Here is a 51,668-nt window from a genome sequence, read left to right as displayed (position 1 = left end):
TATGATATAAAATTTAATTACATTTTAGATAGCTTTAGCCTCTCCCTTGCCTATTTTATTCTTGCGATTTATCTAGACTATATAAAGACAAATCAAAGCAGTTATAAACTCTAAAATGTGATGTATAAGCTCCATTTGGCATCACCACCTTTCATTTTTTATTTGTTTTTTTACTCTTTTAATAAAAACATACTATAATTATATACTCTTTTGCGATAATTATCAAGGCTTTTTATACTTTTTCAATAAAAATATGATATAATTTTTTATCAAAAGAGTAAAAAAAGGATAAGTTATGAAAAAAGCAGATTTTGAAGAAGAGCTAAAAAAATTGAATCTGACAAGGCAAGATTTTTGTAACCTTACAGGACTTGCTTATAGTAGCGTTGCAAATTGGAATGATAAAAAAAAACCAATTCCAAGTTGGGTTAAATCATGGTTAGAAAATTATCAGTATAAAAGATTTTATGAGCTGACGAAAGTAGAGTTTGAGAAGTTTAATAAAGAATAAAAATATATAACTATAGCTTAATATAATACAAATACCACAATAAAGGAGTTTTAATATGAACAATAAAAAAATTAATGATGGATGTAACTATTTAAATTTTAAATGCACATATAATAATGTTAAGCAAATTATTTCAAGAGAAAACAATGGAGCTAGTTATTCAACTTACAATACAATAAGAGCAAAAACAAACGGCAGTAGCAACACTACAAGTAAAAAGAATAACTAATGCCTTTTTTTGAATGTATTGAATACTATTCAAAAATACTTTACGAATCTTACACCGTTAAAGGCGTGTTTGCTATTATAAGTTTTATTGTTGGATGGATAACTTTATATCTAAGTATAAAAAATAGTAGTTTGCAAATACTTAAATCAGAGCAAGATATATTTGATAAGCTTGAAACAAGCATTAAAGAATATAAAGAATTGGGTTTAGAAATTATTCAAAAGCAAGAATCAGAGCAAGTTGTAAGCCATTTAATAGAAAAGCAAAACTCACTAGAAGAGGATTTGTTAAATAGGCTTGAATTTATTTGTTTTAATGTTAATAAAGGTAGGATTAGCAAAAATTATTTCATAGAAATGCACTATAATTTATTAGATTATGTAAAAGATAATTTTAAAGAAATTAAAGAAAAAGATGGAACATCTGAATATATAGAAATTAGAAAACTATTATATAAAAATCATAAAAAAATTAATCAACTTATTCAAACAAACAATAAGATTATTTTTAAAAATTAATTTTGTTAATATGGGCTTAATATAATATTAATAATAAAAAGCAATAAAAGGATACAATATGTGTAAACAAGAGTTTGTAAAAGAACAAAGATGTTACGACTTTTCTAAGAAAGTAAGCGATAGAGCAGATAAAATAATTAAGATAATTGAATATTAAAACAACAACAACAATAATAATAGTTAGTCTGCCATATTATTTATACTATGATAAGTATATTTTTTTATAGCTTATACTGAAAGCTTAATTAAAAGATTATATGAGTCAAAACTTGCAATGGTAGCAATATCATCTTTTCCAATATTTATTGCTATAAGAAATTTTTCATTATCTATAAAAAATTATGAAATACAAATAGAAAATGCTAAGCTGCAACAAAAATTATTAAAACTACATGAAATAGAATCAAGCATTGGCTTAGGTGAAAGATTAAATAATCAATATTATAAAAAAACTAAATTGGAAATAAAATTACAATATGTTTCAGAAAAATATAAAAGTAACAAGAATACAACAAACAAATTAAGATTATATGAACTATCTGAAGAAAGAAAGTTATTAAATGAGATTTATTTAGGTGATTTTGAATCAACTTCTTATTATCTAAATAAGTCTTCAGAACTTAGAGCTAATATCTTAAATTTGCATAAATTTCAATTTGAAATTTTATCAAAACAATTAAGAAACGATTTGCCCAATTCAGATAATAATGAGAAATATCCAGAGATTAAACAAATATTAAAACATATTGACGACATGGATAAAAAAATAATAACAAAACAAATAACATAGGCTCTTAAATATATTTTAAGCTCACTTATTTATTTTGAAAAATATTATTGTAATAATATAAATTTTTATATTATTACAATCTTTATTTTATTATTTCCCTGTATTATTTACTGTATTTTGCATATTCTTATAATATCTAATAAAATCATCATAAGGTAGGTTCTCAATCATAGCAATGCTTGAATGATAAAACCTACAAAGACAAGCTATAGCCTTGTGATAATCTTTTGCGTGTGAAATATTACATCTATGCCGACAAAAAATCACCAATTATCTCAAGCACTTTTATACTATCAGTACCATCTAGCCTATTATAATCAGCTGGAGATATATTTACAACACATCTTATACTAAGCTCAAGCAAATCGCTAACATTGTGTATATTATTCCTTTCATATCCTTCATCAAAAGTTTTTTAAATTCTACTTCATACCTTTTAAGGCTTGTAAAACTTGCTCTTTTTAGCAGTTATTGTCACTTTTTACAAATTTTTCTTTTATCTTTTCTCCTTTTTATAATTCTAAATTTTTTCTTGTTTGTGCCATCACATCAATATCACTCATTGATAAATGAGTTCCCAAAATATCATAGATTAGTGGTGCATCATTACCAACGCTTAGTTTAAAAAACTCACAATAAAGCTTAATGCTTATTTCTTTAGCACCACCTATACTGTCTTCATTTAGAGTGATACTTTCCATATCACCCAAAGCCTCGCAAGACACATCTTTTTTACCATTACCTTGATTATGAATACTTTCTCTTATACTTATTGTCACATGAGCTATTGTGTTGTTTGCTGCAAAATCTCTAAACACATCCATATCAAATACTTGCAGTGTAAAGCTAAGCTCAAGTGATTCATACACACCAGTTCCAACCTTGCGTTTTAAAGCACCTGAAGTTTCAGCCATAGTTTGCACTATATCGGGTATTTTAATCTTAGTGCAAGTGCCAAAATATGATTTACCATTAATGTAAATATTCATATCTTCTAAAAATCAGGTATATTTATTCTCATTCATTCTCCTTATTTTTTCATTTTTTCTAATGCTTTTTCGCCGTACTCATCTGTCAAAGATATATCAAGCTAAATTAGTGAGATGGTAGGATTATCTTGTGTTTTAATAGCTAGATATAATTTTCTGCCTAGAAGTGTTGTTTTTGTATTTTTCTCACTAAAACTAACCTCACTATCAAGCAAAACATCACTAGCTACAAGTAACCTTATTAGGCTTTCTACACTTTGCTTAGCAAAGTATTGCTCATTAAGTTTTCTATCAACTGCAAAGAATACCCCTTCTTGTGCTGCTCTTGCAAGCCTGTCAAAAATCCTAACACGAGTAAGTGGTTTCCAAGCAGTATCAATATCACTAGTCCAGCCACCCAAAGTTCTATATCCTTTTTTCATTTATTACGGTAGATATATTTGCTTTTATTAGCTCATCAGCTCCAGAATTTTCCCTAGCTCAAAATCAATATCGCCTTTAGTTCCACTAACACCAAGCATTACACGATTTGAGTAACTATCTGAAAAGCCAAATTCTTTTTCTCCATCAAGCTTAGCAATCATTCCCAGCTATTCTTGCAGACTGTGGAGTATATTCATAGCCATTTAGCTCATTGCTCCAAGTTTTCACATAAGGATAACAAGCTATCAAACGCCTAGAGCCAAAATCTCTCATTTATTTATAGCTTCAATGCTACTTTCTGCATTTAAATCAATTATTGCAGTAGCTTTTAAGCTTGCTATGCTTTCAAGCTTACCTTTTATAGCGTCTTCGCTACTGATTCCTGGTGCAATTAACAAATCAGGTCTATATGAAAACTTAGCCCTTGATTTTTTAAATAAGCTTATAGCAGCTTTAGTATTCGTGATAGTGTTTATCTCATCAACTTCATATACGCTTAAAATGATTTGCGTTCTAACTGACTGCTCATCTATTGCTTTTAAATTTTTTGATAGTGCCATTTTCACACTTAGCCAATGTTTCCTCAATACTCATAAAAAAATATAACCCCACATCAAGCGTGTCGCTAGTGCCTACAAGTCTAATCGGTGTGTTTGATTGCACACTTATCGGACTAGCCCATCCAGCACAGTATAAGAATGAATTACAAGCTGCTGGAGAGGGCTTTATGAATATGTATAGTAATTATTTAAGAAATCGCATAGGACAAAATGAATTAGCACTTAGTGATTTAGGACTTGATTTTGCTATAAAAACACAAGATGATAAGATAAAACAAAGCAATCTACAAACTCAAAATATGCAAAATCAAGTAGATAAAAGTAGCATAGATTTAGATATAGCTAAGCAAACTAAAGATAATCAAATAAAATTAAGTGATTTAAATTTAGCTAATGCATTTGAAACTTATAAGCAAAACAAATTTAACACGGATAAGCAAGGTGAGATATTTGATATGAATAAAAAATTAAATAACGCACAAATAAGTAATATTTATTCAAATATAAAAGAGCGTAATCAAAATATATTTTTAAAAGATTACGCTTTTAAAGAACAAGAAAGAGCTAAACAAATATCAGCATATTTTCAAGCTTTTCGTAGTAATAATCCTAATCTAAGTGATGAAGAAGCTAGATATAAAATTACAGAGCAATTAACAAATGATTACAATGATACTTTAAAAAATCCACTTTTAAATGATAGCGAAAGGGCTAATAAATTAGGAGATATTCAGAGCTTAATGGATAATTTTCATAGATATTTACCTGATACAGCACAGGCAAATAGCGTGATTAATCAAGGACTTGGAAGATATGCGAAAGGTGATGGTGATACGAGTGCAACAAATGTGTTAGCACAAATCGGACAAGCTAATGTTATGAAAGAACAGCTAGAAAAAGAGTTAGATATAAAAACAAGAGCAATAAGTGAGATGAAAAAAAACAAACAAGGCACTCAAGAGCTAGAGCAAGAAAAGGCAGTAATAGAGCAAAAACTATCACAATTACAAGGCGTTCCTAATACTGCTAATGCTAAAAGCTTGATGAATTATTTTACTGATAGTTTAGGTAAAACTGCAGGAGAGAAAACCTATAATCAAATGATAAATTATTCTCAAATCAAGCAAGATATAAGAATGGTAGCAGACGCAATTGATACGGTAGCTTTATATGGCTGGAGTGGAGAAGGACTTAATAAATTAGCACATATGTTTGGAGTTGCTACAAATAAAGATGATATTAATAATAAAATAATAGCACTTTTAAATAATATTCAAGGAGATACAGGAGCAAAACTTAAACAACAATATGAAAATATAGTAAGACTAACACCTAATACGAGTGCGTTTGGTATGAATGTAAAAAGAATGCAACAAGATTTAACAAACCTAAACGAGCATATTAATATCAACATAAACTCTATTTTATATCCACACAAAGAAAATGCTGAAGTAATCAAAAAAAGCTTTAATATATCTACTAAGCCACTTGAGTTTAAATATGATTATGAAGATTATCGTAAAACTAATGCAACGCCTAATAATACTTTAGAAATGTATAGAAAAATGCCTTATGCTTAATTTAAAACTCCTTTTGCTAATATAATAGTAAAAGGAGTTTTAATGAAATATATAGTTTTTTTAATAATGGCATTAAATAGTTTATTTGCTAGTAACTTTAATGAACTTTATAATCAATTGCCTACAAATTGGAGCGAGAATGATAAAAACAATACTATTAAATATTATAAAGAATATGGAAAAAATTATAAAAACATAAGCGAATACGCAAATGCAGTGCAAAACGATATATCAAAAATGATTGATATATCGCATACCTATAGTGAAGATGATAATTTTTATAAACACTATAGAATTAATTCAAAAGCTTATCTCAACTATTTAGATGATTTAGAAAGCAAAGCCTATAAAAGAGAAAAATTAGAAGACTTTAACGATTTTGTTTATCATAGGGGTAGTAGGCTTTATGATAATTTAAAATCGGAATTACAAAGCTATTATGCAGTATTAAATGCTAGTAATATAAAAAACTCTTGGTTAGATGAATATACAAGGGATTATAATAAGGCTTTAAAGATGAACTCAAGCTATGATGAAATAGTATTTAATATCTTTATAAAAGCACATTTTAACGAATATGAATTAAGTAAAAATGCAAAAAATGAAATAATAGCAACGGACAAAGCTTTAGGACTTAGTGTAAATGTAGGCGATATAGAAAGCTTTAATTACTACACCTTAAAAGCATTTATTTTAAATTATCTAGCGAGTATTTTAGGATTAATCACAGGTATAATTCTATGCGTAAAATATAAGGATAAAAAATTAATCTATATAAGTCCTGTTTTATTATTTATCATAGGCTTAACGATTGATTATTATGTAATCGGCATAAAATTACTTAGATATGTGTAAAAGTGGTTATTTTTATTTTGAAAATAACCACTTAAAAATATAGCTATTTTGTTATACTAGAGCCTTTACCAGCTAAGTAAGCAAATACACCAGTAAAAATATTAGTAAGTAACCCTAAACCTAAATTTATATCTTTTTCTACTAATAATAAATATAAAGCAACTATTAGTAATACTATAACTAACATAACACCGAGATAAAATGTTTTACTCCATCTAGCATTATCAATATCAAGTTTTTTCATTTGAAAATTATACATTCGTTCATTATCGGCGTTTGTCATCTCTATTTGTCTTAGTATGGGTTCTTGTTTAGCATTTTCAACTGTTTTTATTATATATGCTACCCGTTCTAATTCATCTGTAGTAGGTAATGTTTCAGGTTCTACTACATCTATATCATTGTCTTTATCTTGCATATTTATCCTTGTTAAAATTATTACCTGAAATCATATTTTGTAATATTAAGTTATCAATAGGAATTAATTTAACGCTATAACTATTATCATAAAAAGATTTTTGCATTATTGGAACACAATTTTCTAGTTTTGATTGTAGCTTTAATGTTTCACTATATGCTTTCTTAATATCCATAATAACTCCTTTTAATGAAATTGAATCTTGATTGTTTGTAATTGTAGATAAAAGAACTTTTGTAAAAATTTTTGTAAATTATACACAAAACGATTAATTTTCAATGAAAAAATTTTTAGCATAAATTTGAATTTGATTTTTTGTTAAACTTTTACAAGTTACTTGAAAAGTTAAAAATCAAAAAAATTTAAAAATTATAGCACTAAACTACTATTAGCTTTTAGCTATCTTAAAAATAAAAAGGATAGCAAATGTTAAAAGTTGCTGGGTTTTTTGCAGGTAGTGGTGGGATTGAACTAGGTTTTAAACAAGCTGGATTTAATATAATTTATGCAAACGAGATAAACCCACTAGTAGCTAAAATATACGAAGCAAACTTTAAACACAAAGTAGATATTAAAGATATAAAAGATGTAGATAATGTGCCTGATTGTGATATTATCGTAGGTGGTTTTCCTTGTCAAAGCTTTAGCCTTGCTGGTCTTAAGCTTGGATTTAGTGATAAAGTTAATGGTAATTGCTTTTTTGAACTTGCAAGAATTATAAAGCTTAAAAGTCCAAAAGCCTTTATGCTTGAAAATGTAAAAGGACTTGTAAATCACGATAAGGGTAAAACGCTAAATATTATTAAAAATACTTTAGAAGAGCTAGGATATTACTTACATATAAATATTTATAATGCAAAAGAGTATGCAAATATCCCACAAAATAGAGAAAGAATATTTATAATCGGATTTAAAGATAAAAGAGCTTATGAAAGATACAAGCCTTTAGAAAAAGTGCCTTTAACTAAAAGTATAAAAGAGTTCGTAGATTTTAATGCTTTAGTAGATGAGAAATACTATAAAAATGAATATTACGCAAGATATGAACTAATAAAAGATATAGAAAAGGATAAAATATATACGATTGCTTTTAAAGATGTTAGATGTAGCGTTGATAATGTATGCCCTTGCTTAATGGCTAGTATGGGTAAAGGTGGTGGAAAAACGCCTTGTATAAAGACAAATGATGATAGAATTAGAGTGCTAACTCCTAACGAGTGCTTTAGATTACAAGGCTATCCGAGTGATTATATATATCCACAAAATATATCTAAAACACAACTTTATATAGCAGCAGGTAATAGTGTCGTAGTGCCACTCATAAAAGAAATTGCATTAAGTATCAAAGAAGCTTTAAAGCATAATTTATAGCACTAAAATGAAAATTTATAAATAGCTAAACTCTTTTTAATTTAATTAAAAGGAGTTTATGTGAATAATGATGAATTGATAAAATTTTTAGATGAAAATCCAACTATAAAAAATGATTTAATAAATAAAGCACAAAGTTATAATTTAAGTAATCAAGTGCAAAATGTGATAAATGATATTGATACAAGTGATAATGAGTATTTAAAAAATGTAGTTAATACACAAAATATTACACAAAATAATACACAAAATATTACACAAAATAGCACTAACACAATACAAAATAATGATGATTTAAAACAAAATTTAAACGCTAATACAACAACGCAAGAAAATATACAACAAGCACCTACGCAAACGCCTATGCAAGAGCCAACACAAGCTCAAACAACTATGCAAACGCCTATGCAAAAAATAGGACAAGCACTTAATGATAAAACTAAGATGCCTAATAATATAAATGAAATGAAAACTTTAAATGAAATAGCAAAAGATAATCAAAGTGATATTGCAGGTTATATTAATGATATAACTAAAAAAGAAAGAGAAGAAGTTGATTTTTATGCTAATGAGATTAAGCAAAATACTAAAATAAAAAGCGATAGTTTCATAAATAAATTAGTTAAAAATTATAGACAATTTAACAAAGGAGAAGATGTTGTTACATATGCAAATAATGTAGTAAAACAAATAAATGATTTTACAAATCAAGGTATGCAAGATTTAGAAGATGATGGCTTATTTGCTCATTATAAAATAGATAAAAATGATTTTAATTCAGAAGCTTATTTTGATTACATTGAAAATCAAGCCCTAAAACAAGAAAAAATCAAGCCCCTTGATAATTTTATATTAGATAGAATGTTAGCGTTAAATGAAGTCAATAATAAGTTTAATGATATAGCAGCAAAGGCTAATCATTTATATACTGATTATTCAGATATTATAAAAGCAGCAATAGGAGATAACAATGATAAAGCTGAATTGTTAGACAAGACTGCTGTAGTAAAAGCTCAAGTTAATTCATATTTTAACAAAAACTATAATAGCCAAATTACTCAAGATGGTAAAAATTATTATGCGATTGATAATATTACAGGTAAAAAGATATTTCTTGGAGATAGCAATAGTATATGGTCTGATTTAAAAGCTGCACCATTTGAAACAACTCTAACTGCTGCAGGTGCCTTAGGTGGCGGAATTATTGCTAAAAATACTTTAGGAGCAAGGCTTGGCTCAACTTTAGCTGCAGAATTAGCAGGTTCAATCACAGCGGCTGCTTTAGCTGCTAGTGGTGGTTCTATAGTTGATTATTATAAAAATGTCAATGAATTAGGTGTAGATGGCAATTGGGATGAAGCATTAAAAAAAGCAAAAGAAGCAGCCGTTTTTTCTGCGGTTGCTGATATAGGTGCTTTAGGAGTATTAAATACACCAAAACTAATTTCAAAAGGTTTTAATATGACCATAGGTAAAATAATACCTACTAATGCAAAAAAACGAGCGAGTAAATTTATAGGTGGTCAAGGTATTGGAGCAGCAGAAAATTACACTAAAGGTTTGCAAATAGAAGATGATGTATATGAAGTATTACTTAATGCAAATGAAAAATATAAATTTGCTGATTTAAGTGAAATAAAACATAATCACGAAGTAAGAGAAAAATTTGCAGATAAAGTAGTAGGAGTAATAGCTAATCGTTTTGCTCAAGAAGAGATTACAAAATCACAAAAAGAAATGCTATTAAAGGCATTAGTTAGCGAACAAGGTGCAGATAATCTAATAGAAGCAGTGCAGAAAAACATAAGCTATGCACCACTTTTAGAAAAAAATATCATAGGAGCTCATACAAGAGCTTTTCATAGTTTTATGGGACAAATAAAAGATAATGTAAGTGAAGAAGAAATAAGCAAAATCATATTTAAAAATATTGATGAGATTAAAAATAACTATGCAAATATCTATGAAAAAATAAAGAAAATTGACAAAAATGAAAATCATAAAGTAGATATTAAAGAATTTTCAAAGTTATTAAATAATTTTTTAGAAAGCGATACAAATGTCGCACATTTAACAAGCAGACAAAAAAGAGAAAAGTTTTTTAGGGGATTTGAAAATATCGTTTTTGATGATAAACATAATCTAAAAAGCTTTAATGCTAATGAACTAATAGAAATTAGAAAAGAGCTTTATAGTTATTATTATTCAAATACAAACAAAGGTGCTTTAAAGAAAGATTATAAAGCCTTAAAAGATATTTTAGATAGTAAAATATATGATTATTTAGAAAAGCTTGAAAAAAACGGGCATAAAGAATTAGCAAAAGAATTTAGAGCTGTAAATGATGATTATCACTTCTATAAATCAGTCTTATTAGATGATACGATAGGCTTACAAGAAACTTTAGATAAAAGATTATTAGATAACAACGCCTTTTTAAATGCTTATGAAAAATTATTAAAAGATGATATTAGAGATGAAAGTGGCGAGAATTATTTTCATAAGTTTATATCAAAACTAAGTGATAGTAAAAGAGCTAAAATAGAGTTTTCTATAATAGAAAGAAATATTAATAAGAAAATCCATACACAAAGATTAAGCGAAATTGTAAGTTATGATTATGGCAAAATCGCAGATGGTTTAAAAGGATATAACTTTTTATCGCAAACTAGCAAAGATATGGTGGAGTTAATTGATACATATTCTAAGTTTTTTGCAAATGATATAAAAATTTTAAAAGCTATTGGTAAAGATGCTACCGAGCAATTATCACAAGGTATTAGCCAAAATGTAATAACAAGATTTTTTACAATGCTTTCAAATCTTTTTATGCAGAGCTTAAAAAAATATATGTTTTGGACTGATAGTGGTAAAAAAGCGTCGTTTCAATATCATATCCTGCAAGGCATTAAACATTCTAAAAGCATAAATGATTTTAACGACTACCTAAGAATGAGCTATAACTTGGCAAAAGATAGCAAATTAGCCTATGCAAGTATTTTAAAAGAGATGGTAGATGATACTCAAAAAATGGTGGATATTAAAGATGAAATCATAAAAGAGAGCGAAAAAGGAACACCAAGAAAAGTAAAAGAGCGTGAAATAGATTTAGATAGTGTTACACCTAATTCAAATAAAGCTGATTTGATGGATGCAGGCTATACTAAAGAAGAAGCTAATAAAATGACCTTAAGACCATTTGATGAATTAGGTAGCTTAGGAGCTAATAATGAAATATTTAAAATGGATTTTAAGAAATATATAAATAAAATAAATGATAATGAAGAAGAATTTTATAAAAGGAGTTATTTAGATGATAGAACAAATTCAAAAGGTGCTAAATTCAGTGGAGATGGTGGATTTAACGAATTATCGCAAGATAATGGCATTAAGGGAAGTAATATTGTCCCTAACGAAAGAAGAGCAGGAGAGCTTGGAGGTGAATTTGTCAGGGATAGAAGAAGAGAGCTTACTAAGACAGATACTAGAATACGAGAAAATCAAGATGAACGATTGGCAGATAAAGTATCTAAGCAATTACCTGATACCGACTTGGCTGGATTATCAACAAAACGAGATGTTAATAGCGTTAATGCAGAAAAAACTATGGATAATACTAGATACGATAACACAGAATTGGCAAGTGATAACAGAAGAGATTTATCCACCACAACATACGCAAAAACAGGAGAATTACAGACAAATGATAATGAGCGATTTGAAACGCTTATTGATACTAATAGATTTGAACGAGATAGCAGAATACGACAACAATATGCAAGAAGCGAAAAGAATATTATCACAGGTGTTAAGTTAATTAAAAAAGAAACGATTAATCATTTAGCTACTAAAAAAGCTAATCAAAAGGTAGCTAAAGATTTAAGTGATGAAAAAATATTAAATGAGAGTATAAAAGAAGCAAAAGAGCAAAGAAGTTTAAGCGAAGCTACTAAAAATTACAATGGTAGTATTGATAAAGCAAATATTAATACAAATATACAAAGCTTAAAGCTATTAAAAGAGCTTGAAAGTACAGGTAGAATTGCTAATGAAGAAGAACAAAGATTGTTAGCTAGTTTTAGTGGATTTGGCAAAGACGCACAAAAAGTATTTAGCGATGATAGTAAATATCTAAAAGAGTTAAGAGAGTTTTTAGATGATAGCGAGATAGAACAATTAAAAAGAGCTACGCTAGATGCATATTTTACACCTACAAGTCTTGTAAATAATATGTATGAGATAATGAAAAAACAAGGCTTAGCTAAAGGTGATTTAATCCTTGAGCCTAGCGTTGGGCTTGGTGCATTTGTAAGAGGTAAAAGTGAGTATAATTTTAATCTAGTTGAACTAAATTCACTAATAGCAAGATTTACAAAGCAGCTTTACCCATCATCAAAACTAATAAATGATGATTATATAAAAACAAGTGCTAAAGCTAATTTCATCTTAGCAAATCCACCATATGGTAATATAAAAACTTTTTATAAAAACGAAGAGCTAAATATACACAACGCATTTACTAAAAAGATGATAGATGATTTAAATGAAAACGGCGTTTTAGGAATGATAATAACTCATTCATTCGTTGGTAATATGGATAATGCTATGAAAGAGTTTCTTCACAAAAACGCTGATTTTATTACGATGATAAAAGTGCCTAATAAAGCTTTTAAAGATACAGATATTAATACTGATATTATTTTTCTTAAAAAAGGCACAGGGCAAAATATAGATGTAATGCTAAATAATTTTTATGAAAAATATCCACAAAATTTATTAGGTGCAACAAAATCACAAAAAACAAATCAATATGGTAAATTAGAAGATATTTTTAATGGTGGAGCATTAGACAAAGCTTATGCAAATGATGATATAAAGATTAATTTAGATGATATTAAAATCTATGAATATGAAAAAAATCCTATTATAAATAAAGAATTAGACCAACCACTACTAAAAGCTAGAGAATATTACAATAAAAACGCTGATGAAATAAGAGCTGGAGAAATTTATGTAAAGGATAATAAAGTATATTTTAATGATAGCGAAATAAATTTAAATGAACTTGATAAGACAAGAAAAGGAGCTTATAAAAAATTCATTGAACTTTATCCACAAATAAAAGCTTTAAGAACTACGCTAAATTCTTTAAGAGAAGCAGAGCTAAGTGATGCTAAATTAGATACTATTAATTTGCTAAGAGCTAAATTAAATAAAGATTATGATACCTTAGCAAAAAAGCTAAAAAATGATAATATATTTAATTCACACGCTTTAAAATACGGACTTGAAAACGACGCATATGCATATGAGCTAAAAGCATTAATTAGATACGATGAAAAAACTAAAAAATACTATAAAAATGATATTTTTAATAAAAGGGTGTTTAATCCTATAAAAGCAGAAAGTAAGCCTGAAAGCATAACTGACGCATTTTATTATAATCAAAACAAAAACTACGCATTTAATTCAAAAAGCTTAAGCGAGTTGCTAGATAATAAATTTAGTGTTAGCGAGATTGAAAAAGAGCTTTTAGATAAAGAATTAGTGCTTAAAAATCATAAAGGCGAATTAGTAGATACAAATGAGCTTTTAAGTGGAGATTTATTAGAAAAAATAGCAGAATTTAAAAATGCAAAAAACTTAGATGAATATCAATTAAAAACACTTGAAAAACTAGAAAACGCTTTACCTGAAAGAATTAAAATAGATGATATTAGCTTTTCTATGAGTTCAAATATCATAAAAGAAAAATATATAAAAGATTTTTTTAGTGATACATATAAGGCTAATATAAAAGATATTATTAAAGAGCCAAATACGAGTAAAATAGATATTATTTTTAGTGAATTAGGAGAGCATAAATTAGTAGTAGATGATTTATATAAAACTTATGATATTAGTGATTTTGCTGATATTATTTTAAATAATAAACAAATCGTAGCTCAAAAATATATAGACAAAAAGCTAGTAATTAGTGATAAAGGCACACAAGCCTTAAAAGGCATTATAAACGATATTAAGCTTAAATTTGATAATTATGTAAGAAGTAATTATGCAAATGAAATTGAAGAAAGTGTATATAAATTAAATGCAAAGATAAACAAATCTTATGAAAACTCACATATTAGTATCCAAGGTATGAATGCTGATATATCTTTATACGAACACCAAAAAAACGCAGTTGCAAGGGTTCTTGATAATAAAGCAACTTTCATAGCTCACGAAATGGGCTTAGGTAAAACTATGAGTATTGCAAGTAGTGTTATGAAACTTAAAGAAGTTGGCAAAGCAAATAGAAGTATGATAATAACGCCAAAGGCTGTCGTAGGTCAATTTGCTAATGAGTTTAAATTCTTATATCCAAATAGCAAAATCTTAATGATAGATAAATTTGATAAAGCAAATCGTTTAAGAACTCTTAATATGATGAAATACAATGATTTTGATGTATGTATCATAAGCCACGATAATTTTAAAAATATAAAAATAAATACTGAATATGAAGCTAATTTTATAAGAAATGAAATAGATGAACTAGAAAGCACGATAAAAAGAATTAAAGCAAAAGATAATGATAATATAAACATTAAAAATCTAACAACAAGACTAGAAAACGCCCAAAACAAGTTAAAAAATAGACTTGAAATTGCAAATAAAGAAAAAGATAATGTGTTTTTTGATGATTTAGGTATAGATGCACTTTTTGTAGATGAAGCACATAAGTTTAAGAATATGAGCTTTTATTCAAGTTTTAAAAACTTAAAAGGACTTGGTGCAAATGATGCAAGTGATATAGCTTATGATATGTATATAAAAACTAGCTTTTTAAGAGATAATGATAAAAGAATTGTTTTTTCTACAGGCACACCACTAAGCAACAGTATAACAGAGCTATATTCATATATGAGAATGCTAAAACCTGATGAACTAAAAGCTTATAACATACACTCACTTGATGATTTTATAAATGCACACGCAAAAATTGAAACAGTGCTAGAGCCTAATGCAAAAAATGAGCTAGTAGAAGCTACTAGAATAACTGATATTGTAAATATTAAAACTCTTAAAAATATGCTTTTTAATGTAATGGATTATATGAGTAATAAAGAGCTTAAAGAAATTTGGGAACTTCGTGCTAAGAATGGAGATTTAATAGCACACGAAAAACTAAGAAGTCTTGCACCTAAAATAGAGCATATTGAAGTAGCTATTAAGCCTACAGACGAACACAAAGCTAGAAATAGATTATATGCTAAGTTTTATGATGATTTAAATAATAGTAATAATCACGCATTAGCAGGATTAGAACACTATAAAAAAATGTATGATGAAAATAGACTAAGCGAAAAATATGAAGGCACTTTTTCAAGTGATAAAATATATGCTAGAAAACTTGCAGCTAATGGAGAATTAAATGCAGCTAGAATGAATGATAGTATTGATATAAGACTTAATGGTGGTAGTTTAGATGATGAAAATAGTAAAATAAATACGGCAGTAAAAAATATAATTAGTAATGCAAAAGAATGGCAAAAGGACAAGGGAACTCAAATTGTGTTTTTAGACAAATCAAATGCTATGCAAGATGAGATAAGAGAAAAATTAATAAAAAGTGGTGAGTTTAAAGAAAGCGAAATCGTAAATATTAGAGATTTTGATAAAATCACAAATGAGAATAAAAGAAATGAAGAAATAGCAAAAGCTTTAGAAAAAATGCAGAATGGAGAAGTTAGGGTTTTAATTGGCTCAAGACAAAAACTTGGAGCTGGAGTGAATGTGCAAAAACGCATAGTAGCACTTCATAATATAGACGCACCTTGGAACGCAGCTGATTATATGCAAGCACTAGGCAGAGCTGAAAGGCAAGGAAATGAGCTAAATAAGATATATGATAATTTTAGTGTAAAAAGTTATAACTATGTTTTAGAAGAGAGTTTTGATGCTAAAGTTTATGATATATTAAAGCATAAGCAAAATATTGCTAGAACCTTTTTTGCAAAAGATAGCAATTTAAATAGTGCTGAAAATTTTGCAGGAGATATACCATTTGAAACAATGTCTAATTTGGCAAATGGTAATGAATTAGCAACTAAAATGCACGAGCTAATGAAACAAAGAGCTAAATTAATAGAGAATAAAGCAGCAATTGAAGCTGAAAATCACAATAACGAGCAAATGTTAAGTAAAAATCAAGCACTTTTTAGCAAAGCAAATAAAACGCAAAAGCTAATAAAAAGCCTTGATATAAAAGAAAGCGAGAATGTAGTAATCGGTGGTAAAGAATATCCTAAAAATGCAGATACAAATAAGCTTATAAAAGAGCATTTAAGGACTAATCAACACTCACACGATTTTTTACTAAGCTATGATGGAGTTTATGTGAATTATCAAAGAAAAAGCTTTAATAAATATGAGCTTTTTATATATGATAAAATTGATGGAGTTGATACAAGATTTGATTTAGTAAAAGAGTTTAGTTTAGATGATAATACAAATATTTTACAAAGATTAAAAAATAGTTTTGCTAAGTTTAGTGATGTTTTAAAAGAACAAGGCGAGATAAAATACAATGCACTTAAAAAAATCAACGAAGCAAAAGAATATAAAGTGCAAGTATTTAATGATGATGATTTGATAATTAAATTAAATGATGATATTGCTAAACTTGATTTTGAGATAAAAGAAAAAGTAAGACTTGCAAAAGAACAAAAGGGTAATGAAATAGCAAGTTATGAAATTAAAGAAAACACTAATGAACTTTATAAAAATGTAGATTTTAAAAATGCAAATACAAAAGATGAGATTTTTTCTTTAGCTAAAGAAAATGATTTTAGTATTGATGATGTAAATGAAATTTTATTAAGAAAACAAATAAAAGACGCTAGATTAAATGATAAAAAAATTGATATAGTAAAAAGATTAAGTGATGATGAAAAAGAAGAAATATTGTTTAATTTTTTCAAAGCTGGTGGATTAGATAAAGAAATAGCTAATAAAAAAGAAATAAGTAGAAGTTTAATAAAAAACCTTGATTTTGATAAATTAAAAGAAAGAGGTTTTATATCACATTATGATAATGAAGAAAGAGTATATCAAAAATTAAGTGAAGTATTAAGTGATAAAAATGTGATGATTGATTTTAGATTATTACCTAGCAAAAATGATGATTTTGTAAGAGAATATATTTATGATGATTTTTTAATACCACAAGAAAAAATAAGTAAAGATAAAAAAGAAAAATTGATTTTAGAATTTGCAAAATTAGTAAAAGATGAAAAGCAAAAAGGTGCTATTACTAAGCTTAAAAATATGCTAAAAATTGATTATTATAAAGATTTTGATAAATTCAATAAAAATATAGATGATTTTATAAATAATTATTTAGATTTAAATAAGGCAAAAATAAAGCATTATGATGATAATTATCAAGCATTGCAAGATTATCAATATTATGTTAAAGCGTATTTAACTAGCTTTTTAAAAGATGATGTTTTTTATGCTAAATATTTTAAAGATTTAAAAATAAAGGATTTTTTAGAATAAAAAATTAATGCTAGAGTATAAAACTCTAGCAAAAATATTTTATATTTAATTTAAAATAACTTAATAATTTTAAATTAATATTTAATAATTTAAATATATTTTTAATAAAAAGTATTTTTTATAAAAATAAATTTAAATATTCATAATTATTATTATTTATTAATTGTTCTAATTCTTTTTTACTTAATTGGTTAATTATGCTATTAAATAGATTTTTAAAATAAATATCATATTTTATTGCTTCTACTAAAATGCTAATATTTTTAATATTAATTAAATATTCTTTTAGTTCAATTTTATTTAAACTTAAAATAAAATATGTTGCATAAATACTTTCATTGCATTCTTCATATTTTAAATAAGCATTATCAAAACACTCATTTGCATAATCTAAAATAATATCTAAGCATTTTAAGTCTTTATATTTTTCTTTTGTTTTTTCATTGTTTGGATAATCATAGAAAAAATCATCTAAGATTGTTTTTAAATTATAATAAGTAATATTTTTTTCATCGCAAATTTTTAAAATCTCATTAATACTCATTACACCTAAAAAATCATTATCATTTAAAAATTTATCACAAAAAACATAATCATCTAAAGCGTAATCTTTTATTTGATTTGATAATGAAAATAATGAATATTTATTATCATATATATTTTTAAAGTTATATTTTTCTCTTGTTTTTATATTTATCATTTTTTCTCCTTTTTATTGTGCTAATTTGTTAAAAGAATAAACTTCTTTTTCGGTTGTTTTTGTAGTATCGTTGTATCTTAAAAATGTAGCTGTGTTATCATTAATTATTAAACTAGCTATATTTAATCTCTCATCTATATTAGAATAAATAGGATTTTGTATTAAATCATTTGTGTAAGCTATGCTTATTAACTCGCTTATATTTTTATTAAATTTGTTATATTTTGCTTTAATATAACTTGAAGTATTTGCAAAACTTATTAATATATCTTCTTCATCATCTATTACATTAATGATATTTGTTACTTTTTCGTTTATGCTTATTAATTCTTTTGCTTGTTCGTTATTAAAAGTTAGTTTTATATTTTTATTATTATTATCTAAATAATCTAAAAATATTGAAAAATATTCTTTTAATTTTATAAATCTTTTTGTAAAATTAAAATCCTTTATTAATTTTTCTAATGTTTTTAATACAAATGAATAATTTTCAATAAAAGTCTTAAACTCATCATCATTAAGAGTATTTATCTCATTAAGACAAAAATTAATATAGTTTTGTTTTAGGTTATTTTTATCGTTTAAAAGTATTTTTTTATATTTTTTAATATCATTTAAAGCGTCTTTTAATGTAAAAGTATCCTTTAATTTAAATCTATCTAAATTATATTTAAATAATTCTATATCATTATTTGTAAAGCATTCTAAAAGCTTTTTATTGTAAGCTTGATTTGGCTTAAAATGGTTTAGTGCTAAATTAAAATAATTGTTTTGTTTTTTTATATTATCTTTATAATTTATATCATTATTTAAATCATCTTTTTTTGATTTTATATATTTTGTAAGAAAATCAAAATCATATTTTAACTCATCGCATAAGTATCTAAATCCTATATTTTGTGGATTTTGCAATATAAAATCTTTAAACTTAATTTGTAATACGCTACTAAATGTTTGAATATAACAATAATTTTTATTTAATAAATCTTGTGCTAAATCATCATTAAAATTAAGTCTTATTTTTAAGTAAAAAAGTCTTTGATGCAAGTTTTCATCATTAAGTATTTGTTCGCTTAAATCATTATCTAAAATATCGTATTTATCTAGTTTTGTCTTATCATTAAGCTTAAAATAAATATCGTTAAATTTATTAGCTTTTATAAGAATTATAATCTCATCTAAGCTTATCTTTTTTATATTTGTTTCATTTGAATATTTGTTTAAAATCTCTTGTGTGTTCATTTTTTATCCTTTCATTTATAATTTTTGCTTAAAATAAAAGCCCTTGCTCACTACAAGGGCTAAAAGGCTATTAAGCAAAAAGCCTTTTAATTGCTGAAAACATATAATTTTCTATGTTTTCGTTTTCTTTTAAAGATGAGATATTGTTAATAAATATCTCATCACTAAAAATCACCATTAAATCGGTGCTAACTAGCTTTTCGGCTTTTAATACTTGGTGTAGGCTAAATCCATTTGCTTTTTGATACTCGCAAATGTTTAATTTATTTTGAGTAAAAAATCCTAAGAATTTTTTAGCTACTTTGCTTTTAGCACCTTTATTTACTAATTCTCTTTTTATCTCATTTGCTAGTCTTGTTTCTACATTTACTCTTGTTCTATCTAAGTAATTAATCATTTTTTATCCTTTTTTAGTTTTTTATTTTTTAGCTTTAAAAAAGCAACTTATTTTTTATCCTTGATTTTTAAAAAATCTTTTTTTGTTTTCTTTATGGCATTTGATTAGTCTCCTTTCGTTGGTATATATTTGTTAATTAATCAAATTATTTTATAAATTATTGATTTTAAAACAAATTAAACGAAATGTAACATAATATTCTTAAATTAAACTTAAATTATAGATTTTTCATCAAAATATTTTTATTTTTTTTGATTATTTGACAAATATATATAAAGATGCTACTATCTACGATAATTTTTTAAAAGGAGAAAATATGACGCAAAAAGAATTTAACGATAGACTTAAAAAAAATGGACTTAATTTAGATGATTTTTCAAAGTTAATAGATACACCTGTCGGTACGATTTACAACTGGAATAGAAAAGATAAAACCCCACCAAATTGGGTTGTTTCGTGGTTTGATAATTACGAAAAAGCAAAAAGCTATGAGTATATAAAAAATAAAGTTTTTGAAATTGAAAAAATAAAATAATAAATAATCTTGAATTCAATTTATATTTTAATAAATTTGAATTCGCTACCCCACGCATAGCATAAAATAATTAACAAATGATTAATTATTTAAAATTTTTTTAAGGAAAATATGGTAAAATACTTGTGTCTTTCGTTAGAGTTAAAAATTAAAGATGATTTTTTAAAAATTATTTTTACATTTTGTTTTTTATTGGATGGAAAGATATGGTGAATTAAGGATGATAGAATATATTTTATTTTTAATTCTTGTAATCGCTTTACTTAGAACTTTAAAAAGTTTCTAAATAAAGCACAATCCAAAAAAATCTAAAGGCATTATAAACTTGCACTGCTTATAAACTCACCACACTTTATTTTTTAAAATTTTAAAAATTAGCCGCCCCCACTAGAAAAATTTTTAATATTTTTTATGGTTTATTTGCTTTAAAATTAGAAGTTTTCGCCGATTTTTGCTATGTTTTTAGGTAATTCTTTAGTATTTTTTTGAAAATTCTAATTTTTTCTAAAAAATATTTTAATCTTTAGCTTTTGTATTGTTTAAAAAATATTTAATATTTTTAGATTATAAAAAGTTTTAAAAAAAATAATTTATAAAAGTTTTTTTTAAAAAATTTATTTAAGTATTTAATTTTTCTTTTTTTGAACTTCAAATTGACTTAAGTCAAAGTCAAAATTTTTAAACTTTTTTAGAATAGTGAGAAAAAAGGAGAAAAAATGTTTGATTTTAAATTTTGGAAAAAAGTTAGTTTAGCAAATGCTACGGTTGAGTTTTATGAGAATGATGAATATTTAGCTTTTGATAGTAGTCAGTGTATGCCACCTGAACCTATGATAAATGCTAGAGTTGGCTTAAATAATTTAAAGCCTAATCAAAAATTAATTATGCTAAATCATAAAAATCCTTTAGGCTTACTTCCTAGCGTGAAGCCATATTATGATATTCAAACTACACAAAAAGATGGACTTTTTTGGCTAGTATTTACTAAAATTAAAGAGCATAGCAATTTTGATGAAGCTTGTAAAGACCATCCATAAGGGTTAAATTATGTTAAACGCATTCGCACCACCATTTAAAGTGGTGGCTATTTATTTTATATTTGCATTTTGCTATTTATTAGCTTTTATGTTTTTATTTTCTTATTCAAATTATGATTTTGAGAGTTATCAATTTAAAGCGTTTTTACATTGTTTTTTTGCTGGATTTGCTTTAAATATAATAATAGGTAGCCTTTATCAATTAAGCTCGGTAATTTATGAAAAAGCATTCTTTAGTATAAAAGGTGTATTTTTTGTGAGTTTTATTTGTAATATCTCTTTAGCCTTTATTATGTATTCGTTTTTAAATTATGATTTGGAATTACTAAAATATAGCGTATTTGCTATGATTTTAAGTGTTTTTTATTTTATTGTGCTGTTTTTAATATCATTTTTTGATTTTAATAATATTGCTAAAAGTGCTTTATTTTGTGGGGTTGTTTTTTTAGCATTAGGCTTAGTTTGTGCTGGTTTAATTGCGCTTATTTTAAACGGGCTTATATATTTAGATTATGAACTAATTCTTCATCTTCATATATATTTTATGTTAGGTTTTATTTTGTTTATTTGTATAGGTGCTGCTAGTGTATTATTGCCAATGTTTGCACTAACTCATAAGCATAAAAATTATTTATTATGGCTTAGTTTAGCGGCGTATTTTTTAGCATTTTTTCATAAAAGTATAGCGATTTTTTCCCTAGCTTGTTTTGTGTTTTGGTGTTTATATATACTTAAAATACGAACAAGAAAGGCTAAAGATTATTGGAATTTAAATATTGTTTTTGCTTGTATTGGCTCGTTTTTAGCGATGAGAGAATTTTATGTTTTAGACTATGCTTTAGCTATTAAATTATTAATTTTTGCAACGATTTTACCTTTTATAATCGCACATATTTATAAGATTTTGCCATTTTTAATATGGTTTCATTTTATTTCAAAATTAATCGGAAAAATAAAAGTCCCTTTATTAGATGATATGGTGATTAAAAAAGCAGCTTTTTTTACTATGCTAATTAATATATGCTTAGTAATTTCTCTTTATTTTAGTTCATCAATTTATTTATATATAGCGTTAAATATAGGTCTTTTAATTAATGTAATCAATTTTTTTACTTATATAAATTACAAAGGAGCAAAGAATGAAAAAGCAAGTAATTAATGCAATTTCAAATGTAATTGACCCTGAAGTGGGTTTTGATATTTTAGCTTTAGGGCTTATTTATGATATACAAATTGATAATTCATATTGTAAAATCACTATGACCTTATCTACTAAATCTTGTCCTATGCATGATTTACTGATAACTTGGGTAAAAGACTCTGTTTTAAGTGTAGATGGAATAGATAGTGTTGATATTGATTTAGTGTTTGAGCCTGCTTGGAGTATAGAAATGGCTAGCGATGAGGTCAAAAGTTCTTTAGGGCTTGGTAAATAGCACTTCTAAGTGCTATTTATTTATTAGTTCTTTTGCCACATTTATTAAATCTTGCATAGATTGTAAATTTTCTAATTTTATTAAATATTTGCCATTTACGATAAAGCTAGGTGTCCCTGTTTTGTCGGCTATAATATCAGCAATATCAGTTGATTGCAATAAATATTGACCTTCTGGGCTTTCTATAAATTTATTTAATTGTCTTTTTGAAATTCCTAATAGTTTAAGCCCACTTTTATAAAAATTATCAGCATTATTATCCCAAGTTTGTTTATTTTTAAATACATCAACAAAATAAATTTTGCTTATATTATGATATAAACTATTTTCATCATATAATTTTATATTATTTTTTTCATCTTGATATTGTGCATATGCTAATAAATTCGCCATTTCTTTACCAAATTTACCCCAAGTTTTTACCATCATCATATTTATTTTTACATCATTAGAAATATTTGCTAATTCTTGCACTGTTTTTGCTATTTGATGTTTGTAACAATGAGAACATTGATAAGACCATATCTCGGTAATGCTGTTATCTGAATTTGCAATAGGTTTTTTTAAAACTTCATATTCTTTGCCTTCAGTTAATGCAAATAAATTTGTGCTAATAAATAAGATAAAAGCTATTTTTTTAATTTTTTTAAACATAAATTCTCCTTAAATAATTCATTATATTATTTTAATTTAGTAGATTAAATTTACAGCAAACTGATAATGATTAATAAATTTGGTTATAATATAATTCTTAAAATTATTATAAAGGATTAAAAATGAAAAAGATTTTATCTTCATTAGTTGCTATGGCTATTTTAGGGTCAAGTGCTTATGCGATTACTATTGATGAAGCTAGTGTTAAAGCTCACTTTACTGGTTTTAAATTAGAAAAAAAATTAGGTGTTAATGGTGTTATTGATGGAGCTACTTTTAAATTTGCAAAAAATGAGGGTAGTGTGGTTGAAATTTTAGAAGGTGTAATTGCTACTATGGATTTTGCTAATGAAAATACAAATGACAAAATTCGCGAAAAAAATATTCATAGAACATACATAGCTAATTTAGAAGATAGCAAAATTGAAGCTAGTTTAAAAGATGTAAAAGGCGATGATAATGAAGGAACAGCTACCGGAGTTATAACATTTAATAAAATTACAAAAGAAATTCCTATGACTTATAAGGTTAGTGATGGAAAACTTGTAGTTAAAGGTGAGATTAATATGAGAACTGATTTTAACACTGAAAAATCTTTCATAGCTTTGTCAACTGATAAACAAATCTCGGCACTTCACGGAAAGAAAACTCACGAAGAAGTTGAAATTTATTTTGATGTAGATGTTAAATAATCTTTAAAGGCTAGAATACTAGCCTTTAAAAAACTTAAGGATTATTTAAATTGATTTTAATAGATTGTATTGATATTGATAAAGCTTACGGCGAAAAAGTTATTTTAAAAAATGTAAATTTTAGTATAAACGATGGCGAAAAAATCGCAATAATAGGTAAAAACGGGCAGGGCAAATCTACATTTTTAAAAATAATTACTAAAGAAATAGAACCTGATAATGGTAGGGTGTTGATTAATTCAAGCATAAATTTTTCTATGCTTTCTCAAAGCATTAATATAGATTATAATCTTAGCGTAGATGAATATATTAAATTAGAATTAGGCGATATTTTTAATGCTTTAAGCGAATATAATGAGATTAATTCTAAACTATCAACTAATCCAAATGATAAAGAATTATTACAAAAACAACAAATTTTATTTGATTTAATAGAGAGCAAGGACGCTTGGAGTATTGATAGTAAAATAAATAGAGCTTTAAAAGAATTTGAATTAAGTAATTTTATAAATAGAAATCTAGCAAGTCTTAGTGGTGGGGAATTAAGAAGATTAAGCCTTGCTTGTATGTTGCTTAAATCTCCTGATGTTTTGATTTTAGATGAGCCTACGAACCACTTAGATGTAACTATGTGTAAATACCTTGAAGATATGTTAAAAGCTAGTAAAAAATGTGTTATTTTTATAAGTCACGATAGATATTTTATAGACAATATTGCAAGTAAATGCGTAGAAATAGAAGATGCAAAATTAAGAGAATTTGAAGGTGGGTATTCAAATTATTTACAAGCTAAGGCAAGATTACTAGAAAGCCTTAATAAAAGCTATGAAACCTTAGTAAAACAATTAAAAAGCGAAGAAGAATGGCTGCGTCGTGGGGTAAAAGCAAGGCTTAAGCGAAACGAAGGCAGAAAAGAGCGTATTTTTAAAATGCGTGAAGAGGCTAAAAAAAATCCTAGTATTTTGAATAGACTAAGAGTTGAGCTTGCCCGTGCAAGTGATATAAAATCAAATCCACTCATAGCAAATAAGAAAAAAATGCTTTTTGAATTACACGATATTAGCCTAACACTAGGCGAAAAATTATTATTTAAGCCATTTAGTGCAAGGATTTTGCAAGGTGAAAAAATAGCAATTGTAGGCAAAAACGGCTGTGGAAAATCTAGCTTTTTACAAATTCTACTTGAAAAACTTCGCCCTAGCAGTGGTTTTATAAAAAAAGGTGAGATAAATATAGGATATTTTGACCAGAAAAAAAGCGATTTAAAAGATGATGAAACTTTGATTGAGTATTTTTGTCCAAATGGCGGTGATACTATCAATGTGAAAGGCTCTAATATGCATGTATATGGATATTTAAAGCATTTTTTATTTCCTAAAGAACAACTTACTTATAAAATCGGCTCACTTAGTGGTGGCGAAAAAAGTAGGGTGGCTTTAGCAAAACTTTTTACAAAAGATTATGAAGTATTAATTTTAGATGAACCTACTAATGATTTAGATATTGCTACGATTAATATTTTAGAGCAGTATTTAATGGATTTTAAAGGTGCTTTGATATTTGTAAGTCATGATAGATATTTTACAGATAGACTTGCTACTAAGCTTTTTGCCTTTTCAAATCAATCAATTGAAATTGAAACTATGAAATTTAGTGAACTTTTAGAATTAAACGATGAATTAAGCGAGTTAAATAGTGAAATAGAAAATGATAAAGAAAAACCAGTAAAAGTTGAGCGTAAAAAAAGCGTAAAATTAAGCTATAAACAAAATAAAATCCTAGAAGAACACCCAGCTAAGATTGAAGAGATTGAAAAAGAAATTAGATTATTAAATGAATACTTAAGCGACCCTGCAAAATATGAAAAATATGGGATATTGGCTCTTAATGAAAGACTTGAGAATTTAAATCAGGAATTAGAGCTTTTAGAAAATGAGTATTACGAAGTTTTAGAACTTACAGAAAGGTTAGAAAATGTTGATAATTAGTATAATTAGTGTAATTTTTGTGATTGAAACAATACTTAAATTACTTGAAATAAATCATATTAAAACAAAAACAAATAAAGGTTTTTTAAGTGATGAACAATTTATAGAATTTAAAAATATAGCCATAGTTGAGCATAAATTTTCAATACTAAATAATTTTTTAGCACTTATTTTAAATTGCGTATTTATATTGGTGTTATTTAATGTATTAAAGGTTCATTTTGAGCCTAATTCACTGCTTGATAATACTATTTTAGTTTTATTGTATTTTATTATAAATTCTTGCATTCTAACTTGCTTAGATTATTATAAAACTATGGTTGTTGATACCAAGCACGGCTTTAATAAAAAAACTCCTAAAATGTATTTTAAAGACCTTTTAAAATCATTAATCTTATTAGTAATTATAGGTGGAGCTTTAGTTTATATTTTGCTTTTTGCTATTGCTAAATTAGGCGAGTTTTGGTGGATAGGTGGCTTTATTATTTTATTTATTTTTAGTCTTTTAGCTATGGTTATTTATCCTAATTTTATAGTTCCATTGTTTAATAAATTAAGCCCTGTAGAAGGTGAATTAAGAGATGATATTGCAAAATTATTAGATGAATGTGGCTTTAAAAGTAATGGGGTATTTAGTATGGACGCTAGTAAAAATGATACTAGACTTAATGCTTATTTTGCGGGTATGTTTGGAGCAAAAAAAGTAGTTCTTTATGATACTTTAATCAATGCTATGAGTAAAGATGAATTACTTGCCGTATTAGCTCACGAATTAGGGCATTTTAAACATAAAGATATTTTAAAAATGCTTTTTATAAGTGGTTTAAATCTATTAATTACCTTTGCGTTTTTTGGATATTTTTCAAGTTTTTTTGAAAATCAATTTAATTTAGAAGGCTTTGTATCTAGTCCGTTGTTTGCTTTTATTATGGTAGGCTCGGCAATTTCGTTTATTTTAAGTCCTATTTTAAATTCTTTATCAAGAAAAAATGAATTTAGTGCAGATAAACACGGAGCAATAAAAACTAGCAAAAACGATATGATAAGTGCTTTAAAGGTATTAGCTATTCATAATAAAGCCTTGCTAGATCATAACGCTATTTATGAAATGATTTATAAAACTCATCCGAGTTTAAGTAGAAGAATAAGTGCATTAAATGATAGCCACATTTAACGAATTAAAAGCCCTAAGCAATGAAGTAATTGCAAGACAAATTATAATGGAGTATTTTTCATATTCAATGCTTGAGTATTCAGTCGCAAGGGCAAATGTGATAAATCCAAGCGATAAAATTAAACTTTTAAGGATTGCAAACGAATACAAAAACGGCACTCCATTGCAATACATATTCTCAAAAACTTATATAAAAGATTTAGAATTTAAATGTGCTAAAGGAGTGTTAATTCCTAGAAATGATACTGAAATACTAATAGATTTAGCAATAAATCTAATAAATCAAAATAATATAAAAAATATTTTTGAAATAGGTTTTGGAAGTGGAATTATTAGTATATTTTTAAAATTATTTACAAAAGCAAATATAAAAGCCTGTGATATAAACAAATTAGCCTTAAAACTAGCCAATGAAAATGCTAAATTGCATAATGTAAATTGTGATTTTTTTATTAGCGATTTTATGAAAGTTAATTTTAAAGACTATGAACTAATTATCTCAAATCCTCCATATATTAGCACCGAATATAATTTAGATAAATCAGTATTAAAAGAGCCTAAAACAGCGCTTTTTGGTGGTAAAAAAGGATATGAGATATTATTTAAAATAATTGATAAATGTTATCTAGAAAATGTGAGATTTTTAATGTGCGAATTTGGATATGATCAAAAAGAAATCCTAAATGATTATCTAAAAGAAAAGAATTTTAAGGCTAGTTTTTATAAAGATTTAAATGGTTTTGATAGAGTTTTTATAGCAGAAAGGTTAGATTATGAAAAAAATTAATGATTTTTTATTAGCTGGAATAATTTTTGTAGAATTATTCATAGGAATTGTTGTTGCTCCTATTATTTTTTATCCTAGTGCAATTATTGGAGATGGGATTTTAAGTCACTTTCAAAGCGGACTTTTGATGACACAAGTGTTTGTAAAATTTAATTATTTGTTACTTATAACTTGCATAATTAATTTTATTTACGAGTTAAAAAATAAGAAAATAATTAAAATTTTGTTAAGTGCTTTTGTTTTTATTTTAGCGTTAGTTTTTATATTTTATTACACACAGCAAATTTTAAATTTACAAAGTTTAGGCGATATTGCTACTAAAAGCGATAATTTTTCAAATTTACATAATGGTAGTGAATTAATATTTAAGATTATTGTGTTTTTTCAATTAATTTTATTTTTTTATAAAAATAAATAATTTTGTAGTCAAAATTGACTACAAAATTAATATGGTAAAATAATCATAGCAGTAATTATACCTATCATTATTATGGTAGGTACTTCATTATAAGCTCTAAAAAATTTACCACTTTTTTTACAGGTATCATTTTTTAGTTGTTTAAGATATCTTAAGCAATCAAAATGATATATGAAAAGTAAAATAGCACAAAGCAATTTTAAATGAAAATAACCAGCTTGAAGTAAGGCTTGGTTTGAAATAATCATTAAAATTCCTGTAATTACGGTAATTATCATAGAAGGTTGTCCTATAAAATAAAACAATTTATCTTCTTGAATTTTTACAACTTCAACAAATTCTTTTTTGTGCGAATGTTCTTGATGATATACATAAAGGCGTGGTAAATAAAACAAAGTCGCCATCCAAGAAATAAATGCTAAATAGTGCAACCATTTAATCCATTGATAATGTTCAGATAAAAATTCCATACTTAATTCCTTTTTTTAAAAATTTCTTTTAAGATTATTATAAACACACCAAAGTTAATACAAACATCAGCAATATTGAAAACAGCGAAGTTAAACCAATAATGCCAAGCTATAAAATCAATAACTCCAGGATATAAAAACCTATCATAAATATTGCTTATGCCTCCAGCAAAAATAAAGGCTAATGCATAGTAATTATCGTTTAAAAATCTTTTTTCTTTTAATAAAAAAATACTAGCTACAAAAAGTAATATTATTTGAATATATTTTAGATATTCTTGTAAAAAACTTAGCATTGAAAAAGCAACCCCATCATTAAAAACTAAATAAAAACTAATAGGGGTAAAATGCCATTCATAACCTGCTAAAAATATATTTTTACTAAGTCTATCCAAGATTATTACAATGGCTATTATAAGACTTGAGATGATAATTTTTTTTCTCATACTAGCACACTTTGAAAGTATTTTATACATTCATTTTCCATATTTTTTAAGGTTTTTTCATTTTCACATTCAAGTAATATTCTCATTAAATTTTCAGTTCCTGAATATCTAAATAAATAATTCACATTATTTTTATTTAATTTTTCATATAAGTTATCTATGCCTTCTAATTTATCTAAAGGTTTTTTTTCTGTGATTTTTAGGTTTGTTAAGCTTTGTGGAAATAATTTAATTTCGCTAAAAATCTCGCTAGCTTTTTTATTTAATAATAATTTTGCTACTTGAAGTGCTGCTACTACACCATCGCCAGTTTTTGCGTAATCGCTAAAAATTATATGTCCGCTTTGCTCTCCACCAAAATTATAATTTTTATCTTGCATTGCGTGTAGAATATATTTATCTCCAACATCGGTTGTAACATAAGAAATATCATGTTTTTTAAGATAATTTAAAAATCCCATATTGCTCATTTTACTAATTGCAACACCGCTTAAATTATTATTATCTTTTAAAGCTTTTGCTAAAACCCCTAATAAAATATCTCCATTAATGATTTCTCCATTTTCATCAACCACAACCAATCTATCAGCATCTCCATCAAAAGCAAACCCAATATCAGCTCTTAATCTTTTTACTTCTTTAGCTAACATATTTGGATGAAGTGCTCCACAATTATCATTAATATTTATTCCATTTGGCTCACAAGCTAATGTTATAACATCAGCTCCTAATTCAGAAAAGACAGCAGGTGCAACCTTATAAGCCGCTCCATTTGCACAATCTAAAACAATTCTAAGGTTTTTTAAGGTTGTATCTTTTGGAAAAGAATTTTTAATATGAACTATATATCTACCTATTACATCATCAATTCTTTTTGCAGAGCCGATTTTATCCTTTATTACAAGATGCGAATTAATTAAATTATCATCATTAAATATTCTATCTATTTCAAATTCTTCGCTTTCGCTTAATTTAAATCCATTAGCATCAAATACTTTAATACCATTATCATAATAAGGATTATGAGAAGCACTTATCATAATAGCAAAATCACATCTTAAATCTTGACTTAAAAAAGCAACAGCAGGTGTAGGCATAGGGCCAATTTGCAATACATTAAAACCTACTGCATTAAGACCACTAACGATTGCATTTTCTATCATATAACCACTTCTTCTAGTATCTTTTCCAACTATTACTTTTTTTGTTAATGCTTTATTTTTAAAAAAAATTCCAATAGCCATAGCAGCTTTAAGGGCTTTAAAAGCACTTAAATCATTACCTGCAAAACCTCTAATTCCATCTGTTCCAAATATCATTTTTTTGCCTTTCAGTATGATTTTAATTTTGAATTAAGATTATTTTAACAAAACTTTACTAAAATCAGTCTTTTAAAAATTTTTACGAAGGAATTTTTTATGGCAAATCATAAATCATCAGAAAAAAGAGCTAGACAAACAATTAAAAAAACTATTAGAAACAGATTCTATAGAACAAGACTTAAAAACATTACTCGTGCAGTTCGTGAAGCAGCAGCAGCTAATGATAATGAAGCAGCAGCAGCAGCTTTAAAAGTAGCTAATAAAAAAATTCACGAAATGGTAAGCCGTGGTTTTATTAAAAAACAAACAGCTTCAAGAAAAGTAAGTCGTTTAGCACTTTTAGTAAATAAAATTGGTGCATAATTTTTAATGCTAGCAAGCAAACTTGAACCTTTCTTAAAACGCTATGAAGAAATTCAAGCGTTTTTAAGTAATATTGAAAATACTACAGATTTAGCAAAAGTTACAGCCTTATCAAAAGAACAAAAAAGTTTAGAAGATATAGTTGAGGTTGCTAAAAAATATTTAAATACGCTAGATTCAATTGAAGAAAATAAAACTTTATTGCAAGACCCTGATTTAGGTGATTTAGCTAAAGAAGAATTAAAAGAATTAGAAGAATTAAAACCTAAATTAGAAGAAGAAATAAAAATACTTTTATTACCAAAAGACCCAAATGATGATAAGAATATTTTCTTAGAAATTAGAGCTGGAACTGGTGGAGATGAAGCTGCTTTATTTGTCGGAGATTTATTTAAAGCTTATGCAAGATATGCTGAAGATAAAAATTATAAAATAGAAGTAGTTAGTCAAAGTGAAGGCAGTGCAGGTGGATTTAAGGAGATTATTTTATTAATTAAAGGCGATAAAGCTTATTCAAGATTAAAATACGAAGGTGGCACACACAGAGTTCAAAGAGTTCCTGCTACAGAATCTCAAGGCAGAGTTCATACAAGTGCTATAACCGTTGCGGTTATGCCTGAAGTAGAAGATAGTGATATTGAAATAAATCCAAATGATTTAAAAATTGATGTAATGAGAAGTAGTGGTCATGGTGGTCAGAGTGTAAATACTACTGATTCTGCAGTTAGAATTACGCATATTCCAACAGGTTTAGTTGTTGTTAATCAAGATGGTAAAAGTCAGCATAAAAATAAAGAAAGTGCTTTAAAAGTTTTAAAAGCAAGACTTTATGAAATGCAAGAGCAAGAAAGATTAGCAAAAGAGCGAGAGAGTAGAAAATCTCAAGTTGGAAGTGGAGATAGAAGTGAAAGAATTAGAACTTATAATTATCCACAAAATAGAATAAGTGATCACAGAATAAATCTTACTTTACACAGATTAGACATAATTATGCAAGATGGTTTATTAGATGAAATCATTGAACCATTAATAGCTCACTATCAATCAGAGGCTTTAAACGAAGCTAATTTTAATTAAGTTGTTTAGTTGCTTAATATTAAGTGTTTTTAATTTATTGCTAGTAAAAATCATATAGTATTAAGTAATTTTTATTTTTTTAAAATTAATTTTTACTATAATAGTGTTATGAAAAAAGTATTTTTATGTTTATTTATAATTTTTTTTACAATTATTTTTTTTATTTTTATAGAACAAAAAAAAGATGTGATTTTTATTGAGAATAAAGAGAATGAGATAGAAAAATTAATAAATTTATTAGAGTATTTTAATATAGCTGGAAATGTAGAATGCGATACATTAAATAAGTGTATTATTAAAAATGGTGTTAGTAAATATTTTACTTTTTCTAGTATTGAGATAAAAAATTTTGATTCTTTAATTGTATTTTTAACTGAATTTAAAGAATACAATAAATACATAAATTTATTATTAGAAAATAATAAAGTTGATTTTTTAAAGAATAACTATAGTTTTGATTTAAAGATTAATTCGTTTAAATTTAGAAATATTTTTAGGGAAGATTTTGCGTTTTTATCTTGGATGATTGATAAAAATATATATAAAGAACTTGTAGAAAATATGCAAAATATTGACTTAGAACTTAATACTAGCTTTAATTATACAAATAAGCATATTGATAGTAAAAATATAGATATGTATTTTAAAATAAAGTTTATTAATACCGATATTAAATTAATTTTAAAAAATCAAGAATTACAAATAAATGTAGAAAATTATGATTTTTTAAAATCAATTTTATTAGAATTTAAGGGTATTTTGCAAAAACTATTAGAAAAAAATTACGATGTTTTATTTACAAATGAATTATTAAGGTATTTTGATGTTATAACTAACAATAATACTTTTTCGTTTAAAATTATTGCAAAAGATATAAAAAAACACAACGATATTATTTTCATATACAAAAACAAACTTATGCAAAATTAACTATTATTTATAATATTTGTGTAATATAGTAACATAAATTTTAAATAAAAGGAAAAATTATGGCAAAAGTTATGAAAACAATGGACGGTAATGAAGCCGCTGCATATGCTGCCTATGCGTTTACTGAAGTCGCAGGAATTTATCCTATTACTCCAAGTTCACCTATGGCTGATTATACAGATATTTGGGCTTCTCAAGGCAAAAAAAATATTTTTGGTATGCCAGTTAGAGTTGTTGAAATGCAAAGTGAAGCAGGTGCTGCAGGTAGTGTTCATGGCTCACTTCAAGCTGGTGCATTAACTACAACTTATACAGCTTCTCAAGGTTTATTACTTAAAATACCTAATATGTATAAAATTGCAGGTCAAATGTTGCCTGGTGTTGTGCATGTTGCAGCTCGTGCTATTGCAGCTCAAGCTTTATCAATTTTTGGCGATCATCAAGATATTTACGCAGCTCGTCAAACTGGTTTTGCAATGCTATGTTCAAATAGCGTTCAAGAGGCTATGGATTTAGGTGGTGTTGCACACCTTAGTGCTATTAAAGGAAGAGTTCCATTTTTACATTTTTTTGATGGATTTAGAACATCTCACGAAATTCAAAAAATTGAAGTAATGGATTATGAAGTTTATAAAAAATTAATTGATATGGATGCAGTTCAAGCATTTCGTGATGCCTGTCTAAACCCAGAACACCCTAAGACTCGTGGAACAGCACAAAATGATGATATATATTTTCAAACTCGTGAGTTAGCAAATAAATATTATGACGCTTTACCTGATATTGTAGCTGATTATATGAGTGAAATTTCAAAAGTTACAGGTAGAACTTATAAACCATTTGTATATTATGGAGCAGAAGATGCAACTCGTATTGTTGTAGCTATGGGTAGCTCTATTGAAGCTTTAAGAGAAGTAGTTGATTATTTAAATTCAAAAGGTCAAAAAGTTGGTGTAATGTCAGTTCATTTATATAGACCATTTAGTTTAAAATACTTCTTTGATGAAATGCCAGCAAGCGTTGAAAAAATTGCAGTTTTAGATAGAACAAAAGAACCAGGTAGTATAGGTGAGCCTTTATATCTTGATATTAAAGCAGCATTTTATGGTAAAGAAAAAGCACCTTTAATTGTTGGTGGTAGATATGGTCTTAGTTCAAAAGATGTTGACCCAGCACAATTAATAGCAGTATTTGATAATCTTAATGAAGAAAATCCTAGAAATAATTTTACAATAGGTATTAATGATGATGTAACACATTTATCATTACCAGTTGGAGAAAAAATTTCTTTAGGTGATTCAAGTACTATTGAATGTTTATTTTATGGTTTAGGTGCTGATGGAACAGTAGGTGCTAATAAAAACTCAATTAAGATTATCGGTGATAAAACAGATTTTTACGCACAAGCATATTTTGCTTATGATAGTAAAAAATCAGGTGGATATACAAGAAGCCATTTAAGATTTTCTAAAAAACCAATTACTTCAACTTATTTAGTAAGCACACCACATTTTATTGCATGTAGTGTTGCAGCATATTTAGATATTTATGATGTTTTAGCTGGTGTTAGGGAAAATGGAACTTTCTTACTTAACTCAATTTGGGATGCAGCTACAACTATAGAAAAAATTCCTAATAAAGTTAAAAAAGTTCTTGCTGAGAAAAAAGTTAAATTTTATATAATTAATGCTACAAAATTAGCTCGTGAAATAGGCTTGGGTAACAGAACTAATACTATTATGCAAAGTGCATTCTTTAAATTAGCAAATATAATCCCTTATGAAGACGCACAAAAATATATGAAAGAATTTGCATATAAAAGCTATATCAAAAAAGGTGAAAAAATAGTTGAAATGAACTATAAAGCTATTGATGTAGGTGCTGAAGGCTTAGAAGAAGTAAAAGTTGATCCTTCATGGGCTGATTTAGTAGTAGAAGAGAAAAAATCAGATGATAAATATGTAGGTACTGAATTCGTTGAAAAAATTGTAAAACCAATGAACGCTGCAAAAGGAGATGATTTACCAGTATCAGCGTTTATAGGATATGAAGATGGTAGTTTTGAACATGGAACTACAGCTTATGAAAAACGTGGTGTTGGTGTTATGGTGCCTAAATGGATTGAAGCAAATTGTATTCAATGTAATCAATGTGCATCAGTTTGCCCACATGCAGTAATACGCCCATTCTTAATTAATGATGAAGAATTAGCTAATGCTCCAGTAGGCGTTAAAGAACATGTTTTAGATGCTAAAGGTATTAAGGGCGAAAGTCTTAAATTTAAAATTCAAGTTTCATCATTAGATTGTACAGGCTGTGAATTGTGTGTAACAGAATGTCCAAGTAAAGAAAAATCACTTGTAATGGTTCCACTTGAAGAAGAGCTAGAAAAAGGCGAACAAGATAACGCTGATTACTTATTCCATAAAGTTACTTATAAAGATAATTATTTAGCAAAAGACGCACAAAAAGGCGCTCAATTTGCACAACCATTATTTGAATTCCATGGAGCATGTCCTGGTTGTGGTGAAACTCCATACATTACATTAGTTACTAGAATGTTTGGTGAGAGAATGATGATTGCAAATGCAACAGGTTGTAGCTCAATTTATGGTGGTTCAGCACCTTCTACTCCATATCGCAAAAATGATAAAGGTTTTGGTCCTGCTTGGGGTAACTCATTATTTGAAGATAATGCTGAATTTGGTATGGGTATGAGAGTTGCTACTGAGACAATTCGCCATAGAATTGAAGATATTATGATAAATACAAAAGATAAAGCTCCAAATGCGATTGCAGCTCTTTATGGCGAGTGGTTAGCTAATAAGAAAAATGCTGATATAACAGCAGATGTAAGAGATAGATTAATCCCACTATTAGAACAACACGCAGAACTTGAAGGTGCTAAAGATATTTTAAGTCTTAAAAATTTCATTGCTAAAAAATCTCAATGGATTTTCGGTGGCGACGGTTGGGCTTATGATATTGGTTATGGTGGACTTGACCATGTTTTAGCTAGTGGAGAAGATGTGAATGTATTAGTAATGGATACTGAAGTTTATTCAAATACAGGTGGTCAAAGTTCTAAATCAACTAGAACAGGTGCAGTAGCACAATTTGCAGCAGCAGGTAAACCAACTCAGAAAAAAGACTTAGGTCAAATTGCTATGACTTATGGAAATATTTTCGTAGCTCAAGTAAATTCAAACGCAAATTATAATCACTTCTTAAAAGCATTAATTGCAGCTGAATCTTACGATGGACCAAGCTTAATCATTTGCTATAGCCCTTGTATAGCTCACGGAATTAAAGGTGGTATGGGTGCTAGTGGTGATCACGCAGAAATCGCAACTAAGTGTGGTTATTGGCCAATTTACACATTTGACCCAAGATTAGAACATGAAGGTAAAAACCCATTAAAAATTGCATCAAAAGAACCAGATTGGAATTTATATGAAGAGTTTTTAATGGCAGAAGTTCGTTACAACTCTTTAAAGAAAAGTAATCCAGAACAAGCAGCAGCTTTATTTGAATTAAATAAAAAAGACGCACAAAGAAGATATAGACAACTTAAGCGTATAGCTGTTGCTGATTTTAGCGATGAATTAAATGCATAATAAAAAGCCCCTTTAAGGGGCTTTAAAAATTAATTGAATTATCATATAAATTTAATATTTTAATGGTGTTGATTAATTTCTTAAATTTTCTTTACAAAATCTAGCTTATATTTTTAATATCTATTAAAAAATATTTAACAAACAATAAAAAACTTGTGATATGTTTAATTATAAAAGTTGTATTTATTTGAAATTTATATTTGATATATATATATATATATATAGTATAATTTATTAATAAAAATGCAATATCTAGGAGAGTATTAATGAATAAAACTTTAAAAACTTTAGGTGCATTATTTATATTAAGTGAAATGCTTAATGCGCAAGATATTATAAATGTTAAATCTTATGAGCTTAGTGGAATGACTGATTATCTTTTAGAAAAAGATATCAATGCAATAACTAATATACTTGATGATAAAACTGGTGATATTTCATACGAACAATTAAAAAATAATGAAGAAAATATTCAAAAGTATTTTGATAATACATACGGAACAAAATTTAAAGTAAGGTGTATAACAAAAGAAAAAGAAGCAGGCGTTATTTATTATGATATTATGCCAGTTATCTCAAAAATCACATATAATCAAGGTGAATCAGATTTTAAAAAAGCTAAATTATTAAGCTTAAAAATTGGTGGTAATCAAGATGATTTGGATAAAAGGGATTTACAAATTATAGAAGAAAACCCTAATAGAAATTTATTATTAAAATATTCTTTATCACCAGATGGATATTTAACAGCTAATTTAATTGAAGATTCTAAAAAAGAGCCAAGACATAGATTATTTGTGGATAATTATGGTAAAAGCGATAAAAGAAATAAACAATTCAGATATGGATATCAGTATTTAAATTACAATACAACGGGCAACGATGATGTATTAGGGCTAAATGTTGTAAGGACATTAGAAGACTTAACATATTTTGGAATGTATTATCATAATCCTATAGAAGAATTGCATGGTGAATTTGATATGAATTTAGGTTACGGAATAGCAAAGAAAAAATTTTTAGATGATGTTATCACTATGAAAGCAAAAAATTTTGAAGCCGATGTAAGATATTTGTATAATTTACCGATATTTATGGATAATTATGAAGTAAAAAATAAAATATATGCTGGGGCAAAATATATAATATCAGGTAATAAATTAGAATTTTTAGGTCAGACCGTTTCAAAAGAAACAAAGCACTTCTTTATCCCTTATGTAGGTTATTATTTTAATAAAAGAATGGCTGATAAATATTTTGATTTTGATTTAAAATTAGAAGGAAATACAAAATCAATAGAAGAACATTTATCTAAAAATTATGCAAAACTTTCAATGGAAAGTAATTTTTTATGGCAGTTTCAAGAAGCGGCAAGATATTATTTAAAGGTTGAAGGTGCTTTATCAAGTAAAATTTTAAATGCTGAATTATCAAATGATTTAATAACGCAAAACTCAGTAAGAGCTACGAGAAAATCAGATAATAGCATAAAACCACAAGATTATATTTTAATAAAAAACGAACTTGAATTTGGTAAGAAAAATACTATATATGTATATAACGATTATGCGTTGGCAAGAGAATATAATGTATTTGATAATAAGACAAAAACAGAAAAAATTGATACATTTGGTGTAGGTTTTAGATTAAAACAATTTAAGCATTTTAAACTAGATACTAATATTGGTTATGACATTGTAAATACGGCAGCTTCTCAAAACGAATCTAAATTTGTATTCGGAATGAAAGCAGAAGCAAGATTTTAATTGTGGGAGATAAAAAATGGCAAGTAAAGTAAAACAAATTCAAAAAATGAAAAAAAATAAAATCAAACTTACAAAAAGCTTAGTTGTAACATTATTAATAACAGGGGAAGTAGCATTTGGCTTACCTATAGGAGAAAATGTTATATCAGGTAAAGTAGATATCATAAGAGAAGGAAATAAGCTAACTATTAAAAATAGCGACGGCAGTATCATAGACTGGAAAAATTTTGATACTTACAAAGATGAAATAGTAAAATTTTTACAAGAAAATAGCAATAGCAGGGTGTTAAATAGAGTGCTAGATGGAAAAGAAACATTTTTTGATGGACTTTTACAATCTAATGCAAATGTATATTTAATAAATACAAGTGGTATTGTATTCGGACAAAATGCTAGAATTGATACAAAAAGCCTAGTAGCATCAAGCTTAGATATATCAAATAAAGATTTTTTAGATAAAAAAGACATATTTGCTGGAAATAATGGAGCAAAGGTAGAAAATCAAGGCTTAATCATAGTTCAAGACGGCAAATTAGCCTTAATAGGAAATGAGATAAAAAATAGTGGAATTGTAAAGGCTGAAAATGGTAATATTTTATTAGCAGCAGGGACAAAAGTAACCATACAAGATTTAAAAAATAGAGCTATAGCATATGAAATACAAGCTCCTAATGGTAAAGTAATAAACCTAGGAGATATCATAGCTAAAAATGGAAAAATTGATATTAGGGGTAAAAATATCAAAATCGGTGGCATAGTTTCTACAAATGGACAAGCTATAACTATAGGAAATAGAAATGAAACCACAGATTTAAAAATAGAAAAAAATACAAATATCAGTAGTTCAGCAGATAAAAATGCTGGAGATATTTTGATGTGGGGAGATAATGCAGAATACAGTGGAAAATATAGTGCTACTTCAAAGGACGGTAATGGCGGACTTATAGAAACATCAGGTAAGAATATAAAAATCAACGATGATGTGAAAGTAGATACTAGGTCGCAAAATGCTAAGACAGGAACTTGGTTGATAGACCCTATAAATATAACTATTGTAGATGGAGAAAACGATAATAAATTAACCGGTGGAACCATTAAAAATAAAACAATAGTAGAAGGTTTAAAAGGCACAAATGTAACAATAACAACTGAAGGAACTGGAACAGATGAAGGTAAAATTGATGTAAATGCTGATATTATCGCAAATGATGACAATACAAATGATTTAACTTTTAAAGCAAATACTTCAATTAATATTAAAGGTATAAATAATGGTAATCTTCATGTAGATATGAAAGGTGGAGCTTTAAATTTAGAAGTAGGAAAAGATTTAAATATTGCTGATGCTGAAATTGCAGTTGGAAAGCAATCAACTTGGAATATAAATGGTAAAAATATTACTTATAGTGGAAAAATTGTAAAAACATCAGGAGATATAAATATAGAAAATGTTTATAATGGTGTTTTTGATGCAGACCTTATTTTTCATAAAAGTGGAAGTTTAAATGTAATAGATAATGATAGTAAATCAGGAAGAGATTTGTTTGTATTTAAAAAATCAACTTTTGCGTTAGGTGAAGGTTCAAATATTTATTTTTTAGGACGTTATGATAATCATCATAATGGTAGTAATAAAGCGTTACAATATAATTATGTGTTTGATGATAATATTACTGTAAGTGGAAAAGGTAAAATAACATTTGATATCGGAAGTACTTTAAGTTATCAACCAGTAGGGGGATTTAACTTTAAAAAAACCGGTGATATGACTTTTAAAGTAAGTAATGGTGCTAATTTAGTTTTTGATAATAAACACTATTATAATCATGGATATGATTTTAGTGCAACGAATTTAATATTTGACACTGCTAAAGATAGTGTAATAGATATGAAAGATAATGATGTTGTTTGGGAAGGTAATATTAGATCAGATAGATATTATTTTGATAAGATAATACATAAAGGTGAAGGAACTGCTAATGCTGGATTTTCTAAAAATAGCACGAGAATAGGTGTAGGTGAGATTATAAATGAAGCAGGGGAATTTACAATAACAGCAAATAGAATTGTATCAAAACAAAATACCAACCCTAACTTATATGATGCTATTACAGAAGATGAAAAGAATGCTACAGGAATTACCAAAGGTGATTTAGCAAGAGATTTTATAGTTGATCAAAAAATAGGAGATATAAAAGATACTACTATAACAAATACATCAGGAAATTTAAAAATAGAGGTTAAAGATAGGATAAATGCTAATACCATTACAAATAATTCTACAGGCAAATTAGAAGTAAGAGTAGTTGATGGTGGAAATAGTACTGTATATGATAATACTAAAACTATGAATGTAAACTCTATTATAAATAATAATGGTGAAATGGTTGTATATGCTAATAGAGAATTAAATAATGACAATATTACAAATAATGCTTCAATGTCTATAGAAGCTGGAGATATAACTACTAAAAAAATAACTAATACGGCTGGTGATTTAAAAATAACATCTAGAAGTACTTTTGATATAGGAGATACAACAAATACTTCTATTGATATACAAAGTGGAAATGCTTTAATACAGGTACAAGCTAATGGAGCTGGAAGTGCTACTACTAATTTAAAACTAGGTGGAAATATAAATATAGGACAAGATGCGAAATTAGAATTATTATCTCACAGCACATCTAAAGAAACTGATGGAAATTTAGGAGCTAATAAAGATGAAGTGTATAAAGAAACTTGGAATTCAAATGAGGCAGCTACTTTAAAAAGTGATGTAAATGTTACAAATAGTGGATTATTTGTCTTTGCACCAAAATCAGGTAATGTTGGATTAAATATGGATAATCATAGTCTAACTATAGATGGTGGAACAAATATATTAGAATTTATGGGATATAAAAAAGGTGGAATAGATAATGCTGGAGATATTAATTTAAATAATGCAAATACTTATGTGAGTGCAGTTGCTTCAACCGGTACAACTAAATTTAATAATATTAATGTGGATAATTCTAAATTTACTTTGACAACTGGAATGATATTTGGAGAATCTATAACAGATGATAAATATCAAAATGATTTAGATAGATATATAAATAAACCATTTAGAGATGCTGCTAATAATGGTGGTAAGATAGAATTATCAGGGAGCATAACAGCAACTAAAAATTCAAATGTAGATATTAGAGCTTATAATTTAATTACCAACAATACGGCTGGAGTAAATATTGTAAATAATGGAGATGCTAGCAATACATTAAAATTACAAGCTTTCAATGTTACTACTACTGGTGGAGCAATGACTATAGATAAATGGGATACTCCAGATTTAACAGTAGGAAATCTTAATAAAAATACAGCAGATAGAAATAATGCGAAATTTGAAGTAAAAAATATAAAAGGAAATGATTTTACATTTAATATCTTAGATAAAGGTTTGACTGGTGGAACTAGTAGCGATGCTAAAAATTTTGATGGAACTTTTAGCGTGTCAAATAAAGATGGTAGTGATGTAAATTTAACAGTAAAAGCTACTGATAATACACCACTAGATTTTAATGCTAATATTGCAAATGGTGGAAATATTAAGGCTGTATCAGGAAAAAATATAGTTGCTAGAGGAGATTTGACTTCAACTAATGGAGATATTACTATAGAGGCTACAAAAATAGAGAAAAAAAGTGGAAACTATAATGCTAATAATGTAACATTTACAGCTACAACTGAAGGAATAATTCTAAATGGTAGTGCTAGTGATAAAATAGATGCTAAAGAAAAAATAACTCTTAGTGCAAATAAAGGAATAGATATAAATGCTGGTGAGCTAGTAGGAAAAGGCGTAGATATAACAGCAACTACAGGAAATATTGCAGTAGGAACTTCTACTATAAAATCTAAAGATACAAGTGGTTCTATTAACATAACAGCTGATAAAGGGAATGTAAATATTAAAACAGGCTCTGTAATCGGAGATACCACACAAAATGGAGTAAAAGCAGATGTTAATATTACCGCAACAGCAGGAACAGCAACGACAAATGGAACTACTCTTGACGGTAAGAATGTAACTATTAAAGGAGATACAGGAACTACCGTAAATACAGCAGTAACAGCTAGTGAGAATTTAATTGTAGGAGAAAAGGCTACAACTACTGTAAAAGGTGATTTGACAGCAGGAGAAAAACTAACAATCACTGGAGAAAAAGATATTAATCTTAATATTGCTGCTGATAGTAAAGTTACTCAAACATTAAAAGGTAAAAATGTAACTATAGAAAGCACAGCTGGAGATGTAAATATAGGTAATAACAATACGACAAGTAGTGTAAAAATAAATTCAGATGTGGGACAAACTACTTCAGGTACAATAAATATTACTGGTAAGAATGTAACTCTTAATGAAAATACAAAAATAGGAGATGAAAGTTCTACTAATAAAGATGATATAGTTATTAAAGCTAATGGTACAGAAGTGGATGCATCAGCTCCTGATGATATGACTAAAAATAAGGGTATAGCAACAATATCTACAAAATTAGATGGAAAAAATGTAACTGTAGATGGAGTAAATAAAACCTTAATAAATAAAGAGATTAATGCTACAGAAAATGTTACTTTAGGTGGAAAAGATAATGCTGGTAATATTAGAGGAGAAGTAAAATTAGCAGAAAATAGCAATATATCAGCAGAAAAAAATATAAATTTATACACTGCCGAAAATTTAGCATTGAATAAAATAACATTAGAAAGCAAAGGGGCTGGAACAATCTTTATAGAAGGAAAGAAAAGTATAAATGTAGGAGATGGAACTAGTAATGATACAAAGCTATTTACAAAAAATGGAATAATCTCTATAAAAGCTGGAGAAAATATAGATATTAAAGATGATACTTCGGTAGGAGATAGCAGTAAAATAAGTAGCTTGGTATTTGAAGGTAAAAATGTAACTGTAGGATATGAACCAGGATTAGAAACTAATGATATAAATATCACAGCAACTGAATCAGCAATATTTAATGCTAAAACGACTGCTAATGGAGATGTAAATATTTCTGGAAATATTACGGAGATAAAAAAAGGAATTACAGCAAAAGAAAATACAACTACTAATAAAAAGGGAAGTATAACTATTACTGGAACAGAAAGTGCAACTATATCATCAGCATTAGTATCTGATAGTTTTATAAAAATAGATGGAAATACTGTAGATGTAAATTCCTCAGTAACTTCAAAAGGAAGAGATGCAACTACAACTAATGGAAAAGATATCAATATAACTGGAAATAAAGTAACTATAGGTGGAGAAGTTAATTCTAATAATGGTAATGTAACCATTGGTAAAGATGGTGCAACAGTTAGAATAAATGATGCTGTAACAGGAAAAGCAGGGATTAGTGTAGTAGGAAATAGTGTTGAGTCTAAAACTGCTGGAAAATTAACATCATCAGATGGGGATATAAGTGTATTAGGCACAAATGTAACCACATCAGGAAGTATAACATCTTCAACAGGTAATGTAATTATAGGTAAAGATGGTTCAACGACTGATGTTAAAGGTGTAGTATCAGGAAATACAAAAGTAGATATATTAGGTAATACAATAACAACTACAGGAGCATTAACTTCATCAAATGGAGATGTAAATGTAGGAAATGATAGCACTACAACTACAACAGTAGAAGGAAATGTTACAGCTAAAAATACAGCTGATATAAAAGCTACAGATTCAGTAACTATAAAAAATAATACTGTAACAGCAGATACTATTAAGATATCTAGTAAAGATGTTGTATTAGGAGATAAAAAAGCACAAAATGGAGCTATGGCAGATGGAACCGATGCTAAAATAGATACTAAATTTATAGCAAAAACTACTATGGATGTAAAAGGGACAGATAGTACAAGTATATGGAAAGATGTTGAATTTAAAGGAGAAACAACAAGTCCAGATATAAATATTACTTCTAAAAAAATAGATAGTGAAGGAAAAATAACTGCTAGAAATATTACATTAACAGGAGCAGCTAATGATGATGGAACTAATACAAGTACTGTAAATTTTGGTGGAAATGTAAGTGCCACTGGAGATATAAAAGCTACAGGAAATGATGTAACAACTAGTGGAACTATAAAAACTACTGGAGCAAATAATGGAAAAACACCAGCTACTGGAAATATAACTATTGCTGGAACAAACACAACAAACACAACTGGAAGTTTAACTACTAATAATGGTGCTGTAAATATTGGAGTAGATGAAAATGGTGCTGTAGTAAGTAAAACTACATCAGTAGAAGGAGATGTGTCAGGGACAGAAAAAGTTACAGTAAAAGCTAGTGGAGCTGTAACAGTAGCAAACGGAACAGTAAGTGGTAAAGGTGTAGATATAGATTCAACTAATGGAACAGTTACATTAGGAGATGGAAGTGGTACAGGTGATACAACAATTAAAAGCACAGATACAAATTCACCAATCAATGTAACAGCAAAAACAGACTTAAAAGTAAATTCTGATGCAAAAGTAGGAGATGAAACAACTAAATCAGATATCACATTAAAAGGTGAAAGCATTACATCAAATGGAACATTAGATGGTAAAGCTATTAATGTAGGTGATGACACTACTAAAACTACTAACATAGAAGGAAACATAACTGGAGCAGGAGATGTTAAAGTAACAGGAAATGATGTAACAACAAATGGAGAAGTAAAATCTACAGAAGGAAATGCAACAGTATTTGGTTCAAATTCAACTACAACTAAAGCAAATGTATCAGGAAAAACTGGAGTAAGTATAGGAACTGATGGAACTAGCAAATCAGCTACTACAAGTGTTAATGCAGATGTTACATCAAGTGATGGAAAAGTAAATATTACAGGTACTAATGATGTAACAGTAGCAAATGGAACAGTATCTAGTGGAACAGGAACAGAAATTACAGGAAATAATGTAAAACTTGGAGATGGACAAGGAGGTACAGATACAAAGATAGAAGGAAAATTAGATATAAATGCTACGGAAAAAGTAACGGTAGAGAATGATGCAAAAGTAGGAGAGACTACAAAAGGAGAAGTAAATATTATAGGAAATGTAGTTGATTCAAAAGGAGATATATCAGGAACAACAACAACGATAGCAGGGAAAAAATCAACAACAACTTCAGGAAGTGTATCTGGAACTGATGGAGTAAACATAGGAAAAGATAAAAATGGAACTTTATCAGAAAGTACAACAGTAAGTGGAGTAATAACATCTGATAACGGTAAAGTAAATATTACAGGTACTAATGATGTAACAGTAAAAAACGGAACAGTAAGTGGTAAAGGTGTAGATATAGAATCAACAACAGGAGCAGTTACACTAGGAGATGGAAGTGGCACAGGTGATACAACAATTAAAAGCACAGATACAAATTCACCAATCAATGTAACAGCAAAAACAAACTTAAAAGTAAATTCTGATGCAAAACTAGGAGATGAAACAACTAAATCAGATATTACATTAAAAGGTGAAAGCATTACATCAAATGGAACATTAGATGGTAAAGCTATTAATGTAGGTGATGACACTACTAAAACTACTAACATAGAAGGAAACATAACAGCTAGTGATAAAGTTGATGTAAAAGCAAATAAGAAAGTAAATATAGCAAATAGTAATGTTAGTGGTAGTGAAATAGCAGTTTCAGGTGGAGTAGTAAATATAGGTGATAAGGATAATAATCCAAAAACTAGCCTAAATTCAACTGGTGAAAACAAAAACCTAACAATAACAGGAACTGATATAACTATAGGAAAAGATACAGGAATTACATCAAAAGGTAATGCAGAAGTAAAAGGAAGTGCAACAGTAATAACTGATGGAACTATATCAGGAGATAAAGGAGTATCAGTAACAGGAAATGATGTAACAACAAATGGAGAAGTAAAATCTACAGAAGGAAATGCAACAGTATTTGGTTCAAATTCAACTACAACTAAAGCAAATGTATCAGGAAAAACTGGAGTAAATATAGGAACTGATGGAACTAATAAATCAGCTACTACAAGTGTTAATGCAGATGTTACATCAAGTGATGGAAAAGTAAATATTACAGGTACTAATGATGTAACAGTAGCAAACGGAACAGTAAGTGGTAAAGGTGTAGATATAGAATCAACAACAGGAACAGTTACATTAGGAGATGGAGCTGGTGGAGTAGATACAATAATAAAAGCTAAGGAAAAACTTGATATTAAATCACCACTAAAAATAGAAATTAATAAGGATAGTTCATTGTATTCAGAAAATGAAATAGATATTAATAGTTCTAATGTACTTATTGATGGTGGAAAGGTAGTATCAGAAGGAAATATTAATTTAAATACTGATATTAAAGGTAAGAATCAAGTAACTATTACTAATAACGATGAAAATCGTGGTGATGTAACATCTAATGCACAATTAACTATCGGCAATGGAAATACTAATTTAAATTTAATTAATTCTGATATAACTAGTGGAGTTGATAAAGGATTTAAAACTAACCTAGATAATGCAAATTTAACAATAGATACCACCAGCACAATTGATGGCAAAAAAACAGTAAAAAAACCTATATTTACTATATTTGAAAATATTATTGATGCGGTGATAGATATAAAAGAAAAAATATTTGCTAAGGGAGTAGCAAGACAAGAGAAAGTAGATTATCAAGGAAAATATACTGTTGAAAATATTGAGAACAAGAAAAAGGTGAGAAAAATTACAGGAAAAGGAAGTGCAAAAGTAGAAAATAATATTGAAAAATAAATACTGTTATAGAGCTAAGTAATATAATTAATTTTTTGATTATATTACTTTAAGCCTTTATTTTATCTTCAACCTTATTTATATTATCATTTAAAAATTTATAGTTTTATTAAAAAATCTTTACTTTTAAGTTTTTTAAGATTGTGTGATTAAAAAAAATATTATTTTAGAAAGTTATTTTAAAATTTGTTAAAAATGTAAGTTAAATTATGGCAACCGTTGGAATTTACCAACGGTTTTTAAAATTAAAATAATTTAATGCTGATAATTTTATCACCTTGTCTTATATTATCAAGAACTTTTAAACTCTCATCATCTTCAATTTGTCCAAAAATAGTATGAACACCATCTAAGTGTGGTTGTGCTGAATGACATATAAAGAATTGAGAACCACCAGTATCACGACCAGCATGAGCCATAGAAAGACTTCCTCTTATATGTTTATGTTCTTGATTATCACATTCGCATTTGATATTCCAACCTGGACCACCTGTCCCAGTACCAAAAGGACAACCGCCTTGAATTACAAAGTTAGGTATTACTCTATGAAAATTTAGCCCATCATAAAAACCATCTTCAATTAAATTTGCAAAATTAAGTGTAGTTTGTGGTGTATCTTTAAATAATTTTAACTTCATATCACCTTTACTTGTATTTATAATCACACCATTGATTTTTTCTAAATCATTGAAATTATCGTAAGTTTTTAACATTTTAACTCCTTTATTCTATATTTGTATAAACAGCTTGAACATCATCATCATCTTCAAGTTTGTCAAGTAATTTTTCAAGTTCATTAATTTGTTCTTCATTTAAACTAATAGGATTATTAGGTAAATATTCTAATTTACCACTTTTTAGTTCTAAATTTAATTTATCTATACCATTGCTAAGCTCACCAAAACTATCATAAGCTCCTATTATTCTAATATTTTCGCCTTCATCTTCAAGCTCTTCTAAACCATAATCAATTAGTTCTAATTCTAATTCATCAATAGCTTTTTCAGGTTTAGTGCATATAAAAACGCATTTTCTTGAAAATAAAAATTCTAAGCTACCATTTGTAAGCGGAGTTGCACCATTTTTATTAAAAATAGCTTTAATATTTGCAGCAGTTCTATTTGTGTTGTCAGTTGCTGTTTCAACTATGATTTGCACTCCATGAGCTGCCTTTGCTTCATAATGGATTGTTTTAATATCGTTACCATCTTTACCTAGTGCTCTTTTTAATGCTGCATCAATATTATCTTTTGGCATATTTTGTGCTTTTGCAGTCGCTATTGCTGAGCGAAGTTTTGCATTCATTTCAGGGTCAACCCCACCTTCACGAGCAGCTACTTCAATGGCTTTTGCTAATTTTGGAAAAATTTTACTCATTTTATCCCAACGAGCTTCTTTGCTAGCTCGTCTATATTCAAACGCTCTTCCCATACTTTACCTCATTAAAAAAAATAGCTATAATTGTATAAAAATAAGGATAACTAATGATAAGAAAGCCAAATTTAGATGAGTTCATAGTTTGTGATATATTAGACTTAGCACAAGATACTTTCACACAAAAATTATTTTGTGAAGATGATGAATTAAAAAAAATGCAAGTATTTTATAAATTTTATGGTAATGATAAATGTAGGTTTGCATTAGATAATATTTTTGTTTATGAAATTGATAAAAATATAGTTGCTGCTTGTTGTGCTTACGGTAGTAGCGAATATAGCGATTTAGCTATAGAGGAATATTTGCTATATAAAGGTATTGATTTTAAAATTATTAAAGAATTTGATGATGGTGAATTTTATATTGATAGCATAGCTATACTACCTGATTTTAGAGGTAAAGGTATTTTAAAAAAAATGTTAGAATACGCTAATATAAAGGCAAAAAATAATGGTTATAAAATAATTTCATTAATTACAAAAACCCCAGAATTTTATAAAAATTATGGATTTAAAACAATTAAAGAAACTAATTTTAATGATGAAATTTATTTAAAAATGATAAAGAATATAGATTAATTATATAATTTTTATACTTTGTAAAGTATTAATTTTAGTAAAGATTTTCATTATTATGCTATTTTGTAGTGTAAATAATAGTAAAAATTATATTTAATTATGCCAATATATTTTTAAGTTTTTTTTATTTATTAAACTATATAATCTTGTTGAACTTTTACAATATTTTTAGGTGTTTTTATGTTTAGGTTTTTTTATTTATGCATTATATTTGTATCAATTTTATTTGCTAATGATAATCAACAAAGAGAGATTAAAAATGAAATTGAAAGAATTAAAATTTATGAACAAAATATCAAAACTTCAAATTTAGAAAATAGTCAAAAAAATGATATTAAAACATTATTATATGATGAAGATTTATGTTTTAAGATAGATAAAATATTGTTAAGTGGCGATAAGAATTTAAAAACAAAATTTATTTTAGATTCTTTTTTAAAAAAGGTTAAATTTAAAAGTGGAATATGCCTTGGTGAAAAGGGAATTAATGCAATAATTAATGGTTTTAATAACGAATTGATATCATACGGCTATATAACAAGCTATGCAGTATTAGGAAATACAAATTTAAAATCAAAAAAGTTAATAATAAAAATAAATTATGGAAAAATTAATAAAATTTTAATAAATGAAGAAGTTAATGATAGAAATAATGCTTCGCTTTTTACGGCTTTTGGAGAAATTAATCATCAAAAACCACTGAATATGAGAAATATTGAAACTGCCATTGAAAATATATCAAATGCTACATTTGGTAATGTGGATATTAGTATATCTCCAAGTGAGAATGAAGGTTTTAGTGATATATTTATATCTCGCACTCAGCGTGCTTTACCATTATCATTACAATTATCTTTGGATAATTATGGTAGTAAGGAAACTGGTTCTTATCAAGGTGTTATTAGTTTAAGTGCTGTTAATTTGTTTGGATTTAATGAAATTTATACTTTTAATTATGGTGGAGCTATATTTTATAAGAAAAATACATATTTAAATGATGAAAAAAAGCATGGTAATTCTAATAATTTTTATGGAAATTTTAAAATCCCATTTGGTAATTTTAGTATTGATTACACCCATTCTCGTTATAATTATAATCAAGTTATTGCTGGTGCTTATAATTTATATCAATATAGCGGTGTTAGTAGATTTAATAAATTAAATTTATCATATTTGTTATATCGTAATCAAAATATAAAATTTACCCCATTTTTTGCAATTTTTAAAAGAGAGAGTAAAAATTATATTGATGAATTTGAGTTAGATAATCAGAAAAGAATAACAGCAGGATATGAGCTAGGTGCTAAATTAGATATATATTTTACAAATTCATTTTTAAGTACAAATATAGCGTATAAAAAAGGCACCGGTATGTTAGGAGCTATACCAGCACCAGAGCAATTATTAGGAGAAGGAACTAGTCGTATGAGATTATGGCTATTAGATATAACTTATAATAAAAATTTTCTTAATAATTTTAATTATGAGATAAATTTTCACGCACAGTATAATAAAACCCCGCTTACCAATCAAGATAAAATTAGTATAGGTGGTGTGTATTCAGTAAGAGGATTTGATGGAGAAATGAGCCTTATTGGACAAAAAGGATTTTATATTAAAAATACATTATCTTATAATTATCACAAAAATAATTATTTTTATTTAGCGTTTGACGGTGGTATTGTTTATGATTCAAATTCTAATTATAATGGTAAAAATAAACTTTTAGGTGCTGGTTTAGGATTCAAAGGAAACATTAGCAGTAATTATTACGGTGGATTAAGCTATGATTTTTTAATAGCTAAACCACTTAAAAAGCCAAATTTTTTCCTATCAAAATCACCAGTTTTTAATTTTTCTTTAACATATTATTTTTAAATATAAAAGGAAAAAATGAATAAAAAAGGTAATAATGCAAAGGCTTTAGCAATGAAACCAAATAGCCCTGTAAAACAAATCATCTCACTAATCATTATCTTATCTTTACTCATTCCTAATTCAATCTTTGCTAATGA

42 protein-coding genes are annotated in these 51,668 nt (G+C 26.9%); 25 read left to right on the top strand and 17 right to left on the bottom strand.

From position 1 onward, the window contains the following. Window positions 1-295: 295 nt before the first annotated feature. The 4 genes from NY022_RS08485 (at window position 296) to NY022_RS08470 (ending at window position 2,048) form a co-directional block, all read left to right on the top strand. Window positions 296-511: a hypothetical protein gene (locus NY022_RS08485; protein ID WP_267525277.1), complete on the top strand. Its 216-nt coding sequence runs from the start codon at window positions 296-298 to the stop codon at window positions 509-511. A gap of 55 nt (window positions 512-566) precedes the next feature. Beyond that, window positions 567-740 carry a hypothetical protein gene (locus NY022_RS08480; RefSeq protein ID WP_267525276.1) on the top strand — a complete coding sequence of 58 codons (174 nt, stop codon included), beginning with the start codon at window positions 567-569 and terminating at the stop codon, window positions 738-740. Next, a complete protein-coding gene (locus tag NY022_RS08475; protein WP_267525274.1) occupies window positions 740-1,258 on the top strand; it encodes a hypothetical protein in 519 nt (172 codons plus the stop codon). The genes NY022_RS08480 and NY022_RS08475 overlap by 1 nt, the downstream gene beginning before the upstream one ends. Window positions 1,259-1,532: 274 nt before the next feature. Then, window positions 1,533-2,048 carry a hypothetical protein gene (locus NY022_RS08470; protein WP_267525272.1) on the top strand — a complete coding sequence of 172 codons (516 nt, stop codon included), beginning with the start codon at window positions 1,533-1,535 and terminating at the stop codon, window positions 2,046-2,048. Window positions 2,049-2,138: 90 nt separating this feature from the next. On the opposite strand, the gene NY022_RS08465 is transcribed toward NY022_RS08470, so the two are convergent. The 6 genes from NY022_RS08465 to NY022_RS08440 all read right to left on the bottom strand — a co-directional run bounded on the left by NY022_RS08465 (window position 2,139) and on the right by NY022_RS08440 (window position 4,020). Then, window positions 2,139-2,315 (bottom strand): hypothetical protein, encoded by a 177-nt coding sequence (locus tag NY022_RS08465; protein ID WP_267525270.1) that lies wholly within the window; start codon window positions 2,313-2,315, stop codon window positions 2,139-2,141. Between the two features lie 245 nt (window positions 2,316-2,560). Next, window positions 2,561-3,037: a phage major tail tube protein gene (locus NY022_RS08460; RefSeq protein WP_267525268.1), complete on the bottom strand. Its 477-nt coding sequence runs from the start codon at window positions 3,035-3,037 to the stop codon at window positions 2,561-2,563. Between the two features lie 101 nt (window positions 3,038-3,138). Beyond that, a complete protein-coding gene (locus NY022_RS08455; RefSeq protein ID WP_267525266.1) occupies window positions 3,139-3,459 on the bottom strand; it encodes a hypothetical protein in 321 nt (106 codons plus the stop codon). Between the two features lie 27 nt (window positions 3,460-3,486). Beyond that, on the bottom strand, window positions 3,487-3,621 hold the full coding sequence (locus NY022_RS08450) for a hypothetical protein (RefSeq protein ID WP_267525264.1): 135 nt from the start codon (window positions 3,619-3,621) through the stop codon (window positions 3,487-3,489). Then, complete coding sequence (locus NY022_RS08445) at window positions 3,611-3,733, bottom strand: hypothetical protein (protein ID WP_267525262.1); 123 nt, start codon at window positions 3,731-3,733, stop codon at window positions 3,611-3,613. The genes NY022_RS08450 and NY022_RS08445 overlap by 11 nt, the downstream gene beginning before the upstream one ends. Next, on the bottom strand, window positions 3,730-4,020 hold the full coding sequence (locus NY022_RS08440; protein WP_267525260.1) for a hypothetical protein: 291 nt from the start codon (window positions 4,018-4,020) through the stop codon (window positions 3,730-3,732). Before NY022_RS08440 ends, NY022_RS08445 begins: the two co-directional genes overlap by 4 nt. A gap of 59 nt (window positions 4,021-4,079) precedes the next feature. Here NY022_RS08440 and NY022_RS08435 point away from each other — a divergent pair, with 59 nt between their 5' ends. Further along, on the top strand, window positions 4,080-5,600 hold the full coding sequence (locus tag NY022_RS08435) for a hypothetical protein (RefSeq protein ID WP_267525258.1): 1,521 nt from the start codon (window positions 4,080-4,082) through the stop codon (window positions 5,598-5,600). Window positions 5,601-5,642: 42 nt separating this feature from the next. Then, on the top strand, window positions 5,643-6,455 hold the full coding sequence (locus NY022_RS08430) for a hypothetical protein (protein ID WP_267525256.1): 813 nt from the start codon (window positions 5,643-5,645) through the stop codon (window positions 6,453-6,455). Window positions 6,456-6,498: 43 nt separating this feature from the next. Here NY022_RS08430 and NY022_RS08425 read toward each other — a convergent pair whose 3' ends face one another. Beyond that, window positions 6,499-6,873, bottom strand: coding sequence for a hypothetical protein (locus NY022_RS08425; RefSeq protein ID WP_267525254.1), 375 nt, complete (start codon window positions 6,871-6,873; stop codon window positions 6,499-6,501). Then, window positions 6,863-7,048, bottom strand: a complete 186-nt coding sequence (locus tag NY022_RS08420) for a hypothetical protein (RefSeq protein WP_267525252.1) — start codon at window positions 7,046-7,048, stop codon at window positions 6,863-6,865. The genes NY022_RS08425 and NY022_RS08420 overlap by 11 nt, the downstream gene beginning before the upstream one ends. Window positions 7,049-7,299: 251 nt before the next feature. Between NY022_RS08420 and dcm the strand changes: the two genes are divergently transcribed. Both dcm and NY022_RS08410 read left to right on the top strand, forming a co-directional pair. Then, entirely contained in the window at window positions 7,300-8,244 is a 945-nt protein-coding gene (gene dcm / locus NY022_RS08415; protein ID WP_267525250.1) for a DNA (cytosine-5-)-methyltransferase, read from the top strand. A 60-nt stretch (window positions 8,245-8,304) separates the two neighbouring features. Next, entirely contained in the window at window positions 8,305-17,790 is a 9,486-nt protein-coding gene (locus NY022_RS08410) for an SNF2-related protein (protein WP_267525248.1), read from the top strand. A 118-nt stretch (window positions 17,791-17,908) separates the two neighbouring features. On the opposite strand, the gene NY022_RS08405 is transcribed toward NY022_RS08410, so the two are convergent. The 3 genes from NY022_RS08405 to NY022_RS08395 form a co-directional block, all read right to left on the bottom strand. Further along, window positions 17,909-18,490, bottom strand: coding sequence for a hypothetical protein (locus tag NY022_RS08405; RefSeq protein WP_267525245.1), 582 nt, complete (start codon window positions 18,488-18,490; stop codon window positions 17,909-17,911). A 12-nt stretch (window positions 18,491-18,502) separates the two neighbouring features. After that, window positions 18,503-19,732, bottom strand: a complete 1,230-nt coding sequence (locus NY022_RS08400; protein ID WP_267525244.1) for a hypothetical protein — start codon at window positions 19,730-19,732, stop codon at window positions 18,503-18,505. Between the two features lie 70 nt (window positions 19,733-19,802). Beyond that, on the bottom strand, window positions 19,803-20,129 hold the full coding sequence (locus NY022_RS08395; protein ID WP_267525241.1) for a hypothetical protein: 327 nt from the start codon (window positions 20,127-20,129) through the stop codon (window positions 19,803-19,805). 316 nt (window positions 20,130-20,445) lie between these two features. Between NY022_RS08395 and NY022_RS08390 the strand changes: the two genes are divergently transcribed. The 4 genes from NY022_RS08390 (at window position 20,446) to NY022_RS08375 (ending at window position 23,137) form a co-directional block, all read left to right on the top strand. Beyond that, on the top strand, window positions 20,446-20,664 hold the full coding sequence (locus NY022_RS08390) for a hypothetical protein (RefSeq protein ID WP_267525239.1): 219 nt from the start codon (window positions 20,446-20,448) through the stop codon (window positions 20,662-20,664). Window positions 20,665-21,380: 716 nt separating this feature from the next. Then, on the top strand, window positions 21,381-21,701 hold the full coding sequence (locus NY022_RS08385) for a hypothetical protein (RefSeq protein WP_267525237.1): 321 nt from the start codon (window positions 21,381-21,383) through the stop codon (window positions 21,699-21,701). A gap of 10 nt (window positions 21,702-21,711) precedes the next feature. Next, window positions 21,712-22,860, top strand: a complete 1,149-nt coding sequence (locus NY022_RS08380; protein ID WP_267525235.1) for a hypothetical protein — start codon at window positions 21,712-21,714, stop codon at window positions 22,858-22,860. Beyond that, a complete protein-coding gene (locus NY022_RS08375) occupies window positions 22,841-23,137 on the top strand; it encodes a metal-sulfur cluster assembly factor (RefSeq protein WP_267525233.1) in 297 nt (98 codons plus the stop codon). Before NY022_RS08380 ends, NY022_RS08375 begins: the two co-directional genes overlap by 20 nt. Before the next feature lie 12 nt (window positions 23,138-23,149). On the opposite strand, the gene NY022_RS08370 is transcribed toward NY022_RS08375, so the two are convergent. Beyond that, window positions 23,150-23,791, bottom strand: coding sequence for a hypothetical protein (locus tag NY022_RS08370; protein WP_267525231.1), 642 nt, complete (start codon window positions 23,789-23,791; stop codon window positions 23,150-23,152). 122 nt (window positions 23,792-23,913) lie between these two features. Here NY022_RS08370 and NY022_RS08365 point away from each other — a divergent pair, with 122 nt between their 5' ends. The 5 genes from NY022_RS08365 to NY022_RS08345 are packed head-to-tail and all read left to right on the top strand — an operon-like array spanning window position 23,914 to window position 28,850. After that, window positions 23,914-24,483 carry a YceI family protein gene (locus tag NY022_RS08365; protein WP_267525229.1) on the top strand — a complete coding sequence of 190 codons (570 nt, stop codon included), beginning with the start codon at window positions 23,914-23,916 and terminating at the stop codon, window positions 24,481-24,483. Window positions 24,484-24,533: 50 nt separating this feature from the next. Next, a complete protein-coding gene (abc-f, locus tag NY022_RS08360; RefSeq protein WP_267525227.1) occupies window positions 24,534-26,471 on the top strand; it encodes a ribosomal protection-like ABC-F family protein in 1,938 nt (645 codons plus the stop codon). Beyond that, window positions 26,458-27,645, top strand: coding sequence for a M48 family metallopeptidase (locus NY022_RS08355; protein ID WP_267525225.1), 1,188 nt, complete (start codon window positions 26,458-26,460; stop codon window positions 27,643-27,645). The genes abc-f and NY022_RS08355 overlap by 14 nt, the downstream gene beginning before the upstream one ends. Beyond that, a complete protein-coding gene (locus tag NY022_RS08350; RefSeq protein ID WP_267525224.1) occupies window positions 27,629-28,432 on the top strand; it encodes a HemK/PrmC family methyltransferase in 804 nt (267 codons plus the stop codon). Before NY022_RS08355 ends, NY022_RS08350 begins: the two co-directional genes overlap by 17 nt. Continuing rightward, entirely contained in the window at window positions 28,419-28,850 is a 432-nt protein-coding gene (locus tag NY022_RS08345; protein ID WP_267525222.1) for a DUF4149 domain-containing protein, read from the top strand. Before NY022_RS08350 ends, NY022_RS08345 begins: the two co-directional genes overlap by 14 nt. A gap of 26 nt (window positions 28,851-28,876) precedes the next feature. On the opposite strand, the gene hemJ is transcribed toward NY022_RS08345, so the two are convergent. The 3 genes from hemJ to glmM are packed head-to-tail and all read right to left on the bottom strand — an operon-like array spanning window position 28,877 to window position 31,085. Beyond that, window positions 28,877-29,320, bottom strand: coding sequence for a protoporphyrinogen oxidase HemJ (hemJ, locus tag NY022_RS08340; protein WP_267525221.1), 444 nt, complete (start codon window positions 29,318-29,320; stop codon window positions 28,877-28,879). Between the two features lie 2 nt (window positions 29,321-29,322). Continuing rightward, a complete protein-coding gene (gene lspA / locus NY022_RS08335; protein ID WP_267525219.1) occupies window positions 29,323-29,796 on the bottom strand; it encodes a signal peptidase II in 474 nt (157 codons plus the stop codon). Further along, the gene (gene glmM, locus NY022_RS08330; protein ID WP_267525218.1) at window positions 29,763-31,085 is read right to left on the bottom strand and encodes a phosphoglucosamine mutase; all 1,323 of its coding nucleotides are present in this window, start codon (window positions 31,083-31,085) and stop codon (window positions 29,763-29,765) included. The genes lspA and glmM overlap by 34 nt, the downstream gene beginning before the upstream one ends. A gap of 99 nt (window positions 31,086-31,184) precedes the next feature. Here glmM and rpsT point away from each other — a divergent pair, with 99 nt between their 5' ends. The 6 genes from rpsT to NY022_RS08300 all read left to right on the top strand — a co-directional run bounded on the left by rpsT (window position 31,185) and on the right by NY022_RS08300 (window position 47,638). Continuing rightward, window positions 31,185-31,451 (top strand): 30S ribosomal protein S20, encoded by a 267-nt coding sequence (rpsT, locus tag NY022_RS08325; RefSeq protein ID WP_214117154.1) that lies wholly within the window; start codon window positions 31,185-31,187, stop codon window positions 31,449-31,451. 6 nt (window positions 31,452-31,457) lie between these two features. Continuing rightward, window positions 31,458-32,528, top strand: a complete 1,071-nt coding sequence (gene prfA, locus NY022_RS08320; RefSeq protein WP_267525216.1) for a peptide chain release factor 1 — start codon at window positions 31,458-31,460, stop codon at window positions 32,526-32,528. A 108-nt stretch (window positions 32,529-32,636) separates the two neighbouring features. After that, the gene (locus tag NY022_RS08315) at window positions 32,637-33,458 is read left to right on the top strand and encodes a hypothetical protein (RefSeq protein ID WP_267525215.1); all 822 of its coding nucleotides are present in this window, start codon (window positions 32,637-32,639) and stop codon (window positions 33,456-33,458) included. Between the two features lie 59 nt (window positions 33,459-33,517). Beyond that, window positions 33,518-37,075, top strand: a complete 3,558-nt coding sequence (gene nifJ, locus NY022_RS08310) for a pyruvate:ferredoxin (flavodoxin) oxidoreductase (RefSeq protein ID WP_267525213.1) — start codon at window positions 33,518-33,520, stop codon at window positions 37,073-37,075. 266 nt (window positions 37,076-37,341) lie between these two features. After that, window positions 37,342-38,841, top strand: a complete 1,500-nt coding sequence (locus NY022_RS08305) for a hypothetical protein (RefSeq protein ID WP_267525211.1) — start codon at window positions 37,342-37,344, stop codon at window positions 38,839-38,841. 16 nt (window positions 38,842-38,857) lie between these two features. Continuing rightward, entirely contained in the window at window positions 38,858-47,638 is an 8,781-nt protein-coding gene (locus NY022_RS08300) for a filamentous hemagglutinin N-terminal domain-containing protein (RefSeq protein ID WP_267525209.1), read from the top strand. A 245-nt stretch (window positions 47,639-47,883) separates the two neighbouring features. Here NY022_RS08300 and NY022_RS08295 read toward each other — a convergent pair whose 3' ends face one another. After that, a complete protein-coding gene (locus NY022_RS08295) occupies window positions 47,884-48,351 on the bottom strand; it encodes a peptidylprolyl isomerase (protein WP_267525208.1) in 468 nt (155 codons plus the stop codon). Between the two features lie 10 nt (window positions 48,352-48,361). Then, a complete protein-coding gene (locus NY022_RS08290; protein ID WP_267525206.1) occupies window positions 48,362-49,069 on the bottom strand; it encodes a YebC/PmpR family DNA-binding transcriptional regulator in 708 nt (235 codons plus the stop codon). Window positions 49,070-49,122: 53 nt separating this feature from the next. On the opposite strand from NY022_RS08290, the gene NY022_RS08285 reads away from it, so the two are divergent. Beyond that, window positions 49,123-49,653 carry a GNAT family N-acetyltransferase gene (locus NY022_RS08285; protein ID WP_267525204.1) on the top strand — a complete coding sequence of 177 codons (531 nt, stop codon included), beginning with the start codon at window positions 49,123-49,125 and terminating at the stop codon, window positions 49,651-49,653. Between the two features lie 180 nt (window positions 49,654-49,833). Further along, window positions 49,834-51,531, top strand: coding sequence for a ShlB/FhaC/HecB family hemolysin secretion/activation protein (locus NY022_RS08280; protein WP_267525203.1), 1,698 nt, complete (start codon window positions 49,834-49,836; stop codon window positions 51,529-51,531). Window positions 51,532-51,668 lie beyond the last annotated feature (137 nt).

The sequence above is a fragment of the Campylobacter sp. MG1 genome, from assembly GCF_026616895.1.
Classification (GTDB): domain Bacteria; phylum Campylobacterota; class Campylobacteria; order Campylobacterales; family Campylobacteraceae; genus Campylobacter_E.
The sequence above is the reverse complement of the archived record's forward strand: the minus strand, read 5'-3'. Positions and strand labels throughout refer to the sequence as shown.

Bases quoted from the DNA above. Each gene is read 5' to 3' on its own strand.
- NY022_RS08425 (WP_267525254.1), bottom strand. From the start codon at position 6,873: ATGCAAGATAAAGACAATGATATAGATGTAGTAGAACCTGAAACATTA.
- NY022_RS08280 (WP_267525203.1), top strand. From the start codon at position 49,834: ATGTTTAGGTTTTTTTATTTATGCATTATATTTGTATCAATTTTATTT.
- NY022_RS08375 (WP_267525233.1), top strand. From the start codon at position 22,841: ATGAAAAAGCAAGTAATTAATGCAATTTCAAATGTAATTGACCCTGAA.
- NY022_RS08445 (WP_267525262.1), bottom strand. From the start codon at position 3,733: ATGAGAGATTTTGGCTCTAGGCGTTTGATAGCTTGTTATCCTTATGTG.
- prfA (WP_267525216.1), top strand. From the start codon at position 31,458: ATGCTAGCAAGCAAACTTGAACCTTTCTTAAAACGCTATGAAGAAATT.
- NY022_RS08345 (WP_267525222.1), top strand. From the start codon at position 28,419: ATGAAAAAAATTAATGATTTTTTATTAGCTGGAATAATTTTTGTAGAA.
- NY022_RS08395 (WP_267525241.1), bottom strand. From the start codon at position 20,129: ATGATTAATTACTTAGATAGAACAAGAGTAAATGTAGAAACAAGACTA.
- NY022_RS08380 (WP_267525235.1), top strand. From the start codon at position 21,712: ATGTTAAACGCATTCGCACCACCATTTAAAGTGGTGGCTATTTATTTT.
- NY022_RS08355 (WP_267525225.1), top strand. From the start codon at position 26,458: ATGTTGATAATTAGTATAATTAGTGTAATTTTTGTGATTGAAACAATA.
- NY022_RS08385 (WP_267525237.1), top strand. From the start codon at position 21,381: ATGTTTGATTTTAAATTTTGGAAAAAAGTTAGTTTAGCAAATGCTACG.
- NY022_RS08370 (WP_267525231.1), bottom strand. From the start codon at position 23,791: ATGTTTAAAAAAATTAAAAAAATAGCTTTTATCTTATTTATTAGCACA.
- nifJ (WP_267525213.1), top strand. From the start codon at position 33,518: ATGGCAAAAGTTATGAAAACAATGGACGGTAATGAAGCCGCTGCATAT.
- NY022_RS08285 (WP_267525204.1), top strand. From the start codon at position 49,123: ATGATAAGAAAGCCAAATTTAGATGAGTTCATAGTTTGTGATATATTA.
- NY022_RS08350 (WP_267525224.1), top strand. From the start codon at position 27,629: ATGATAGCCACATTTAACGAATTAAAAGCCCTAAGCAATGAAGTAATT.
- NY022_RS08440 (WP_267525260.1), bottom strand. From the start codon at position 4,020: ATGGCACTATCAAAAAATTTAAAAGCAATAGATGAGCAGTCAGTTAGA.
- rpsT (WP_214117154.1), top strand. From the start codon at position 31,185: ATGGCAAATCATAAATCATCAGAAAAAAGAGCTAGACAAACAATTAAA.
- lspA (WP_267525219.1), bottom strand. From the start codon at position 29,796: ATGTATAAAATACTTTCAAAGTGTGCTAGTATGAGAAAAAAAATTATC.
- NY022_RS08455 (WP_267525266.1), bottom strand. From the start codon at position 3,459: ATGAAAAAAGGATATAGAACTTTGGGTGGCTGGACTAGTGATATTGAT.
- NY022_RS08420 (WP_267525252.1), bottom strand. From the start codon at position 7,048: ATGGATATTAAGAAAGCATATAGTGAAACATTAAAGCTACAATCAAAA.
- NY022_RS08305 (WP_267525211.1), top strand. From the start codon at position 37,342: ATGAATAAAACTTTAAAAACTTTAGGTGCATTATTTATATTAAGTGAA.
- NY022_RS08405 (WP_267525245.1), bottom strand. From the start codon at position 18,490: ATGATAAATATAAAAACAAGAGAAAAATATAACTTTAAAAATATATAT.
- NY022_RS08460 (WP_267525268.1), bottom strand. From the start codon at position 3,037: ATGAATATTTACATTAATGGTAAATCATATTTTGGCACTTGCACTAAG.
- NY022_RS08475 (WP_267525274.1), top strand. From the start codon at position 740: ATGCCTTTTTTTGAATGTATTGAATACTATTCAAAAATACTTTACGAA.
- NY022_RS08300 (WP_267525209.1), top strand. From the start codon at position 38,858: ATGGCAAGTAAAGTAAAACAAATTCAAAAAATGAAAAAAAATAAAATC.
- NY022_RS08400 (WP_267525244.1), bottom strand. From the start codon at position 19,732: ATGAACACACAAGAGATTTTAAACAAATATTCAAATGAAACAAATATA.
- NY022_RS08450 (WP_267525264.1), bottom strand. From the start codon at position 3,621: ATGATTGCTAAGCTTGATGGAGAAAAAGAATTTGGCTTTTCAGATAGT.
- hemJ (WP_267525221.1), bottom strand. From the start codon at position 29,320: ATGGAATTTTTATCTGAACATTATCAATGGATTAAATGGTTGCACTAT.
- dcm (WP_267525250.1), top strand. From the start codon at position 7,300: ATGTTAAAAGTTGCTGGGTTTTTTGCAGGTAGTGGTGGGATTGAACTA.
- NY022_RS08365 (WP_267525229.1), top strand. From the start codon at position 23,914: ATGAAAAAGATTTTATCTTCATTAGTTGCTATGGCTATTTTAGGGTCA.
- NY022_RS08390 (WP_267525239.1), top strand. From the start codon at position 20,446: ATGACGCAAAAAGAATTTAACGATAGACTTAAAAAAAATGGACTTAAT.
- NY022_RS08430 (WP_267525256.1), top strand. From the start codon at position 5,643: ATGAAATATATAGTTTTTTTAATAATGGCATTAAATAGTTTATTTGCT.
- NY022_RS08295 (WP_267525208.1), bottom strand. From the start codon at position 48,351: ATGTTAAAAACTTACGATAATTTCAATGATTTAGAAAAAATCAATGGT.
- glmM (WP_267525218.1), bottom strand. From the start codon at position 31,085: ATGATATTTGGAACAGATGGAATTAGAGGTTTTGCAGGTAATGATTTA.
- NY022_RS08470 (WP_267525272.1), top strand. From the start codon at position 1,533: ATGGTAGCAATATCATCTTTTCCAATATTTATTGCTATAAGAAATTTT.
- NY022_RS08480 (WP_267525276.1), top strand. From the start codon at position 567: ATGAACAATAAAAAAATTAATGATGGATGTAACTATTTAAATTTTAAA.
- NY022_RS08315 (WP_267525215.1), top strand. From the start codon at position 32,637: ATGAAAAAAGTATTTTTATGTTTATTTATAATTTTTTTTACAATTATT.
- NY022_RS08290 (WP_267525206.1), bottom strand. From the start codon at position 49,069: ATGGGAAGAGCGTTTGAATATAGACGAGCTAGCAAAGAAGCTCGTTGG.
- NY022_RS08485 (WP_267525277.1), top strand. From the start codon at position 296: ATGAAAAAAGCAGATTTTGAAGAAGAGCTAAAAAAATTGAATCTGACA.